This is a genomic window from Belliella kenyensis (assembly GCF_022549675.1).
GTDB classification, from domain to species: Bacteria; Bacteroidota; Bacteroidia; order Cytophagales; family Cyclobacteriaceae; genus Belliella; species Belliella kenyensis.
On sequence record NZ_JAKZGR010000004.1, the window covers coordinates 1 to 57,671 of the forward strand.

General features: G+C 39.0%; 46 protein-coding genes (1 of these 46 running past the window's edge). 10 read left to right on the forward strand and 36 right to left on the reverse strand.

Annotated elements, in window-relative coordinates:
• From MM214_RS05010 to MM214_RS05120, 24 genes are all read right to left on the reverse strand, one after another.
• Window positions 1–560: IS66 family transposase (locus MM214_RS05010; RefSeq protein ID WP_241292734.1), on the reverse strand; the 560-nt coding region annotated here is incomplete at its 3' end.
• Between the two features lie 179 nt (window positions 561–739).
• Window positions 740–1,084, reverse strand: coding sequence for an IS66 family insertion sequence element accessory protein TnpB (tnpB, locus tag MM214_RS05015; RefSeq protein ID WP_262916586.1), 345 nt, complete (start codon window positions 1,082–1,084; stop codon window positions 740–742).
• The gene (tnpA, locus tag MM214_RS05020) at window positions 1,084–1,383 is read right to left on the reverse strand and encodes an IS66 family insertion sequence element accessory protein TnpA (RefSeq protein WP_241292738.1); all 300 of its coding nucleotides are present in this window, start codon (window positions 1,381–1,383) and stop codon (window positions 1,084–1,086) included. Before tnpA ends, tnpB begins: the two co-directional genes overlap by 1 nt.
• Window positions 1,384–1,759: 376 nt before the next feature.
• Complete coding sequence (locus tag MM214_RS05025) at window positions 1,760–5,008, reverse strand: type I restriction endonuclease subunit R (protein ID WP_241292740.1); 3,249 nt, start codon at window positions 5,006–5,008, stop codon at window positions 1,760–1,762.
• Window positions 4,986–5,738, reverse strand: coding sequence for a hypothetical protein (locus MM214_RS05030; protein ID WP_241292742.1), 753 nt, complete (start codon window positions 5,736–5,738; stop codon window positions 4,986–4,988). Before MM214_RS05030 ends, MM214_RS05025 begins: the two co-directional genes overlap by 23 nt.
• Complete coding sequence (locus MM214_RS05035; protein ID WP_241292744.1) at window positions 5,738–6,934, reverse strand: AAA family ATPase; 1,197 nt, start codon at window positions 6,932–6,934, stop codon at window positions 5,738–5,740. Before MM214_RS05035 ends, MM214_RS05030 begins: the two co-directional genes overlap by 1 nt.
• Window positions 6,931–8,304 (reverse strand): DUF262 domain-containing protein, encoded by a 1,374-nt coding sequence (locus tag MM214_RS05040; protein WP_241292746.1) that lies wholly within the window; start codon window positions 8,302–8,304, stop codon window positions 6,931–6,933. Before MM214_RS05040 ends, MM214_RS05035 begins: the two co-directional genes overlap by 4 nt.
• Window positions 8,305–8,323: 19 nt before the next feature.
• Window positions 8,324–9,823 (reverse strand): restriction endonuclease subunit S, encoded by a 1,500-nt coding sequence (locus tag MM214_RS05045; protein ID WP_241292748.1) that lies wholly within the window; start codon window positions 9,821–9,823, stop codon window positions 8,324–8,326.
• 11 nt (window positions 9,824–9,834) lie between these two features.
• The gene (locus tag MM214_RS05050) at window positions 9,835–10,254 is read right to left on the reverse strand and encodes a nucleotidyltransferase substrate binding protein (protein WP_241292750.1); all 420 of its coding nucleotides are present in this window, start codon (window positions 10,252–10,254) and stop codon (window positions 9,835–9,837) included.
• Window positions 10,255–11,847 carry a type I restriction-modification system subunit M gene (locus tag MM214_RS05055; protein ID WP_241292752.1) on the reverse strand — a complete coding sequence of 531 codons (1,593 nt, stop codon included), beginning with the start codon at window positions 11,845–11,847 and terminating at the stop codon, window positions 10,255–10,257.
• Window positions 11,848–11,945: 98 nt separating this feature from the next.
• On the reverse strand, window positions 11,946–12,356 hold the full coding sequence (locus MM214_RS05060; protein WP_241292754.1) for a hypothetical protein: 411 nt from the start codon (window positions 12,354–12,356) through the stop codon (window positions 11,946–11,948).
• The gene (locus MM214_RS05065) at window positions 12,353–12,892 is read right to left on the reverse strand and encodes a hypothetical protein (protein ID WP_241292756.1); all 540 of its coding nucleotides are present in this window, start codon (window positions 12,890–12,892) and stop codon (window positions 12,353–12,355) included. The genes MM214_RS05060 and MM214_RS05065 overlap by 4 nt, the downstream gene beginning before the upstream one ends.
• A gap of 117 nt (window positions 12,893–13,009) precedes the next feature.
• Window positions 13,010–13,273 carry an ORF6N domain-containing protein gene (locus tag MM214_RS05070; protein WP_241292758.1) on the reverse strand — a complete coding sequence of 88 codons (264 nt, stop codon included), beginning with the start codon at window positions 13,271–13,273 and terminating at the stop codon, window positions 13,010–13,012.
• A 14-nt stretch (window positions 13,274–13,287) separates the two neighbouring features.
• Window positions 13,288–13,395 (reverse strand): ORF6N domain-containing protein, encoded by a 108-nt coding sequence (locus MM214_RS19115; RefSeq protein ID WP_353959796.1) that lies wholly within the window; start codon window positions 13,393–13,395, stop codon window positions 13,288–13,290.
• Between the two features lie 446 nt (window positions 13,396–13,841).
• Window positions 13,842–16,241, reverse strand: a complete 2,400-nt coding sequence (locus tag MM214_RS05075) for an ABC transporter permease (protein WP_241292760.1) — start codon at window positions 16,239–16,241, stop codon at window positions 13,842–13,844.
• A gap of 258 nt (window positions 16,242–16,499) precedes the next feature.
• On the reverse strand, window positions 16,500–17,039 hold the full coding sequence (locus MM214_RS05080; RefSeq protein ID WP_241292762.1) for an SRPBCC family protein: 540 nt from the start codon (window positions 17,037–17,039) through the stop codon (window positions 16,500–16,502).
• Window positions 17,040–17,055: 16 nt separating this feature from the next.
• Window positions 17,056–17,403, reverse strand: a complete 348-nt coding sequence (locus MM214_RS05085; protein WP_241292764.1) for a YciI family protein — start codon at window positions 17,401–17,403, stop codon at window positions 17,056–17,058.
• Window positions 17,404–17,481: 78 nt separating this feature from the next.
• Window positions 17,482–18,063 carry a Crp/Fnr family transcriptional regulator gene (locus MM214_RS05090; protein WP_241292765.1) on the reverse strand — a complete coding sequence of 194 codons (582 nt, stop codon included), beginning with the start codon at window positions 18,061–18,063 and terminating at the stop codon, window positions 17,482–17,484.
• Window positions 18,064–18,807: 744 nt separating this feature from the next.
• Window positions 18,808–21,225: an ABC transporter permease gene (locus MM214_RS05095; protein WP_241292767.1), complete on the reverse strand. Its 2,418-nt coding sequence runs from the start codon at window positions 21,223–21,225 to the stop codon at window positions 18,808–18,810.
• Window positions 21,226–21,718: 493 nt separating this feature from the next.
• On the reverse strand, window positions 21,719–24,136 hold the full coding sequence (locus MM214_RS05100) for an ABC transporter permease (protein ID WP_241292769.1): 2,418 nt from the start codon (window positions 24,134–24,136) through the stop codon (window positions 21,719–21,721).
• A 391-nt stretch (window positions 24,137–24,527) separates the two neighbouring features.
• Entirely contained in the window at window positions 24,528–26,897 is a 2,370-nt protein-coding gene (locus MM214_RS05105; protein ID WP_241292771.1) for an ABC transporter permease, read from the reverse strand.
• 325 nt (window positions 26,898–27,222) lie between these two features.
• Window positions 27,223–27,921 carry an ABC transporter ATP-binding protein gene (locus MM214_RS05110; protein ID WP_241292773.1) on the reverse strand — a complete coding sequence of 233 codons (699 nt, stop codon included), beginning with the start codon at window positions 27,919–27,921 and terminating at the stop codon, window positions 27,223–27,225.
• 75 nt (window positions 27,922–27,996) lie between these two features.
• Window positions 27,997–30,351, reverse strand: coding sequence for an ABC transporter permease (locus MM214_RS05115; RefSeq protein WP_241292775.1), 2,355 nt, complete (start codon window positions 30,349–30,351; stop codon window positions 27,997–27,999).
• A gap of 523 nt (window positions 30,352–30,874) precedes the next feature.
• Window positions 30,875–32,125 (reverse strand): efflux RND transporter periplasmic adaptor subunit, encoded by a 1,251-nt coding sequence (locus MM214_RS05120; RefSeq protein WP_241292777.1) that lies wholly within the window; start codon window positions 32,123–32,125, stop codon window positions 30,875–30,877.
• A 321-nt stretch (window positions 32,126–32,446) separates the two neighbouring features.
• On the opposite strand from MM214_RS05120, the gene MM214_RS05125 reads away from it, so the two are divergent.
• Together MM214_RS05125 and MM214_RS05130 are read left to right on the forward strand one after the other, a co-directional pair.
• Window positions 32,447–33,835 carry a sigma-54-dependent transcriptional regulator gene (locus MM214_RS05125; RefSeq protein WP_241292779.1) on the forward strand — a complete coding sequence of 463 codons (1,389 nt, stop codon included), beginning with the start codon at window positions 32,447–32,449 and terminating at the stop codon, window positions 33,833–33,835.
• Complete coding sequence (locus tag MM214_RS05130; RefSeq protein ID WP_241292781.1) at window positions 33,825–35,177, forward strand: sensor histidine kinase; 1,353 nt, start codon at window positions 33,825–33,827, stop codon at window positions 35,175–35,177. The genes MM214_RS05125 and MM214_RS05130 overlap by 11 nt, the downstream gene beginning before the upstream one ends.
• A gap of 21 nt (window positions 35,178–35,198) precedes the next feature.
• On the opposite strand, the gene MM214_RS05135 is transcribed toward MM214_RS05130, so the two are convergent.
• Window positions 35,199–36,485, reverse strand: a complete 1,287-nt coding sequence (locus tag MM214_RS05135) for a type II toxin-antitoxin system HipA family toxin (protein WP_241292783.1) — start codon at window positions 36,483–36,485, stop codon at window positions 35,199–35,201.
• Window positions 36,479–36,826: a helix-turn-helix domain-containing protein gene (locus tag MM214_RS05140; protein WP_241292785.1), complete on the reverse strand. Its 348-nt coding sequence runs from the start codon at window positions 36,824–36,826 to the stop codon at window positions 36,479–36,481. The genes MM214_RS05135 and MM214_RS05140 overlap by 7 nt, the downstream gene beginning before the upstream one ends.
• A 265-nt stretch (window positions 36,827–37,091) precedes the next feature.
• On the opposite strand from MM214_RS05140, the gene MM214_RS05145 reads away from it, so the two are divergent.
• From MM214_RS05145 to MM214_RS05155, 3 genes are all read left to right on the forward strand, one after another.
• Complete coding sequence (locus MM214_RS05145; RefSeq protein ID WP_241292789.1) at window positions 37,092–37,445, forward strand: DUF4260 domain-containing protein; 354 nt, start codon at window positions 37,092–37,094, stop codon at window positions 37,443–37,445.
• Between the two features lie 208 nt (window positions 37,446–37,653).
• Window positions 37,654–38,277 (forward strand): chloramphenicol acetyltransferase, encoded by a 624-nt coding sequence (locus tag MM214_RS05150; protein ID WP_241292791.1) that lies wholly within the window; start codon window positions 37,654–37,656, stop codon window positions 38,275–38,277.
• Between the two features lie 121 nt (window positions 38,278–38,398).
• Window positions 38,399–38,917, forward strand: coding sequence for a class I SAM-dependent methyltransferase (locus MM214_RS05155; protein ID WP_241292793.1), 519 nt, complete (start codon window positions 38,399–38,401; stop codon window positions 38,915–38,917).
• 66 nt (window positions 38,918–38,983) lie between these two features.
• Here the strand turns inward: MM214_RS05155 and MM214_RS05160 are convergent, their stop codons facing one another.
• The 5 genes from MM214_RS05160 to argB all read right to left on the reverse strand — a co-directional run bounded on the left by MM214_RS05160 (window position 38,984) and on the right by argB (window position 44,919).
• Window positions 38,984–40,027: a hypothetical protein gene (locus MM214_RS05160; protein WP_241292795.1), complete on the reverse strand. Its 1,044-nt coding sequence runs from the start codon at window positions 40,025–40,027 to the stop codon at window positions 38,984–38,986.
• A 601-nt stretch (window positions 40,028–40,628) separates the two neighbouring features.
• Window positions 40,629–41,840 (reverse strand): bifunctional glutamate N-acetyltransferase/amino-acid acetyltransferase ArgJ, encoded by a 1,212-nt coding sequence (argJ, locus tag MM214_RS05165; protein WP_241292797.1) that lies wholly within the window; start codon window positions 41,838–41,840, stop codon window positions 40,629–40,631.
• A gap of 15 nt (window positions 41,841–41,855) precedes the next feature.
• Window positions 41,856–42,899, reverse strand: a complete 1,044-nt coding sequence (gene argC, locus MM214_RS05170; RefSeq protein WP_241292799.1) for an N-acetyl-gamma-glutamyl-phosphate reductase — start codon at window positions 42,897–42,899, stop codon at window positions 41,856–41,858.
• A 2-nt stretch (window positions 42,900–42,901) separates the two neighbouring features.
• Window positions 42,902–44,092 carry an aspartate aminotransferase family protein gene (locus MM214_RS05175; protein ID WP_241292801.1) on the reverse strand — a complete coding sequence of 397 codons (1,191 nt, stop codon included), beginning with the start codon at window positions 44,090–44,092 and terminating at the stop codon, window positions 42,902–42,904.
• A gap of 2 nt (window positions 44,093–44,094) precedes the next feature.
• Window positions 44,095–44,919, reverse strand: a complete 825-nt coding sequence (gene argB, locus MM214_RS05180; protein WP_241292803.1) for an acetylglutamate kinase — start codon at window positions 44,917–44,919, stop codon at window positions 44,095–44,097.
• A gap of 269 nt (window positions 44,920–45,188) precedes the next feature.
• On the opposite strand from argB, the gene MM214_RS05185 reads away from it, so the two are divergent.
• Both MM214_RS05185 and MM214_RS05190 read left to right on the forward strand, forming a co-directional pair.
• Window positions 45,189–45,785 carry a hypothetical protein gene (locus tag MM214_RS05185; protein WP_241292805.1) on the forward strand — a complete coding sequence of 199 codons (597 nt, stop codon included), beginning with the start codon at window positions 45,189–45,191 and terminating at the stop codon, window positions 45,783–45,785.
• Between the two features lie 47 nt (window positions 45,786–45,832).
• A complete protein-coding gene (locus MM214_RS05190) occupies window positions 45,833–46,297 on the forward strand; it encodes a hypothetical protein (protein WP_241292807.1) in 465 nt (154 codons plus the stop codon).
• A 7-nt stretch (window positions 46,298–46,304) separates the two neighbouring features.
• On the opposite strand, the gene MM214_RS05195 is transcribed toward MM214_RS05190, so the two are convergent.
• A complete protein-coding gene (locus MM214_RS05195; RefSeq protein WP_241292809.1) occupies window positions 46,305–46,856 on the reverse strand; it encodes a GNAT family N-acetyltransferase in 552 nt (183 codons plus the stop codon).
• Between the two features lie 218 nt (window positions 46,857–47,074).
• Between MM214_RS05195 and MM214_RS05200 the strand changes: the two genes are divergently transcribed.
• A complete protein-coding gene (locus tag MM214_RS05200) occupies window positions 47,075–48,691 on the forward strand; it encodes a M14 family metallopeptidase (RefSeq protein WP_241292811.1) in 1,617 nt (538 codons plus the stop codon).
• A 119-nt stretch (window positions 48,692–48,810) separates the two neighbouring features.
• A complete protein-coding gene (locus MM214_RS05205; RefSeq protein ID WP_241292813.1) occupies window positions 48,811–50,559 on the forward strand; it encodes a M14 family metallopeptidase in 1,749 nt (582 codons plus the stop codon).
• 300 nt (window positions 50,560–50,859) lie between these two features.
• Here MM214_RS05205 and trxA read toward each other — a convergent pair whose 3' ends face one another.
• Together trxA and MM214_RS05215 are read right to left on the reverse strand one after the other, a co-directional pair.
• Complete coding sequence (trxA, locus tag MM214_RS05210; RefSeq protein ID WP_241292815.1) at window positions 50,860–51,165, reverse strand: thioredoxin; 306 nt, start codon at window positions 51,163–51,165, stop codon at window positions 50,860–50,862.
• Window positions 51,166–51,428: 263 nt separating this feature from the next.
• Window positions 51,429–52,925, reverse strand: coding sequence for a M28 family peptidase (locus MM214_RS05215; RefSeq protein ID WP_241292817.1), 1,497 nt, complete (start codon window positions 52,923–52,925; stop codon window positions 51,429–51,431).
• A 204-nt stretch (window positions 52,926–53,129) separates the two neighbouring features.
• Between MM214_RS05215 and gcvP the strand changes: the two genes are divergently transcribed.
• On the forward strand, window positions 53,130–56,021 hold the full coding sequence (gene gcvP / locus MM214_RS05220) for an aminomethyl-transferring glycine dehydrogenase (RefSeq protein ID WP_241292819.1): 2,892 nt from the start codon (window positions 53,130–53,132) through the stop codon (window positions 56,019–56,021).
• Window positions 56,022–56,139: 118 nt separating this feature from the next.
• Here gcvP and MM214_RS05225 read toward each other — a convergent pair whose 3' ends face one another.
• Window positions 56,140–56,337: a hypothetical protein gene (locus tag MM214_RS05225; RefSeq protein WP_241292821.1), complete on the reverse strand. Its 198-nt coding sequence runs from the start codon at window positions 56,335–56,337 to the stop codon at window positions 56,140–56,142.
• Between the two features lie 83 nt (window positions 56,338–56,420).
• Window positions 56,421–57,671, reverse strand: partial view of a ribosome biogenesis GTPase Der gene (gene der / locus MM214_RS05230; protein WP_241292823.1) — the 3' portion only. Its footprint extends 63 nt past the window's final position; 1,251 of the gene's 1,314 nt are visible here — the last part of the coding sequence; its start codon lies beyond the right edge, outside the window — the gene reads right to left on this strand; the stop codon is at window positions 56,421–56,423.

Genomic DNA, 57,671 nt, shown 5'->3' on the forward strand with positions numbered 1-57,671 from the left:
TCATATTTGTCCGTAAGAATACTTGCCAACAGACCTGCGCCTGGTATTCCTTTGTCTATGACTCTCTCTGGAAGAACTCCTATCAGTATACCTGTATCACTATTTTTGTCTTTTGAAGCATATTTATAGCGAATATACCTTCGGATGATCAGTTTTCCTGGGATGTAATCAAGCTCTTCGGTAACTTCTTTGCCAATACATACCATATCGCTCAAATCCCCTTTTGGCTTGATCTCTATTTCTTCCACTGGAAGATGGTCAGGAAGTACAGCTCGACCTGGGTGAGATGGTGATTGTTTCTTGCGGGTATACTCAATCTTCTGCTCAAAAATTTCCTTCTGCTCCTCTTTCTTATCTTCCGATGCTTCGAAGGGTAACATTAGCTGATCTTTGTTGCCTTCAAACCGCTCCCTTTTTTGCTCGAAAACCATTCTCTTGAGCTTGTCTATCATTGACAAAAGTTGAGATTCGTAGACATCCTTCTCACGGATGATGCGGTCACGCTCCATAACAAGGGCGATGAGCTGTTCCTTTGAAAGATGTTCTATTCCACTGTTCATGGGATAAAAATAAGGTACATATACCCAATTTCCACGAATTATTTTCCCACAAAAACTTGTTGGATATAATCTCCAAAAAGCTTGATTTTCACACTTACCGAAGCAAAAAGCACTTATAGAAGCCATAGAGCAACCCTGAGCCGAAAAAACCTGAATCATGTTCAATATAAAAGAGGTGTTTAGCTCAGTTGGTAACGTGGCTTTTGTCTAAATTTTTCCACTTCGATTCCCTCTACCATCATAACCAACTCTGGCCAACGAATACTTCCAGACTCTGACAGCTTTGTAGAAAGAGGGAAAGTGCCCTTCTCAAGTCTCTTGTAATACACCACAAAGCCGCCATACTCCCAATGCAGTAGCTTGATCAGATTTCTGTTCTTGTTCAGGAATATGAATACTTCACCGGAAGTGGGTTCTTTATCCATGTAGTTCCTGACAAGGCCAGACAGGCCATCAAAGCCTTTTCGCATGTCCACTGGATTTTTATAAAGGTAATAACGGTGAGAGGAACCTAGACTGAACATCAGAAAAGCTTGATGAGGCGAGAAACAATAGGAATGTCTAAAGTGGATATCTTCAATTTTACCCCGTTGGGATATTCCAATTCAATTATTGAGAGGCTAGGGTTGTCCAGATTACTGATATCCACTTTAAGGAATCTTGAAACATCTCCAGATTCAGATAGCTCTTCACGTTTAAGCTTTCTGTACCAATAATTGAAATTATGCAAAGTAAAACCCTTAGAATCACAAAAAGCCCTCTGGCTAAGCCCACTAGTCTTGAATTCTGCTATAAGCTCTAACATCTCTTCTCTCTTGTTCATATCTGTATTTATATTTTCTACAAAGCTATGAACCCACAATACTCAAAAAAACATGTACTTAGACGGTGGGATACAGTGTATCGATTTCTTTGTCTGTAAATTTTTTGATAATAGCATAAGTGAATACACATCCAAAAATCTTCACTATCCAGCTCCATATCATTCGCTATATCCCCCACCCACCGAAGATATTCTTCCTTCTCTGCTACATTCTTCTCTGCAGCACATGCTGTAAAAGTTAAGGCTAGAGCTAGAAGGAGACGGTTGTTCATGGGGTGGCGGGGGAAAGTGGTCAATATCATCGGGAAAAAGTGGTTAACATCAGGCCAGAAATATGTAGTTGTATGACCTCCTTCTGCTTTTATTTTGGATTGTCTTAGTCTTTTGTAAATAAATCTGCCATCAGTTCCGCTTGTTTTAAGACTGTCTCTATTGCCTTTACTTGTTTATCTGGTGGATAACCCCACTTTGTTAAAGTCCGTTTTACAATTACCATAAGCCTTGCTCTTGCACTTTCTCTAATTGTCCAGTCAATCGTTGCGTTTGCTTTTACTTTCTCTGTTATCTCTCTTGCTATTTCTCTTAATTGGTCGTCACCCAAAACCATAACTGCACTGTCGTTTACTTCTAACGCATTGTAAAAAGCAACTTCATCTTTTGTCAGTCCAAGGCGATCACCTTCTTTATCAGCTTCTTTAATTTCCTTAGCAATATTGATGAGTTCTTGAATGATTTCGGCTGTTGTCAATATGTTGTTTTGGTAGCGTTTTATTGCACCTTCCAGCATTTCCAAAAGTTTTTTACTTTTTACCAAATTGGTTTTTGAACGTGTTTTAATTTCGTCATTCAATAATTTCTTTAATAGTTCTAAAGCCAAATTTTGATGTTTCATTCCCTTTACTTCCAACAAAAACTCATCAGATAAAATTGAAATGTCTGGTTTTTCCATACCAGCTGCTTCAAAAATATCCATCACTTTATCTGAACTTATGGCTTCATCAACTATTTGTTTGATGGCTGTTTCAATTTCAATGTCAGATTTACCTGTGCCTGTTCCTTCAAATTTTACAAGTCGAGCTTTTACTGCTTGAAAAAACGCAATATCGTCCTTGATTTCCATTGCTCTTGGATGTGGTATGGATAAAGCAAAGGCTTGACTTAATAAAGTTACTTCTCTTATAAAACGAGTTTTGCCATCATCTAAACCTAAAATGTGTTCTTCTGATTGTAGAATGATTGACATTTTTTCTTTTGGTTCTACATTGAAAAAACGCTTGTAATTAAATTTAAAGCTGTTGGCATAATAGGCTTCGGGTTCTTCTGCTACTATGTCTTTTTGTGTTTTGGCTTCTTCATTAAAGAATTGTTGAACGACTTCATATTTCTCATTCATCAATTCAATGGCCTTTTCTAAATCTAAAGTTGGATCGCCTTTACCGCCCGCATCTGAATAAAAAGACAATGCTTTTTTAAGGTCGGTTGCAATTCCTAAATAATCAACGACTAAACCGCCAGGCTTGTCTTTGAAAACACGGTTTACCCTTGCAATAGCTTGCATTAAATTATGACCTCTCATTGGTTTGTCAATGTAAAGGGTATGCAAACAAGGTGCATCAAAACCAGTCAACCACATATCACGAACTATAACCAAACGCAAAGGGTCGGCAGAGTCTTTCATTCGTTCTGCTAAATTTTTACGTTGTTGTTTGGTGGTGTTGTGGCGTTGCATTTCAGGCCCGTCAGCACTTGTTGAAGTCATTACCACTTTAATAACTCCTTTGCTTAAATCGTCATTGTGCCATTCTGGTCTTAGAGCGATAATTTCTTTGTATAAATTGGCTGCAATTCTTCGGCTCATTGCTACAATCATTCCTTTTCCGTCAAACACTTTTTGGCGTTGTTCAGAATGGTTTACGATGTCTTTTGCTAAATTTTTGATGCGTTCTTCATTTCCAACAATCGCTTCCAATTTGGTGTATTTGGCTTTTGCCTTTTGTTGGTCTGTGATTTCTTCGTCTTGTTCCAGTTCTGCATCAAATTCTTCAATCAGGCGTTTGCCTTCTTCATCTAAATTTACTTTTGCTAAACGACTTTCGTAATAAATTCGAACGGTTGCACCATCTGCAACGGCTTGTGAAATATCATACACATCTACATACTGTCCGAAAACTTGAGGTGTGTTCACATCTCTGCCTTCAATAGGTGTTCCTGTAAAACCTATGTAAGTGGCATTTGGTAGAGCATCACGCATATATTTGGCAAAGCCATAAGCAATACGCTCTCCAATTTTTTCTTTGGTTTCCTTGTCTTTTACTTCTTTTATGGATGCCTCAAAACCATATTGGGTTCTGTGGGCTTCATCTGCTATTACAACAATGTTTCTTCGTTCCGAAAGTTGCTCATAAACTGATTTTTGGTCTTCAGGCCCGCCTGCGGAACGGGCAGGTAAAAACTTTTGAATGGTGGCAAAGACAATTCCACCACTTGCTACTTTTAGCAATTCTTTTAAATGTTCTCTGTCTTTTGCTTGAACAGGCTCTTGCCTTAATAGCTGTTTGGAGTTTGCAAAGGTGTCAAATAATTGGTCGTCCAAATCATTACGGTCAGTAATTACTAAAATTGTTGGGTTTTGCATTTCGGGTGCTGTTATCAGTTTGCCCGAATAAAAAACCATACTCAAACTTTTTCCCGAACCTTGTGTATGCCAAACAACACCGCCTCTTTTATCTCCGTTTGTTCCTGATGCAATAATGGAAGATTGTACCGCTCTATTTACTGCGTAATATTGATGATAAGCCGCTAATTTCTTAACGGTTTCAATTTGAGTAATTCCAGTTTTAGGGTCTTCCCTTTTACTTTTTTCAAACACAATGAAATTGCGAACCAAATCCAAAAGGGTAGCAGGGTTCAACATACCTTTCAGTAGAATTTCTAACTGTGGAATAAAACGTGAGGCTTCTTTTTTACCGTCATAGGATTTCCAAGTCATAAAACGGCTGAAACCTGCCGAAACACTTCCTGCCTTACATTCCATTCCGTCAGAAATTACACAAATGGCGTTGTAGGTAAATAAACTTGGGATGGTTGCTTTGTAGGTTTGTATTTGGTCAAATGCTTTTCGCATTGTTGCATTTTCGTCTGCTGCGTTTTTTAGTTCAATAACCACTAAAGGCAAGCCATTTACAAACAGCAATACATCAGGTCTTTTGTTTTGATTGTTCTCAACAATGGTGTATTGGTTGATACACAGAAATTCATTGTTCAATGGGTTTTCAAAATCAATCAATGCCACTTCATAGCTTCGTTCAAAACCATCTTGCTGATAAGGTATTTTTACTTTTTCAATGAGTAACTGATGAAAGCTTTCGTTGTTGTGCAACAATTCAGGCGAATAGATACGCAATACCTTTTGAATGGCTTGTTCCTGTGCGTCTTGCGGAATAGTTGAATTTAATACAGCAACCGATTTGCGTAATCGCTCCACTAAAACTATTTGTTCAAAATTTTCTCTTTCGGCTTGCTCTGCACCTGGAGCCAACATTAAGCCGTGAACATACTCCCAACCCAATGATTGAAGCACTTCAATAGCAAAGGTTTCTATTTTATCTTCTGTTATTGGTTTCATTGATTAATTTCAACAGTTTTTCCGCTTTGTTAATGTCTTCGTTTTGGTCGGGATTGGATTTCTGTTCAATAGAAGCTAAATAAACCGTATTGCCAATTTCATTAAAGTAAACCCTAAGTGCTACTGGTTGATAAACTCTTAATTCATATACAGTGCACTTCTTGGACACAGATACATCTTTGACAATTTTTGTATCGGGATAAAATCTTGTTGCAAGATTTCTCTTGGCTGCTTTTTCAAACTCCTCTTTAATTGATTTTTGTGCGTCAGAAGAAAGTGAGGAATAACTTTTTTCAAAATTTTTAGTGACTACATAACTTCCGAGAAACGCAATTAATTGCTCGAAATTGGTTTGATAAAATTGTATCCAATTTATGTATGAATCTATATCAACAACTTTTTTGTGTTCTGTTATCGCTTGACCGTTAAAGTCAATTCCAAGAAATCCATTTATATCATTTGCGCAATAATTGTTTGCCGTGGTTTCATCTTGAACTTCAACATCACAAGGACTTAGTTTTGCGAAAAAGTTATAAAGATTAAATATGTCAATGTCGTGTAAGTTTTGGAATATTCTATTTGCAAAATGGTGTATCTGATAGCAACTCTCATTTCTTAAAAAAATGTGCTCTTGCTTCTTTTCAATACTCATTAACTGAATTACACCAGCCCTGAAGGTTTCAAAATCATTAATGTTTAATGATTGATTGTTTAAGAAGAACTTACTCATTACTTTTTCAAGTTTAGTAGTTTAACATAGTCAATCTGTGTTTGGTCAAAAAAACCTTTTGGCCACTCTGTCAACTCACCTTTCTCGTTTATATGAATTGGTTTTACATTGGGTTGTTGCTTAATGCCAAGAACCTTATCTTCTTGAATTTCTTGCTTTGTTTTATCTTCTTTGAAAAAGTAATTTATGGTAACATTCTTATGATGGATTGCTTTTTTTGCAACAGCTATTTGAATTCCATTAATAATATGGTCGCTATGTGTTTCGACAATAATTTTAACACCAGAATTTGCCATTACTCCTAAAAATTCACCCATTTTTGATTGAGCTGATGGGTGAAGATGTGCTTCTGGGTTTTCAATAATTAAGATGCTATCTTTTTTCGCCAACAAGCAAGAAACGATTATTGGTAAAGAATAACTTATTCCGAATCCTGTGTTTGTTGGAAAAATTCCTTTTCCATTTGAGTATAAATTATCAACTATTATTCTGGCCGTATGTGTATCACTGTCTTTGACTGGAACAATAGTTACTCCGTCAATTATTTTACTCAACCAAGCATTAACGTGGTGCTGAAACTTACTTCCCTTTAAATATTCAGGGTCGTTTAATATTCTATTCGGGTCTATTTTGAATTTGCTTTCAACTTCAAGTGAATCCAAATCTGCAATTATCTGAGCCGTAAATTCACCTTTAAAACCTACATTCGGATAGTCATAGAATTTTATTCCTTGATTAATTCTTGGTCCAATTCTTTCAGCGTTCAGATAATAGAACTCTTGAAACATTAAGGGGTTTTCAGGATATTTATAATCCTTCTTTAAAAGTTCGTTTGGTGTAATCCATAACTCATTCAAGTTGTTCGTTGTATATTTTACAACAGTGCCTTTTTCTCCTTCGCTTAACCCAAGTTCAATTTCAGTTTCTTTGAATTCAGTTGGCAAAACATTCAAGCTATTGCCTAAGCCCAAACAATATACTTCATTCAGTTCTACGTTTAACTTGTTTGTAATAATATATTCAAAGTGGTCGCCCTTCCATTCGCTGCAATGCTCAATTGTTCTTCTTAGCAACAGTAATGCTTGGATTGCTGTGCTTTTGCCGTTTCCATTGCCACCAGCAAAAATTGTTAAGTCGTTTATTGGAACATTAATACCATAAAAGCATTTGAAATTTTTTATACTAAGTGTAATCATTGTTGATATACTATATTGTTTTCAAATAATTCGTTTAGAACACCAAAGGTGTAAAGCAAATTGGCTTTACCATTTGTTCCGTATGATAGATAATAAATTAGTTGCCTGTCACTCTCTATTTTATCAGCTATTAGACCTGTCAATGAATTAGCAGTATTATTATTAGCAATTATTTCACTGTCATAATCAGCTAACAAAATGGAACAACAAACAAAAAGGGCTTTGTTTATTAACTGTTTGTAGGAATCTGGTTGAATGTCTTTGTTCTGAATTTTTCTAAACGCATACCTACTGCCAATAAGATGTTCTGCATTCTTCATTGCGTTCGAGAATTTTTGGACATACTTTTCTAAATGTTGTTGTGAAGTCTTCACATTCTTGTCTGTATATTCATCAAGCACTAAATCCATATATCCATTATAGTCATCAATGTTTTTGGTGCGTTCATACAATTCATAAAAGAATAAGAATCTTAAAGCAATTTCTTGGTCTTCCATTCGAGTGCTTTTGATGCTGTAATCTGTGGCAGATTTAAACTCATCCAAAGCAGCCATTGCTTTTAATGATTCTCTTAATCCTTTACCCATTAGGCAGTTTCTTATTTCCTGATTATTTAAAGGTCTGCCACCTGTATTAATTCTTCTAAAAATATCATACTTCACTTTTGGTGGAGAAGATGGGTCAATAATGTTTGCGGAAATTGACGTTAAATCAAACCATTTTAAGTATTTTGTATCAAGCCCTTTTTTATTCCCTTTTGTTTCGTAGTAACGCCCTTCACAAGTATCGTTCAAGTATTGTAAATCTCTCAAAGGGAATTTATTATCCATAAACTCCTTGATAGTTGAAATACGCTGTAAGCCATCTACTACAGAAAGGTTCCCTTCATTATCTTCGGCAAAATAGAACATTGGCAAAGGGATTCTTAAAAGAATAGATTCAATTAATCTTGACTTCTGAAAACTGTTCCAAACTAAATTCCTTTGAAAGTCAGGATTAAGGTCTATGCTTTCATTATCAATCATTTTACTCAAAATTGAAACTGCTATTTTATCAGACCTTACTTTAATCTTATCAGGGTCATAAGGGTTTATATCTGTTGTGTCTGATTCGTTAAAAGTGTCAGCACCTGATTTTTCAACTTCTATTATTTCATAAAGAACTTTGTCCAGCTTTTTCTCAATGGTTTCATCATCATCTAATATTCTGACATCTTTAAGAGATACCAACAAATTTTGACCAACCAACTCTAATTCCATCCAAATAAATTTATCGGCATCAATCAGCTGATACTTAGTTTCTGTATCTTCTTTTTTGATTACCGATAAACTGATTATTTCATCGTTTTCTATATTAAATTCTACTATCATTTTCCTGTTGTCTTTTAAATTACAAATTAACTTTTATTTCTCCACTCATCAACTTAGGTAACAAAGTATCTCTTGTTTGGATTAAGGTGCGGATTTGGGTTTGGTTACTATTTATTTTTGTCCAATAATCTGCTGCTATTTTTCCAAACTCTTCCATTTTACTTTTAGGAGGATTTTGAAATTCTATTTTCTCAATATCAGATGGTTTCAATGACGGATAGGTAGATGTTGAACCTTCTGCGATTGAATGCAAATACTGTGTCATTTCATCATTAGTTAATAGTAGATAGACAAAATAAGGGTTTATATCTGTACAAGTAATCACACAAAAACCCGTTGATACTACCAAATTTTCTTTAGGATTATTGATAATTCCATAATGTTTTTGATCTGGTCTTACAGTTGAAATTAGAATGTCATTATTCTGAACTAGTCGTTTTGCTCTACTTGGTGCATTTTTAAGAAAAAGCTTTTGAGTTTCATTTACAATTCCTTCAGTAAGTGAACTTGTGTCAAGATACTCGATTTCTGTAAATTCGTAATCCTTTGAGATACTTCTAAGATTCGTTTTTACAAATTGCCCTAAAGTAGCTGTCTCCCAACTCTCCTCCGCTTCCTCCACAAACCAAGCTCTAAAAAGCGTTTCTGCCAATTGCTCTAAAGTTTTATTTTGGCGGTGGAGCAGGTCTATTTTGTCATCTAAACTGCTCAAGATAGAAGCAATGGCGATTTGTTCTTGGAGGGGTGGTTTGGAAAATGATATTTTTTCAATATCTGTTTTTGAAATATTAGCCTGATTAGCACTCCCAGAAGATTGACTTGCCAAATAATGATGTGTGTCCTTGTTTTTCAAAAAATAATACAAATAATCATCACTTAACTCTTTAGGATTTTTTGAAAACAATTTACCTACCCTTTGGTTTAGTAATGCCTTAGTATCTAACTTGTATTTTGAAACTAATCCTACTACTTGTGTTTCCAATTCAGGATGATTACCAGTTAATGAAATTAATACATCTCCTTTTTCAACAACATACTTTTTTAAATTGTCAGAATATAAATGATAGTGAACACCATCAATGTTAACATCACCATTTGCAACATTTTTAATTTTAATTACAGGCAATGAATTTGGTTTTTCATTATCAAGAAAATCTGTTGATTTGAATGCATAACCATTTATTGTTTCAATGAATTCTCCCAACTTAACTTCCTTCCACCTACTATACAACTCAATTCCCACTCTATCAATATGGTCTTTTAGTTCAGGTTCTTTAATGGTGTGGTAATTAATCAAATCAACTTTATAAGGAATGTTTGTATCATCAAATTTTTGATGTAGGCTGAGGGTGTCATCAAAATTAAAATCTTGCCCTTTAATGGCAATATCAATATCGGAGCCTTCTTTATAATTACCTTTTGCCCTGCTACCAAATACAATAGCTTTATCCACTTTTGCATTTTCGGCAAAAATGTTTTGTAATTTTTCTACAATTATATCGGATAATCCAAACTTCATTTAATTTCTATTTATCGGCTTAGCTTTTCTAATTGCAGGCGTGTTTGTAATTGAATAAATAAACCCACATAAGTTTCAGCAATATCTTTTGCCACTTCTTGTGCCGTTTTTTCATCATAGGTATGCACGCTCAATTTTCTACTATCTACCATATTAAACCAATCTTGCGCTTGGTGTATCAACCCTCTGCTTGATGCTAGTTTAATAGCATCTTTACTTCCTTGTATGCCTATTTCGCCTTGCTCTTCGTAATAATCTTTCATAGTTAGCCAAGCCAATTCGTATGTCATTTCAAAAAACTTAATCATCCCCACTTTTAACACTTCATCTTCGGGATCTTTTTTAGATTCTTCAATTGCTTTTTGTAAACCTTTCAATGTTTTATTGAAATTGTTAAATCTCTGAATCCAACGAATGTCTTTATTTTCCATTTAGTTAATTTTTAAATTCAGTAAATTCAGATTCTGACGTATTTTTTCATTCAATTCTGCTTCTTCTTCAATTTGTTTTTCCAGTTCTGTTTTTAAAGAAGTAAAACGTTCTACAAAATCAAAATCATCCTCTTCATCAGCCAAACCAACATATCTGCCCGGGGTTAAAACATAATTGAGTTTGGCTACTTCTTCGATAGTGGCTGCCTTGCAAAATCCTGCTACATCTTCGTAATTACCATCAGGATTACGCCAGTTGTGGTAAGTTCCTGCTATTAAATTGACATCGTCATCACTTAAATCACGGTTTTTTCGGTTTACCAAAAAGCCCATATTTCGGGCATCAATAAACAAAATTTCATTTTCACGATTTCTGAATTTTCCGTTTGTTTTGTTGCGAGACACAAACCATAAACAGGCTGGTATTTGTGTATTCAAAAACAATTTAGTTGGCAGATTTACAATACAGTCAACCAAACCTTTTTCAATTAAAGCTTTTCTTATCTCACCTTCACCCGTTGTATTTGTAGTCAAAGAACCTTTGGATAAAACAAAACCTGCCTGCCCTGTGGGTGCTAAATGATACAAGAAATGTTGGATCCAAGCATAGTTGGCGTTTCCCGTGGGTGGTATTAGGGTTGAGCCTAATACTTTCCACCTTGCATCATCACGCAATAATTCACCGCTCCAATCGCTGTCATTAAACGGTGGATTCGCTATGATATAATCAGCCTTTAAATCTTTGTGAGCATTATTTAAAAATGAACCTTCATTGTTCCATTTTACATTACTGCTATCAATGCCACGAATGGATAAATTCATTTTTGCCAATCGCCAAGTAGTTTGGTTGCTCTCTTGTCCGTAAATGGATATTCGGTCGGCTGGGTTTAAACTTAAACCTGCTGTTCCTTTTTTCTTGTAATAGTCTTGATGTCTATTGATGAACTTCTCACTTTGCACAAACATTCCACCACTTCCGCAACAAGGGTCAAAAACGCGTCCTTCATAAGGCTCCAGCATTTCAACCAACAATTTTACCACGCTTTGCGGTGTGTAGAATTGTCCTCCTTTTTTGCCCTCAGCCAAAGCAAATTCTCCTAGGAAGTATTCAAAAACTTGCCCTAAAACATCTTTGCTTTGTGCTTCTTTTGTTCCAATAGTTGCAGAACCGATAAGATTTACCAATCCGCCCAAGCTTGTCTTGTCTAGTTTTTCTTGAGCAAATACTTTTGGTAAAACTCCACGTAAAGAAGGATTGTCTTTTTCAATGGCATCCATTGCATCATCAATGTCTTTGCCAATAGTGGGCTGTGTTGCTCTTCCTTGAATGTATGACCAACGAGCCGTTGCAGGTACAAAAAATACTTTTTCTGCTATATACTCATTCTTATCCTCTGGGTCTGCACCCTCACTTTTCAATGCTACTAATTTTTGATATTGTTCTTCAAATGCATCTGAAATGTACTTCAGAAAAATCAAACCTAAAGCAACGTGCTTATATTCGGCAGCATCCATATTTTTACGGAGCTTGTCCGCTGCTTTCCAGAGTTTTTTCTCTAGTGGTTCTTCTTGCGTTTGTTTCTGTTTTGGCATTGTACTTTCTTAAATCTTTATTCTTCTTGAATTTGCTAATTTATACTTTTATTCCAAGATTTAAACTCCACTAAGTCCGATTGTAAAAGACTAAATTCTCAAATGAACAGCTTTGGGTTGTAGCTAAACCATCTGAAAAATTCGTCGGGAAAAAATACAAAAATGTCGTGACAAAGCTCTTTCTTAGAAACCGTAGTAAGAGAAAATAAACTATTTGAGAATTTTAAACCGTCAAAAGGCATTTTACATTTTGAATATTTTCCTTTCATTTTCTTGGTTAAAGTGCTAACGTGATTTTTTTCTCCATTTCTTGAAGTTACAGGGTCGTAAGCAAACTGATTTCTCTCAATTATCCTGAAAGTGGACATATCCGTCCCAATGGTATTGGCTATAGAAGGGATAAATTTCTTCTGAATACTTAAACCCACCAAAGGCAAGTCCTCCAAATCACTTTTTCGTCCTGAGGCTGGTTGAATGTCTTTGCCAAGTGGTTTATAATTCTGTCTCATATCTTACCGATTAAGTTTTGAAGCAAGTTTTTATCCTCAATCACCGAAAAGGCGAAACATTTCTTGCCCAAATCTTTTAATGAAGCTCCAATATGATAGAGCTCCTTGTGGTCTATGATTAAAAATCGGTCGTGAAAGTCTTGGCTGTGTTTTATTTCTAATTTCCCATATTGGGCATTGAACTTTTCTATATCCAAAGCTTTGATGGATGTGTTTTTTGGGGTAATAATGGTAACACCAACCTTTTTAGATTTTTCGGTTAACATTTCCAAAATACTCAGGTCTATGTAATTATCTATAATAATAAGTGTGGATTGGGCTTTTTTAATCAGGTCAATCACAAAACTATAAGCATCAAATATTTGTCCCTTAAAAAAGATATCTTGTTTAATGGCAGGCTTCCCTTGTTCCAAAGCAGTAAAGATTTTCTCAAAATGTTGGTCGTTCAGTTGCAGTTTCGTTTCAATGCTTTCTACACGTTGCAATAACCCTGTATGATGAGCCAATACTTTTCTCATTTCTACAAAGGCATTCATAATTTGTATGCTGACCATTATGGCTTTTTCACTTCTCAATACAGCTGAAAGCATGGCAACACCTTGCTCTGTAAAAGCATAGGGCAAATATTTTAAGTTTTTTCCTTGTTGAGTTCCTTAAATTTTCAAGGTCACAAATTGTGATCTTGAATTAGAAGTCACAAATTGTGACCTCAAGTCTTCAATCTCATTTTCGGTTAACTGAAATCTAAATTTTTCCGGAAAGCGATTAATATTTCTTTTTACCGCTTGATTTAATATTCGCGTTTCAACTTGATACATTTCTGCCAAATCCCGGTCAAGCATCACCTGAACACCACGAATGATAAAGATTAAATCTTCAACTTTGATTAAATCATATCTAACTAGTTCTGTACCCATAAACTGATAAAATTTTAAAACCGGTCGCAATTTGCGACCAGTTCATTTTTCTTGGTATCCGATAAATGAAATCTGAAATGCTCAGGAAATCTTATACTGTTTCTTTTTACTTGTTCGTTCAGTCTTTTTGGCTACTTCATCAACTAGTAACTTCAATAGGTTTTTCTTTTTTCTGTCTTTTAGCCATTGATACTGAATTCTGTCTTTGTGTATTTAAAATTCATTTACGCTGTCTACGTTGGCAAAAACCTCATTCGCTTGATGTACGGTTGCCCAGTTCTCCGAGCTTTAAAATAAGCCCCACATCTAAAAGGACAAGCTATAAAAAAAGCCCTGCCCTTTCCTTCATTCAACGCTTTTTCAACAATTTTAAAAATAATGAATTTAGTTGTAATAGAGCCTTTAGCGTAAAAGATTTTCATATATCCCATCTTTTACTCTGCAATGGCTCCATCTGTAAACAAAAAAATACCCTGATCAGGATATTTTTAGGATAAAACTTAATTGGATTGCTAGAGGCTGCTTTGAAGGAATGATTAATTTAATTCATTTCCTGAAAACATAAGCCTTAACTGTCTTTCAATGTCTCCGAAGGATTCGTTTGATACACTTTGACAGTTCTATAGACAATGGTGACAAAGGCTATAAAGGCCACGCTTGCAATGGATGCTAGGTAAATCGATACGGAGACGGTACTCTTGTAGGCAAAATCCTGCATCCACTGCTCAGAAAACCAGTATCCAAATCCTACTGCAAGCAGGGCCGAAATACCTAACAAACTGAAGAAATCCGCTGATAATACCCTTAAAATATCAAAGGTGTTGGCTCCCAAGACTTTTCGGATGGAGATTTCTCGAGTGCGGCGAAGGGCAACATAGGATACTAAGCCAAACAATCCCATACAGGCGATAAAGATCGCTATACCCGCAAACAAGCTGAATACTTTGCCTACCATCGATTCATACTGGTACATGCGGGCGTATTCTTCGTCTACAAACTTGTATACAAAAGGTCGGGAAGGAAATATAGAAGCCCAGACGGTTTCCATGGCCGCTAGCTGTGTAGCGGGATTTCCTTTCGATAATTTAGTTAGAATCACATTCGTTCCATCGGGATCTACAAATATGGCTAGTGGACTTACCTGATGATGCAGAGAATTGAAGTAGAAGTCTTTTACTACTCCTTTAACACGAACCAGCTCGCCTCCAAAATTCAATTTTCTTCCCACGGCATCGATACTTTCCCAACCCAACTCCCGTACAGCAGCTTCATTCAATAATATAGGCAACTCAATCCCATGCTCATAGGCTTGCCATCTTGTAGGATCCGTAGGTGCTAAGTCTTCCCCTGCTGCAAGTTCTAACCCAATCGTATTCACCAACTCATGATCTGTTGAATAACCTGTGATCAAAAACTCCTTATCATTGTCCCCACCTGGCGTGATGGAATAAGAAGCCTTAATATAAATCGGCAAGTCCGATGCCTTGCTTACCGATTGAGCAATTCCTTGTCTCACCATTTCATTTCTGAATGACTCGACTTCACCATGCATTGTGTAATGAAGGTTTAGGGCGATGATCTCTTCCCTATCATAGCCCAAATTGACCTCCTGCATGTAGTTCAGTTGATTTTTCACAATCAGCGTCGCCAAGAGTAAACCTATGGATACAAAAAACTGGAATACGACCAAGCCCTTACGCATCCATGTCCCATTGCCGATAGTGGTTTGCTTACCCAAGGCACGTAATGGAGCCATTCCAGAGAGGATCACTGCGGGATAAATTCCTGAGATAAAACCAATCAGAACAAACAAGAGGACTACAAAAGATATCCCTTCGAAAGAAAGTAATAAACTCAGGTTTAGGGGCGTGCTGGCAAAGCTTTCAAAATAGCCACTGATAAGATTTAGGGCCAGCATACTTACCAAAATAGCGATGGCCGTGAGTATAAATGATTCCGACACAAATTGACCAAACAATTGAAACCGTTCAGCACCCAATACTTTTCTAAGTCCTACTTCCTTATTTCTTTCTGTAGCCTCAGCAGTAGCCAAATTGACATAATTGATGATACCGATCACAATCAGTAAAATGCCTACCAAAGCAAAAATGTAGATGTATTTGCTGTCCGAGGTTGGTTTGATGGAATTCAGCGCATTTCCTCCCAAATGAATACTCGACACGGGCTGTATGAAAAATCGGGTAGAAAAGCCATAGCTTGCCATGTCTTCGCCGAAGTACTTATCCACCATTTGATCAAGTTTGGATTCCACGCTTTCAGGAGCTGAATTTTCACGGAATTTAGCATAGGTATAGTAATTGGAAGGTGACCAGGCAGGAGTTTTTCCATGCCTATGGGTTTTGAAAGAGGCCAGCAATCCAAATTCCAAATGGCTATTGGAAGGAAAATCCTCCATGATGCCCGTGATGGTATAATTTTCTCCCTCTACCTGAACAGTCTTACCAACAGCATCGGAGACATTGCGGAAATAACGCGCTGCGGTGCTTTTGGGGAGTACCAGTTGGAAAGGTTCGGACAATACGCTCTTGGAATTCCCATGAATTAGATCAAAATCGAAGACTTGGAAAAAGTTTTCATCCACATAGGCAAATTTGGGTTCCTCAAACAATTCTCCCTCAATCTCTACCACTACAGAAGAAAAAATACTAAGGTCAAAAACCAAGGTAGCAAGTTCAATTTCCGAGATTTCATCCATCAGGGTTGGAGCGAGACTTGATGGTGTCGTAGAGACCAATTGCGTTTCTCCATTGGAAGTGAACTCCTGATTGAATTTATAAATCCTCTGGTAATCGGTATACATTTTATCATAGCTCCACTCATGATGGATGTACAGCGAAATCGCCAAAAAACTCGTTATGGCAACCGTCAGTCCAAGAATATTGATTCCTGTATAGAGTCTGCGTTTGCTGAGGTTTCTCAAGGAAACGATAAAATAGTTTTTCCACATAGCATGAAGGATTTGAAAATGAAATAACTAAGTTGGTTTAGTTTGCATCAGGGCAAACGAAATTCACTAGTGATAAAGCTATCCTCGTGCCAGTCTAAAAACAGCCCAAATGAAGAAAATTGAGGCATTTGTCTCCGAAAACCAAAACAAAACGTACACTTTTGACCGCCTACGGGCAAAAAAGCAATGCCATGTTTGAAAATCCAAACATGGCATTGACAAGTCTAAAAACCCAAAAGATTAAACATCAGTCAATAGTTACTTTTCTACGGCTTTCTTCAATAATTGTAAGCCTTGTAAATTCGTTTCCTCCATTTCTTTTTTAGCTCCAAACATCCACATGAAAAATGCATCAACGGTACCTGAAACTAATTTGAAGTCTTGTTTTACTTCAATTCCATTGGGTGTTTCTGTAAAGTTATAGTCAAAAGTTGGTTTGGCAACAAAGGGCTTTTGAATGTCACAAACCATACCCACATAGCTCAATTCATCAATGGCTACGATTTCTTGATATCCCACATCCTTTCCTTTATTCCCATGCCAATGATATTGTGCTCCGACAGTTCCATCAGTTCCCTTAACCTCATACTTCTGTGAAGGATCCTGTGCCAAAAACGGTGACCACTTTGGGAAATTATTCAAGTATTTTACCATATCAAAAACTTCTTGTTTAGATCCTTTGATGGTAATGGTTTGAATAATTTGAATGGATTTCAAACCGCTTGCCTTATATAAGCCAAATCCAATGAACGCTACCAGAGCGATTCCTATCAATGCGAAGATCATTTTTAAGCTCATTTTAGAAAGTTTATCCTTAGTTCATTGGTATTACGTCTCTTACTTCAACTGTACCACCCATAAAAAGTACTGGGCATTTCTTGGCCAGTTCCGTTGCAGATTCAATAGATTCTGCTTTCAATACCATATTGCCTCCGATCGTCTGTCCATCGGCAATATAAAGTCCATCTTCTGTTTCATGATGAGCAACAATCTTTTTTCCTTCAAAACCTAATTGATGCGTACTTACCAGTATTCCTTGCATGGCTATTCCACCGATAAACTCTCCCCAATGTCTGTGCATTTCTTCCAGTTGCTTAGGGGTTGGCTCTTCGTTGCTGGGTTCATACCTGAACAATAGCATAAATTCTTTTAGTTGTGTCATATGATCTAATTTATAGTTGATGATGACACAAAAATGAATCAATCAAAAACAATAAATCTTGTCATATGACAAGAAAAACTAAACATTTGCCAGTTCTTTCCTAATACGACTCAATGAAGTGTCTGTAATACCTAAAAATGTAGCAATATGCTTCAATGAGACATTTTGGACGATAGTTGGCTTACGCTGAAGAAGACTCAAGTATCTCTCCTTAGCCTGATCTGCTATCAAAGAAATGCTATGCTCTTTAAGTGCAAAATAGCTTCCGACCAAAAGTCCTCTTTGTTGTTCTCTGAAATTAGTTATGGAATTGAACATTTCCTGAAAATCTTGAAACGAAATTTCCCAACATACTAAATCGGTCAATGCCTGAATGTTTTCTCTTGTTGGAGCAAAGAAAAACATCGATGGATAGTCTATTACTACATCTCCTGAACCATAAAGGTTAAATGTGATGTCGTTGCCTTCGGTATCTACGATATACGAACGAATAAAACCAGTTTCGATAAACCAATAACTTCTCTCAACCTGACCTTGTGTCAAGAGGTATTCATTTTTTTGGAATGATACCTGCTTGTATTTAGGAATGATTTGCTGAAGTTCTTCAGAAGTAATTCCGCTAGATGCGAAAACTTTATTTAGAAAATGTTCCTTTTCCATACAATTGCCATTAAAAATTTTATTTTTTAATGAATATCAAACTATTTTTTCTAAAGGTCAATACAATCCTTGAAATCCTTAATGAAAAATGACTACATCATGGAATCCCTGATAAATTGTTTTCAATTTAATTCTTGTTTGAGTCTTGGAATCTTGACTCTTGGATCTTGACTCTTGGATCTTGACTCTTGTTTCTTGGCTCTTAAATCAAAATTCTCGCTTCTCGCTTCCATCAACCTGTTGTCTCAGGAGAATGTTACCTGAGAATTGAAGCATAAAAAAGCCGTCCTTTTCGGGCAGTCACTAGGAAGAGAAGACACCTTCAATTTTTGAGAAAGTCTCAAAAACAAATACTTACCGTCTAGATGTAGTTTGCAACTACACCTCAAATATCCTCATTACTTGATCTCTGTCATTTCTATGTGGAATCGAAAATTCCATGGATAGGAAAGCCTAGATCCAATCTACGCTTAGAGGAGAAGACAACCGTCAAAGTCAAGCGTTAACCTAATTCTATATTTTACAAAGTAGATTTAAGATATGGTAAACTCTTGCTTCTTGACTCTTGGTTCTTGGTTCTTGTTTCTTGACTCTTGTTTCTTGGTTCTTGTTTCTTGGTTCTTGTTTCTTGACTCTTGACTCTTGGTTCTTTAATCAAAACTCTCGCTTTTCGCTTCTAATCTCTCGCTTCCCGTCTCTCACTTCTAATCTCTCACTTCTCCCCATACTTCCACACGCCTTCCATCACTCATTCGTCAAACTATCCACCGGATTAGCAATGGCTGCACGGAAGGATTTGAAGCCCACCGTCAAACCTGTGATGAGCAAGGAGATGAGCATCACCAATACAAATAAGCCTATGGTAACAGGTGTTTTGTAAGCAAAAGATGCCAGCCATTCTTGCACCATATAATAGGCCAAGGGGACTGCCACTCCAAAGGCAATCAGCACCATCAAAACAAACTCTTTGGATAGCATCACGGTGATTTGAGCGACAGATGCACCAAGTACCTTTCTGATTCCTATTTCTTTTACCTTTTGACCTATCATAAAGGAAACCAAGCCATACAAGCCAATACATGAAATCAAAATAGCCAATGCAGCAAATACCTTATATACCATGGCAAGCTTCTGCTCATTTTCGTAAAAAGCAGCTATAGACTCATCCAAAAAAACAGCGGTATAGATCTGCTCTGGATAGATCTCTTCAAACTTGCTTTGGATACTTTCTAAGGTAGACTTGCTGACACCACCTTCCAGCTTCACTGCTACAATCGAGTACATACTTTTTCTAGTGGTAATGACCAATTGCTTCATCTCTTCACGCAGGGAATTGACCGTAAAGTCTTTGACTACTCCACTCACAGGAATCCATGCTCCTGAGCCCAATCGAAGGTTTTTGCCTATGGCTTCTTCGGGATTTTGGATCATCAACTTCTTGGCCATGGTTTCATTGATCACCACATTTCTGATCGTATCACTCGGAGGATAAGCTTGCCCAGCGACAAATTCCATTTCAAACAAATCAAAATAAGCCTCGTCAGCAAACTTTAAAAATGCTGGAAAGATGATGTCCTCACTTTTATTGTCAAAATAAAAATTGGTTGCTGAGTTGTGATCTGAAGATGGTACATCCGAAGCCAACGTAGCCCCTTTGACCCCAGGCATCCTTAGGATCTCTTGCTTGAAGCCTTCTATTCTCATCTCACCATTGGTTTTATCCGATGGGACATGAACATAATAAATGGCCTCTTTATTGAAGCCCAAATCTATGTTTTGAACCAAATTCATTTGCCTGACAGCAATCAGTGTCCCAATCATCAGGATCTGAGCGATTGCAAACTGTAGAACTACCAAACCTCTTCTGATTGAAATACCCCCTATATCTGCACTTTGAAACTTGTTTTTCAATGCCCTAATAGGCTGATATCTTGCTATGATCATGGCTGGATAAAAACCTGACAACAAAGACAATAAAACTATCAACACCAGAATAAACAAGCCAACTTGCCACTGAAACAAGCTGACTGAATCTGGAATGTTGGCGATTTTATCCAAAAACGGTAAGAATAAAGATGCAAGAACTAGCGAAAATAGTGAGGCAAGCAAAACGGTCAAAAAGGTCTCTCCAAAGGATTGTAAAGCAATCTGAGTTTTGGTACTTCCCATGACTTTTCTTACGCCTATTTCCTTGCTTTTACCGATTGCTTGCGAGGTGGTAAGGTTCACAAAATTGATAGAGGCCATAATCAGGATAAATACCCCTACCAAGATCAAAGTTTTGATGGTAGACTGTCTGATCCTGCTTCCCGTGAGGGGTTCATAGAGAGGGTTGAAATGGATGTCACTCAATGGCTGAAGGTGATGAGACTTGATAGAAGTTCCTCTTCCTTCAAAATGTTTTTTGGAAAAATCATCAAGCCGGCTTTGGATCAATGCAAAATCCGTTGCTGGATTCGTCTTGACATAAACTTGAAAGTTGCTCCCAGTGCTCCCCCATTCTGCCAAATCATAGCCAAAAGCTTCTTGATGTGAACGAATAGTCTCAAATGAAGCCAGAAGTTTAAATCCAAAGTTGCTGTTCTCTGGCATATCCTCGACCACAGCAGCTATCTCTAGCTCAACACCATTGGTCAGTTGCAAAGCCTTTCCTTGAGCATCCTTCCAGCTTCCAAAATATTTCTCTGCTTCAGACTTAGGTAAGATCACTTGGTCAGGTTGTCCAAGTGCGTTTGCATTACCAATTAGGAAGTTTATCTCAAAAAGTCTCGCAAAATCAGGCGTTGTAAAAAACAAACTTTCTGCTCTGTGTTTATCAATACCCCCGCTATTCAAGTTATCGATATTTACTTGGACATAATTGTGTGATACCACTGGTACTACCTGCTCAAAACTCATAGGATCAGCCATCAACGCATCAGGAAATGGGTTGGCAACGCCAGAAGTTTGATCATAAATATCATCGTATTGATCATGAGTGACTATCCTATAGATTTGATCATTATGGCTGAGAAACTTATCATAGCTCAACTCATATTGCAGCACGACAAAAAGCAATAAGGCCGCTGTGATTCCAATAGTCAAACCGAGAATATTGATGATTCCTGTCCATTTGCTCCTGATGAGTGAGCGCCAAGCGATTTTAAAATAGTTTTTGAGCATATCAGGTTTTTTTAAATTCTTCCTTAATTTTAATTCAAATATTGTTAGGGTTTTATTGATGAAATACAGTAGAAATATGATAGAAATAGATTGAAATAATTTTCGGTACTTCTTCTTTGACTTTGGAATCGATATTCTATTGAGTTTGAATCGGAGATGGGTGGAAATACAGTTGATATATGGTAGAAATAGATTGAAATAATTTTCTTCACCGATCCCGTATTTCCTTTTAGGAAGTCTTCATTAAAACCAACTTGTATTAATAGCAACCTATTTCACTCAGTATATTTCTACTATATTTCAATCATATTTCCACTATATTTCAATTATCATCCTTTCAAAATATCCAGTATCCAATAATATCTTATCCCGAATTAGTTCGTTCTCGGGACATTCGCTAAGCTCCAGTTTCAACATATTACCATTTTATTTCGCAAAACTTATTTCAATCAACATCCTTCCAAAGGATTCATTAGCATCTACCAATATTAGTTTACTCACTCCTCAAACTCTTCACTGGATTGAGCATCGCAGCTCTGATGGCCTGCGAACTTACTGTCGCCAAGGCCACAATCACTGCAACAAGGCCAGCCAAGACATACACCCACCACCCGATTGCTGTTTTGTAAGCAAATCCATCAAGCCAACTATTCATGGCATACCAAGTGATCGGTATGGCAAGTACAATCGCCACAAAAACGAGTTTGACAAAATCCATTGACAGCAAGGTGACAATACTGGAAACTTCTGCACCCAGTACTTTTCTGATGCCGATTTCCTTGGTTCGGATCTCTGCGGAATAGGTAGCTAATCCAAACAATCCCAAGCTTGCAATCAGGATCGCCAACACGGAGAATACAGTAAATATCTTTCTGAATTTGAAATCGGCCTGGTACTGCTTGTTGAAATCCACATCCAAGAAACTGTACAAAAATGGCCTGTGGGGTGCCAGTCTATTCCAAGTATCCTCGATTTCTGAAATGGTTTTTGTCATGTTGTCCGACTTCACCTTGAGTGTAAGAAAACGGCTTGCAAATGCCTCAAAAGGCAATGTTAGGGGTTCGATATTGCGGTGAAGAGAAATGAAATTAAAATCCTTGACCACGCCGATGACTTCTCCTGCCCTGCCCCATTGGTCAAATTTTTTCCCGATAATGTCTGCGGGGTTGGCATAGCCATATTGTCTGGCGGCGGCTTCGTTGATGACCAAGGCCGAGGTGGAATCCGAAGGAAAATCCCTAGAATAGGACCTTCCCGCCACCAATTTCATATTGAAATGGTCTATAAAGTCAATCCCTACCTGGAAAATAGCCTGACCTTGCATCTGCATCTCACCATCTGAATTTTCAATTTCCGTCCCAGCGTTGGGAAAATAACCTCCGGGAACGCTTCTCGAAAATGCGACAGATTGTATTGCCGGATTGGCCTCCATTTCACTCTTAAAGGCACTGGACCTTCTGTTGACTAGCTCATCATAATTGTAATCAAGCACCAGCATCTGCTCTTTGTCAAAACCCATGTCTTTGTCGAGCAGGTGGTTCATTTGGTTATAGACTATGATGGTACCAGCAATCAGGATGATGGAAAGGCTAAATTGGAAAACCACCAATCCCTTTCTGAGATTGACCCCGCTATTGTTGGCAACAGAAATTCCTTTCAATATCTGCACAGGCCTGAATCCTGACAATACAAACGCTGGATAAGAACCTGCCAGAATCCCGACAACAAACAGCACCACGGTCAATGTCGGGACAGTTTGCCAATTGATAAATTTCATCAGCTCCAATTCCTTGCCTGTGATGCTTTTCATAAGAGGCATGGCCAGGCTGACAAAAAATACAGAGACTATCATTGCCAGAAATACAATGATCATAGATTCGCTTAAAAACTGGTAAACCAAGTGTCTCCTATCCGCTCCGACCGATTTCCTGATCCCAACTTCTTTGGCCCTTTCCATGGACCTGGCTGTGGAAAGGTTCATAAAGTTAATAATTGCGATCACCAGTATAAATATCCCTATAATCGAAAACACATAAATATTGGAAAGACTTCCAGTTTCACCGGGTTGCCTCTCAGCATGGGATCGAAGGTAAAAATCCTTCATTTGTTCGACCCGGATCGTATAGCGTGGATTGTCTTGTCTTGCGGCTAGAAAATCGGGGATTTTTTGTTGAAATGCTGTGAGGTTGAAATTCTCGTTGACGAGGAAGTAAGTATAGAAATCCACATATCCCCAATATTCAAAAACCTCCGGTCTTGATACTCTAAAAGTGCTTAGTGACAGCAGTATATTGAATTTGAAATGGGAGTTGGATGGAATGTCCTCAATCACTGCCGTGACTGTGTAATCTCCTGCATTGGATCTTCCAGGAGAGTCGCTACCTTTCAATGTTTTGCCGATAGGGTCCTCATTTCCAAAATAACGCTTGGCGGTACTCTCGGTCATCACCATGCTGTACGGGGCGGTCAAGGCATTTTTCGCATCACCTTTGATCACCTTCCAACTAAAAACATCAAATGCCGTCGAGTCCATAAAGAATACCCCTTCTTCCTGAAAGGAATTTTCCCCATCCGTCAAAAGGATATCTGAACTACCAGAGAATTGGACGACTTTATCAATTTCAGGAAAATAACTTTGAATAGCTGGGCCAACTGGTGCGTTATTCCAAACCCAAAAAGGATTTGCTCCAGCATTTTCTGGTTGGTCTTCGGAAGGTAGGCTTCCATGAGTAAGTCTGTAGATCCGACCCCCCTTTTCGTGGTAATTATCGTAGGACAACTCATCTTGGATATACATAAAAATCAGGAAGCAACAGGTCATCCCCAGCCCCAAGCCAAAAATATTTATAAAGGAGTAAGCCTTCTTTTTCAGAAGGTTTCTCCAAGCGATTTTCAGATAGTTTCTAAACATAACAGTCTTTTTTTCTTTACCAGTTGTTTTTCTTGTTGAAACAGGGTTGAAATACAGTAGAAATATTGTGGAAATAAATAGAAATAATATTCCATCACCAATCCCCCCTTCCCTCAGGCATTATTGGCAGCCAACTCCAGAATTTCTCCCTTCTCGGGACTTTCGCTAAAGCTCCAAAATCAACCTATTTCACTCAGTATATTTCTACTATATTTCAATTATCATCTTTCCAAAATATCCAGTATCCACCAGTATCCAGTAATATCTAATTCGAAATATTTCCACCTTATTTCGCAAAGCCTATTTCACGCAGTATATTTCAATCTTATTTCACGAATCTTTCTACCAGAAAGCAGTGTATTTATCCACCATATTTCCTTCAAAACACCCATCAATTTGTCTTAAATGAATCCACAGGATTGGTCAATGCCGCTCGGACAGATTGACTGCTGATGGTAAAAGTAGCGATCACCACTGCAATCAAACCAGCCAAACCAAAGACTCCCCAAGAAATGGAAACACTGTAAGCAAAGCTTTCCAACCATGAGTTCATTGCGAACCAAGCAATTGGTACGGCCAGCAAGAACCCGAAAAGTACGAGCTTGAGAAAATCTTTTCCTAATAGCAAAACAATGCTCTTTACACTTGCACCCAAGACCTTTCTTACTCCTATTTCCTTGGTGCGCTGCTCTGCCGCAAAAGCAGAAAGACCAAACAAACCCAACACCGAGATCAAAATAGCTATCCCAGCAAAAATTCCGAAAACGAAGCCAACCTTTTCCTCTGATTCATATTGTTGCTGAAACTTATCCTCTACCGTATAATAACTGAAAGGAAAATCTGGCTTCAAGGCAATCCACTCTTCCTTTAAATAAGCTATCGCTTCCTCTTCATATCCTTTCTTCAACCTAATCGCTACGGAGTTGAAACGTGTATCAGGTATCATGAAGACCATAGGAATAATAGGTTGATGCAAAGATTCAAAATGAAAATCTTTGACCACACCGACAACATAACCTCGTCTTGCATCATAGTGAAGTGATTTGCCTATAGCATCTTCCGCTGACTTCCAACCAATAGCTCTAACGGCAGATTCATTTAACAAAAATGCTTGTGTGCTGTCAGTTGGTAGTTGGAAGTCAAAATCCCTACCAGCCACTATCTCTATTCCAAATGTCTCCATATATCCATGGCTCACATGTATATCAGATAGCCGAATGTCAATGTTGGTCAACCCATCTTTCAGCTCTGCGCTAGTTATACCAGAGTCCAAAAGCCTTCCAGAAGGTACCCTCGACCCTAATGAAATAGACTCTATGCCCTGATGCTGCAAGAACCTTTGACTTAGATTTTCAAAATTTCCGACCAACTCTTCATATGCTGGAAGTACTGCAATCCTATCCTTTTCAAAACCCAAGTCTTTATTTTTCATAAAATCAAGCTGATGAACTACTACCAAAACGGCTACTATCAAAATGATAGAAATAGCAAACTGTCCCACAACCAATGCAGCGCGGAGTTTCTCATGTATGGTACCGATCTTAAAGGTGCCTTTCAGAACCTTGACAGGTTGAAAACTAGAAAGGAAAAGTGAGGGATAACTCCCTGCAATCATACCCACTACTAATACAAAACCCAATAATCCAAAAAGGTAAATTGGCTGTTCAAATAGATTAAAACTTAAATCCTTCCCTGTAAAGTTCTCAAAAAATGGCAACACCAATGAAGTCATTACTAGTGCTAAAACCAATGAAATCAAGGACATCAAAATAGATTCACTCATAAATTGACCGATGATGAATCGTTTTTCGGCTCCAAGTGCTTTTCTCAAACCTACTTCCAAGGCTCGCTTTGAAGAGCGTGCTGTAGCCAAGTTCATAAAGTTCACACAAGCAATCAATAAAATAAAAAATGCAATAGCTGTATAGATATAAACATGCTCAATATTGCTGTTTGGCTCCAGCTCAGAATCCAGATTGGAATGCAGATGAATGTCAGTAATCGGCCATAAGTGCAAGGAAGTCCATGTAGATGCCAAAGCTCCTCCTTCACCTACCTGAATGTGTCTATTGAGAAAATCTGGTATTTGGGCTTCAATATTTTTAATATTCGACCCTTCTTTGAGCAAAATATAAGTACCAAATTGATTGGCCCCATAGTTTTTCATCATTTCATCATAACCTCCAAAGTACCCCGTTACCATTTCCATGGAAACTAAAAAATCAGCCCTGAAATGAGAGTTATCTGGAATATCTTTCATCACCGCCCTTACTTGCAAATTTACTTGATGCTGATTTATCATCAATTCTAAGCTTTTCCCTACCGGGTCTGCATCCCCAAAATATTTTCTTGACATGCTTTCAGAAATCACCATTCCATCGGGAAAATTGAGGGCTTCTTCACCATTTCCATCCACTAGCTCCCAAGAAAACACACTAAAAACCTCTGGATCGGAAAAGTAAACCTTCTCTTCTTCAAAAATCTTATCTCCAGATTTTAGAATTACATTAGTATTTAAAACACGAACAGCTTCATCCAAGTCCTCACTAAAGTCAGACTTCATTAATGGTCCAAAAGGAGGTGCTGTATGTGCAAGGTAAAGGTTTACCTCTCCATTTTGATTGAAAAAAGACCTCGACACCCTGTATATCCTATCAGATTTCTCATGATACTTATCATAACTCAATTCGTGCTGCACAAATAGAAAAATCAAAATACTAGAAGCCATCCCAACAGATAGTCCCAAGATATTGATGAACATATATGCAGGTTGCTTTTTCAGGTTTCTGAGAAATATTTTCAAATAGTTAATTAACATCCTTCTAGTATTCTATTTTGGTTATTTATCTGGTCTCTTATTTACACACCATTAATATTTCGCCGCTAGGCATATATCAACATATATCGAGCAAGCACATATCATTATCTATCCCTTATAATCTCTCGGTCATGACATTGATTTCTTGGCTCTTTGCTCTTGATTCTTGGTTCTTGGTTCTTGGTTCTAATCTCTCGTCTCTAATTTCTCGCTTCTCGCTTCTAAAATCTTGCTTCTCCTCATCCACTTCTCCTTGCAGCAGGTAAGTCTACACTCGAAACTGCTCCCTAATATTCTCTGTCACCACTTTGCCATCAAATAAATTGATGATTCTATGGGCATAGTTGGCATCGTGCGGGGAGTGAGTTACCATCACGATGGTGGTTCCTTCATTATTCAGTTCCTCCAACAATCGCATCACTTCTTCACCATTGGCAGAGTCTAGGTTACCTGTGGGTTCATCGGCAAGGATAACCGCTGGTTTGGCTACGATGGCTCTGGCGATAGCTACTCTTTGCTGCTGACCACCAGAAAGCTGCTGCGGAAAGTGGTCTTTTCGGTGCATGATGTTCATTCTGGTGAGTACCTCCACAACTTTCTTTTTCCGCTCATCCGCAGGAAGCTTCAAGTACAATAGTGGCAGCTCGACGTTTTCATAGCATGTCAATTCATCGATCAGGTTGAAGCTTTGGAAGACAAATCCTATATTTCCCTTTCTAAGTTGTGATCGTTGCCTTTCAGAATACTTTGCTACCTCTTCATTCAGAAAGTGGTATTGTCCATCATCTGGATTATCAAGCAAGCCAATGATATTGAGCAAAGTGGATTTCCCACAGCCCGAAGGTCCCATGATGGCTACAAATTCTCCTTTTTTGATTTCAATATTGATATCGTCCAAGGCTGTAGTTTCGACTTCTTCGGTCGTATAGAGTTTTTTGAGATGAGTTGTTTTGATGATATTTTCCATGTGAGAAGATTTTAGTCCTGATGATTTGTGATAGATTTTAGTTTTGAGATTTAGGGATTAGATTTTGAATTGGATTTAATCGCCTTTGAGAGCTTTGATTGGATTGGACCAAGCGGCTTTTAAGGCTTGGGAACTGACGGTGAGCAGTGCAATCAGCAAGGTAATTAATGCAACTAACCCAAATATTCCGACACCTAATTCTATCCTGTAATTGAAGTTTTCTAGCCAGATATTCATAACATACCAAGCTATGGGAATTCCGATCAACAGTGATATAGCTACTAACTTGATGAAATCAGAGGTCAAAAGGACGACAAGATTAGCAGAAGACGCTCCCAGGACTTTGCGTACGCTGATCTCTTTCAAGCGCTGCTCTGCCATAAATGCCGCAAGTCCAAATAGTCCCATACAAGATATAAATATGGCTAATCCTGAAAACCATAGGGTAAGGGCAGATACCCTTTGTTCACTTTGAAACTTATTAGCATAATCTTGATCTACAAAGGTGTAGTCAAAAGGAAAATCTGCACTATACTTATCAAATATCTGCTCCACCTTTGCTAAATTTTCAGCTACAGAATTACTCGGGCTTAGTTTGAGATGGAATACATTGAACCACGCTTTTGGACCAAAAATCACCAAAGGCTTTACTTGGTGAAAAGGTGAGTTCACCACAAAATCTTCCACAATGCCCACTACTTTCCACTCTTTATTATTATCTTTTATAAGTTGACCCAGTGGGTTCTCAAAATCCATCAACTTGAGTGCAGCTTCATTCAATAACACGGCATTGGAATCTGTAGCATACTGATAGATATCTATATCTCTCCCTTCAATGATATTCAATCCCAAAGTCTTAGAAAGGTCTGCATCTGTACTGTACCTGTCGATGGTGATAGTCACATCTGGATCTTTACCTTCCCAAGACATGCCCCAAGTATTGCTCCAGGTCTCTGAGATAGGTGACATGGTGCGAGTAAGGGAAGTGGCAGCCCCAGAGGACAATACTTCTGCTCTAAAAGACTCATATTTATCTCGAAGCTGATCAGACATCATCAGATAGATCAATTGATCTCTGTCATAGCCTGCATTTCTACTTTGCGCAAAGTCAATCTGAGATTTGACGACCAAAGTAGCTGCTATAAGAATGGCCGCAAATGTAAACTGAGTCACCACCAATACCTTTCTAAGTGAAAAAGCAGATTTTGGTGAACTCGTCTTTCCCTTGAGAATTTTTGCAGGTAGCAAAGAAGACAGAAATAAAGCTGGATATGAACCCGCAATGATCCCTATGAGAAAAACAAATGGGATATAAATTATCCAGAATATAGACCCTCCGAAAGGCAAGTTAATGGATGTCCCCATCAAATTATTGAAATGAGGGATCAGTAGACTTACAATCAAAAGAGCTAAGAACGAAGCAATCACGGTGGTGACCATGGATTCTCCAATAAACTGAAGAATCAACCTCCCTCTACCAGCTCCAGAAATCTTTCTTATACCGATTTCTTTAGCGCGTTTTTCACTTCTCGCTGTGCTAAGGTTCATAAAATTGATACAAGCTATCAAAATGATCAAAATCGCAATGCAGAAAAAGAGTTTGATCATTTTGATCTTCCCTTCTGCCAGTACACCATTTTCATAGCGATCATACAAATGTGCGATAGTCAACGGATGTAAGATTAGATCAACTGGTTCTTTAGAGTATTTCTTTGTTACTCCTTTAATATTTGCCGCAGCAGTTTCCAACGAGACTTCCGGGTGCAGCTCAATATAGGTGATCACACTGTTATTACCCCAGAATTCATCTTCAAAACCTAACTGCTTATAGAGTGCCCATGGAATGGCTGCATCAAACTGAAATTTCGTGTTGGAAGGAAAATCTGCCAAAACTCCTGTGACAATCAAGGAGGTCTGGTTTTCTAAAACTACTTCTTTACCAATGGGATTTTCGTCACCAAAAAGTCGCTTCACAGCACTTTCAGTGAGTACCAAGGACTCTGGCTTGGCAAAGACTTGATCCTTTTCCCCCATAATCAAAGGAAAATCAAACATAGTGAAAAAGCCAGGATCTATGACTACAGTTTGTTGATTGATCCCTTTCACTTGGTACTTCAACAACATATCATATGGCGTCTGATAACGTGTAAATGCCGCAACTTCCGCTTGATCAGCCCCCAATACAGGGCCTAAAGGCTTTGGTGTCCACCCCCATGAAGAAATCTCCCCATTGAAATCCGCTTGGTTCCATACTTCGAAGAGCTGATCCTTTTTCTCATGAAACTGATCAAAACTTCGCTCATACTGGATCCAAAGCAAAATCAACACAGCCCCACCTATTCCAAAGGTGAGCCCAATGATGTTAATAAAAGAGAATTCCTTGTTTCTCCAGAGATTCCTCCAAGCAATCTTTACATAGTTTGTAAACATAAAAATTCGTTTTGGTTGAGTTGGCTACTAGTTTTATATACTTTTATTTATTGGCCTCAAAGGCGCTAATTGAGAGACATAAGATTTGAGACCCAAGACGAGAGATCTGACACATTTATCCACTCTCCTCCCTAACTACCATGTCGTGTCTATCTTAGCCCGAGGCTAAGATGTCGGTCGTCCTTACAGGACTTATCAATATGATAGTTTCTTTAACATATCAGCTTCTTGTTTCTTAATTTCTTCTCACTTGTCTCTTGTTTCTTGTTTCTTGTTTCTTGTTTCTAAACTCTTGCTATCCCCCGGGTTAAAAACCCGAGGCTAAGATGTCGGTCGTCCTTACAGGACTCATCAATATGATAGTTTCTTTAACATATCAGCTTCTTGTTTCTTAATTTCTTCTCGCTTCTGTTGGTTCTTGTTTCTTGTTTCTTGATTCTTGTTTCTTGTTTCTTGTTTCTAATCTCTCGTCTCTAATTTCTCGCTTCTCGCTTCTCAAATCTCGCTTCTCAAATCTCGCTTCTCACTTCAAGTTCAACACTTCATTCTTTCCAAATCCTTCATAGCCACTTACAATCACCTTTTCGCCAGGCATTAGGCCTTCTATGACTTCGTAGAATTCTGGATTTTTCCGTCCCAGTCTTATGTTCCGCTTTTCTGCTTTTCCTGTAGATTGATTTACGACAAAGACCCAGTTGCCTCCAGTATCTTTATAGAATCCGCCGGAAGACAGCAGCACAGCTTGTTCGCTTTCTCCTAGTTCCAGCCTGATACGGACGGTCTGACCCCTACGGATTCCAGTAGGAATCTCACCAGTGAAGTTCATATCCACTTCAAATCTTCCTCCTGTGACATTAGGGTAGATTTTTGCAATTTCTAGCTCATGACTTTCTCCAGAAAAAGTAAATGTTCCCTTCAAGCCAGTATAAACTCTTGATAAATAAAGTTCATCAATAGGAACCCTCACTTTAAACTTGTCCAAGATATCGATTTGTCCAAACCTCTGACCAGGGCTTATGGCTTGCCCAACTTCAATCTGCTCTGTAGACAATTGACCACTGATAGGCGCTTGCAGTGCCAAGTTGTCCAATATATGTCCTACACCGTCCAAAGATTGGTTCATGCGTCGCTCAGAATCTTGTAACTGCCTCTTTTGAGTCACCCTTGAGATGGAGTCATTTCTGTAAGCCTCATAAGTGAGTTTTCTCCTTTTGACATTATACTCATATTGCTCCCTCACTTCTTCAAATTCTCTTTCAGAGACAAGTTTTTTACCATGCAGCTCCTTGAAGCGTTCATATTGTGGTTTTAGTAGGCTAATCTGATAGTCGATTTCAGCTAATTGTCCTTGTTGGCTGAGGTCATTTTGATCCAGCTGTAGGCGGACTTGTCTTAGGTTGTTGATTTGAAAATACAAGCCTGACTCTCTTTCCATCACTTCAAGCTGAAGCTTGGAGTTAGATAGCAAAAGAATGGTATCGCCCTTATTGACGAAAGATCCTGACTCACGAATGATTTGCTGTATACTTCCTCCTTCGAGCGCATCCAAAAAGAAGACTTCTCCAGGCTCTATGTTGCCACTGACAGGAATATAATCTGTAAACTCTCCTTCTTTTACCGTGGCTATCGTCACGCGCTCCATGGACACATTCATATTTGCTCTGAGGTCAGCGAAAAAAAATTGGTAGGCGATAAATCCTAAGATCAAAATCCCCAGGGTCATAAAACCTATACGCTTTGGTGTCCACAGTTTCTTTTCTAATTTTCTGTCCATGATGTATCAAATCTTCTTTTTTGCTTTTTGATGATTTGCCAATTATATGCCACCAGAAAAAGTTGCTTTACAGTTCAAATTCGCAATATCTGAATATTGCTGCAGGTACATTTCGAACATTATCGTCCGTCAGCGACCAAAATCCTCAAAATCGAACGCCAATCCAAAAGATTACATCAATGTATTTTTTTGAGATAATACCGTTTTTTCAAGCCTGAAACAGTATTTTAAGAGAAGATTCTTTTCTTAATTCTTCGGTACAGCTTTTGGACACTTGCCTGATACTGATTTATATTTAGCATAATTCTATTACCACCTACTATGAAAGATCAAAAGCTGGGAAAAATTCTCATCATCGATGACAACGAAGACCTACTGAAGGCCGCGAAAATTTTTTTGAAGCGACATTTTGAGCAAGTAGACACAGAGTCGAATCCGGGTTTGATACCCATCCTGATGGTCAATGAACAATATGATGTCATTCTACTTGACATGAACTTCACCAAGGATGTCAGTAGTGGCCAAGAGGGATTTTACTGGCTAGACAGAATCCTGACCATTGATTCCTCGGCTGTAGTCGTTTTGATCACTGCGTATGGGGATGTGACCACAGCAGTGAAAGCAATCAAAGAAGGTGCTACAGATTTTGTTCTGAAGCCATGGGAAAATGAAAAGCTACTGGCAACACTTCATGCTGCATTGAAATTGAGGAAATCCAAGATTGAAGTCATTCAGCTTAAGGATCAACAGCAGCAGCTCCTCCAAGACATGGATAGGAAATTCAAAGATATCATAGGCCAAAGCACGGCCATGCAAAAAGTATTCGAAACCATCGACAGGGTGGCTGCAACAGATGCTAATGTGTTGATTTTGGGAGAAAATGGAACTGGAAAAGAGCTGGTAGCAAGGGCAATTCACAGGAACTCCAAGCGTCACCGAGAGGCATTCGTTGGAGTGGATTTGGGCTCGATTACAACTTCTCTTTTCGAAAGTGAGCTGTTTGGACACAAAAAGGGAGCATTTACAGATGCCAAAGAAGATCGTGCGGGCAGATTTGAACAAGCCAACAAAGGAACTTTATTTCTGGACGAAATCGGAAATATTCCCTTGGCACTACAAGCCAAACTTCTTGCAACGCTACAGAACAGAGAAGTCACTCGTGTAGGCACAAACAAGCCCGTTCCTGTCAATATTCGCTTGGTCTCAGCCACCAATATGGCTCTACATAATATGGTATATGAAAATAGCTTTAGACAGGATTTGCTCTATAGACTCAACACGATAGAAATCACCTTACCTCCACTGCGAGAAAGGCAAGACGATATCCCTTTGCTAGCCAACCACTTCATAGAAATCTACAGTAAAAAATACAACAAAGACATCCGAAAAGCTGGAGAAGCATTGATCAAAAGGATGCAAAAGTACCATTGGCCTGGCAACATCCGCGAGCTACAGCACAGCATAGAGCGGGCTGTAATCATGAGCAAACACAGTGTGCTTCAACCTGAGGATTTGTTTACCCAAAACCATATCCTACCAGAAAAACAAGATGAAATGGTATCTCTTGAGCACCTTAATATCGAAGATGTGGAAAAAATCCTGATCCGAAAAGCACTTCAAAAACACAATGGACACATTACCCGTGCGGCAGAAGAGCTTGGACTCACCAGATCATCATTATATAGAAGACTAGAGCGTTATGGCCTTTAAATCATTCTCTTTTGGGATAATTACTCGAGTCATACTGATCGCCTTGATAGCTGTATTGGGTAGTTTTGCATGGATTGCGGAAGACGCCTTTATTCAAGTAGTCCTTTGCTCTATAGTTTTACTGATACTCACCTTGAATCTTATACACTATGTATCGAAGACAAACAGAAAAATCAGCTTGTTTCTAGAATCTATTCGCTATTCAGATTTTTCCAGCTCATTCTCTAAAGATAGTGCCCTTGGACGATCTTTTGCAGAACTCAACAGATCCTTCAATGATGTCATAGAAGCATTCAAAAGAACTCGAGCAGACAAGGAACAACAAATGATTTTTCTTCAAATCATGATCCAACACATCAATACTGGGATCATCTCATTTGACAGCAAAGGACGCATAGGGGTGATCAACGGATCAGCCAAGCAGCTCCTTCAAATCCCACAGTTCAAAGATATCCATGATTTGGGAAAGCTTTCCAAAGAACTTCTTCGAACTGTACTCTCCTTACACCCCGGGAGCTCTTTTACCATGAAGGTAAGGCCTGACATTCATTTGAATGTGCAGTCCGCCGCATTTGTCATGGATGGAAATAACTGGACCTTACTTTCTTTCCAAAACATCAAAGAGGAATTGCAGAAAAATGAATTGGAAGCTTGGCAGAATCTAACAAAAGTCTTGAGGCATGAGATTATGAATTCGATGACTCCCATAGCAAGCCTGGCGAGTTCGCTAGGTGACATACTAGAAGAAGACTTGATAGAGAAAAAACCTGGAGAACTACACCTTAACAGAGAGAGCTATTTGGATCTATCAGAGGGGCTGGAAACGATTTCAAAGCGAAGCTTGGGATTGGTTGATTTTGTAAATGCTTATCGAGACTACACGAATACACCTACACCAGTATTTTCAAAATTTCCGATAAAACAGCTGATAGAAGACGTGGGGATATTGTTTCGTGAAGAACTAAAGAAATCAGACATCATACTCAAAATCGATGTGTCGCCAGAAGGTTTCTATCTGAATGCAGATCGAGAGCTGATCCAAATGATTCTGATCAATTTAATAAAGAATGCTATGGAAGCACTTTCCAACTCAAGTAAAAAAATCATAGAAATCAAAGCTGGTCTAGAGAGTGGAACGAGACCTTACATACAGGTGATTGACTCTGGTGAAGGGATAGTTCCCGAAGCATTAGAAAGAATTTTTGTCCCATTTTTCACTACCAAAAAAACAGGCTCAGGAATAGGCCTAGCCATCTCTCGACAAATCATGCACCTCCACAAAGGTAGACTTGAAGTGATCTCACATCCTGACAATTTCACGATGTTTACTTTGAGTTTTTAACTATGGAGGCCTAATATATCATCACAAATTCTTGATAAGGGTTGCGTCTATTGCTTCTATAAGCTTTGGATTCACCTCATACTTGACTGCAAAGTCTGCCCATTTCAAAACACTCTCCTGTACTTCTTGGATAACTCCAAGCGGATTTCTAATAGAGTTTTGCTTAGCAATTGCCAAAAAATCAGCTCTCTCAAATCCCCTTCTTTTGCCATTGATACTCAAGCAATGCTGACTGACCCATACACTATCAGGCCTATATGCATGGCAGATATCATAAGCCGGTGAAAGACTCCATTTACCTTCCTGATCCATTAAAAATGCAAAATTTTTGGTGTGATCATCACAGTTGCGAGCCAGCACATTGAACACCATCCTGCGGAATAGCTGCTCTGCTTCCGCATACGTCAGGCGGAGTTGTCGCATCGTTTGAAACAACTGCTCATAGCTGTAACTAGCCACATTGTTGAAATCATAATGCTGCAAAGCACAAAAAGTTTGCATATGAAGCTTTTCTGTACCATTCACTCGATCAAAACGCTTGGTCATGAAATGTGCCCTGCCCTCTTCCTCTATCAATCTACTTTCAGCCATTTCTATCCCCGCATCGATTGCCATGGCATAATAAGCCATCTCTACTCGCCCATAGCCAAAAGTCTCCCCAAACTGCGTGTCATTGACCCCATCAAATTTGATCAACCAGTGCGCAAACCCTGAATCCTGCAAAATTTGACCCGAGCGAATCATACCGGTACCTTCATTGTAAGCAATGATAGCTTTTGGCCTAGCTCCACCTGCTGAAGTCCCCATTTTCAAAACATTCAGCATGACATCTTGCATGGCTTTGTCGGTTTGGGTTTCGAACTGTGTCTTGCTTTCAAGTAACTTTTTCGTAGTCTCTATCAAACTGGATAATTCCAATGATTCTCCTTGCCCAGTGGCAGGAAGTATGGTAGGCTCAAACTCCAATGCGCCCATTCCCCTATTACCGATGAAGCATAGTAGTTCCACAGGGTTCAGGGAATTTTCAGGCCGTCCATTGCGTGCAAGCCAGCCATTGATCAACTCATTCCCATATCGATCAGGTAAAGAATCAGCCAGCAAGCCAGGCAAACCTTTAAATGTGTCGCTTTTTCTCAACTCTGGAAAGCCATAAATACCGTCGCTAAGTGGCATTCGAACCGGTGAGATTTCCAGTTTTCCAGAAGAAAACCTACGCTCATATTCGAAAAAAGCTAACCCTTGATTTTCATCCCAGACCACAGCTCCTATTCGCTTATCCCAGAGCTTTACATAAGCTGTATTTACCATCCCAAATCATCTTTAGGTGGAGATTTTTTGCTCTTGGAAGCTCTCTTTTTCCACTTTGCCTCGTCTTCCTTGGCCAACTGCATGGGACTGATAGGTCTGATCTCTTGAAATTGATCAAAAACATACAAGGCATCCAAAACACGCAGCACTTTCAATAAATTGGTCAAGGCAATATTCTCTCCCCTCTCCAAAAGACTGAGTGTGGAACGGCTGATAGCAGCCTTCTCTGCCACTTCATCTTGAGTAAGATGCTGTGCTATCCTACGAGATTTGATGAAGCTTCCTATTTTCTTTAGGATTGCACCATCACTGAGATACGATATGTATGAAAAATCATCCATATATAGCTAATTTAACTAACAACGACTTATTTTTCATACAATGTATGAATATTATTCGTGAAATAAAAATTTGAATGAAAAATCATTCATTATGTGGATTATTTTGATTTATTGATTAATATTTCATACATAAAATATACTTTAATACACTGCTCCCTATTTCCATACAAAAACACTTAAAAAAGTTTTTTTGACTTTTTTCTACAAACATTAAATTACATTACCCGAACTTTATAGCACGAACATCAAAAAAATGACACAGCACATGATCAAGCTAATAAAACTAGAGGAAATAGCTCAGTTGATCCTTTCCATTATCATATTCAACCAATTAGATTTTGCTTGGTGGGTGTTTTTGGCCTTTATACTCCTCCCAGACCTATCCATGCTAGGATATTTATTCAACACAAAGATAGGAGCAATCACCTATAATATTTTTCATCATAAGCTATTAGGCATAATGCTATTTGGGTTAGGAATCTGGATGGATCATTCGTATGTGATGCTTGCGGGTGTTATTTTGTTTGGTCACGCAGCTATGGATAGGATATTTGGCTATGGCCTGAAGTATGCTGATGATTTCAAGCATACACACTTAGGATGGATTGGGAAGAAGTGATCCCTACAAGAGAACAGTCCCAATCATTAAACCCTAGGCCTAATGCATTTTCACATAAATCATCCATGTTTTGAAGGTATAAAGTAGCGATTTGATTACTTTTGAATATCTCTTTCGAAATCATCAATCAGGTTGAGACAATAAGCGTATTTGACAATAGACTTCACCTTTTGCCGATAGGCTTATATCTGATTGCTAAAACTTAAATATGAAACATCTAATAAAACTAGAGGATTGGGATAGGAAAGAACATTTCGCTTTTTTCTCGGAGTTTGAAGAGCCGTTTTATGGCATAAATGTAAAAATAGACTGCACACATGCATATGCAATGGCGAAGGAAAAAGGACAATCTTTTTTTCTTTACTACCTCTACAGAACCCTCAAGGCAGTCAATAAAATAGAGAATTTTAAATACCGAATCATCGAACAAGAGGTCTATTTATTTGATCGAATCGACGTCTCATGTACCATCATGCGTGAGGATGGCTTGTTCGCCTATGCACATATGGATTACTATGAAGATGAGGAGGAGTTCATTCGTCATTCGAATATAGAAATAGCAAAAGTTCAGCAAGCCACTACCTTAATGCCTTCAGAATATGCTGTAAATGAAATTCACTTTTCAGCCATTCCTTGGATAGACTTTTCGTCGATTTCACATGCAAGGAAGTTTAGCCGACCGGATAGCTCTCCCAAGATTTCTTTTGGCAAAGTAGTTACAGCAGATGAGAAAAAATGGGTATCCGTGTCTATTCATGTGCATCATGGCTTCGTAGACGGTTACCACCTCGGGCTATTTGTCGATAAACTTCAAGAATTGATGAATGCTTAGTAGCGATACATCAAAGCTACAAGAGGACTGCAAGTTGTGCTCGCAGCCCATCCAAGTTTCCAATTTGCTCTATTCACAATGTGAGGTTTGTGACCTGATTTATAGAAATCCTGCAAACTTCATGGATGCTAAAAAGGAGAAAGCCCATTATGAGCATCACCACAATGGGCCAGAGCACCCTGGCTACTTGCAATATTTGAGCAAAATAATCGAACCTGTCACTGCTTTCCTTTTCCCTCAATCCACCGCTTTGGATTATGGTTGTGGTCCTGGGCCAGCGCTTGATTTTTTACTCAAAGACTACGGTGTGACTTGCGACAATTACGATCCATTTTTCTTCAAAGATGGAATTGCTAGGAAGAGTTACGATTTTATTTTTGCCACAGAATGTTTCGAACATTTTCATCATCCTGAGAAGGAGGTAAGGAAGATGCTCGATTTGCTGAAAATAGGAGGTCTACTTTGCATCATGACGGTATTTCACCAAGGAATCGACACTATGGAAAAGTGGTACTATGCCAAAGATCTTACTCATGTGGCATTCTACTCACACCAAACTATGAAGTGGATATCCCATCATTACCATATAGATATTCTCTATCAAGACCAGAAATCCATATGTGTGTTTCAGAAAAATTAATCCAAAAAAGAAGGTTGCAAGTACGTTGCAACCTTCTTTTTTCGGTTTTTGAATCAGCGATAAGCTTTAAATCTGCTTATTCAGAAAAGAAACGAGCTTGAAAATCTCCTGATCTAAAGCTTTATTTGCCATTTCAAAGCGCTCTGGTGAATTCACAGACTCTCTCACGGAAATATAATACGTCAATTTATCTGCACTTGGAACTAGAGTGATACTTACCCCCTCTACAGTTTCGATTTTGAGGATATTTGTTCCTTTGATCGGGTGATCATAGACCTTGTCCGTCAGTATGTTTTTCTTCACCCCTTTGTTGAAATCTGTCACTGCACTTACAGAGAATATTTCTTCCAAAAACTTCGGGCTTCTTTTGACTTCAGAGAGGAATTTATTGAGTTGCTTTTTATGAATCTCCAAGCTAAGGTCTAATCCGACAGCTTTTTCCTTGTAGAAACCATTGTAGAAATACACTTCCATCAGTGCATCATAGGTGTTCTTTTCTACAGCTCCTTGTCTAGCTTCCAATTCAGCTATCTGAACGACGATCTCTTCGAAGCTCAATGCCGAATGCATGACTTGTTGGTCAATATTGAAGCCTGCAAGCGGTTTGCCCGCTACAGTAGCTTGAGCTACTTCGAAAGCTGACTTCAAATCACCAGATTCGATAACTTGGTCAATTGTCTCTACACGGCCTTTGCGTGCTACTACATCCAATAGATCAGACATCAAGATTGATTTCACCAAGTGAAGTCCTTCATATGAACCCGACTTGATCCACTCTTGTAGCAATACTGCAGAGACTTGATGGGCATTGAGTACCATAAATGCGCCTTCTACCCCTTTTTTGACAACTAATGCTATTCTATCAGCTTCTGGGTCTACTGCTATGACTAAGTTGTATCCTTCAGAAGTAGCTTGCTCAATAGCTGGCTTGAGCATGACAAAGTTGAACACATTTCCTGCCTTGGCCTTATCAAGGATATGTTCGCCAACTTGATCTGCAACTTTTCTCAGCCTTTTCACCAAGGATGATTGCTTTTCAAAAGCTACTAATAATACTTTGTTTTTGAAGGTAATAGACTGATCTGATTGATTTTCTGACTCTAAACTCATATAATTTTTAGTACTAATTTTTCATTATTTAGACTGGCACGATTGTAAATACAAAAACTGAATGATACAATCCAGCAGGTAAGGCAAAGCTGTGGGCGAGTAATTTCATCTTGTAAAAATCAGCTTTTTCGTTGTATTAATTATGAACCAAGATGTTACAAATTTACACATTCTCCTGTCCAGTCAAAAGAACATTAGCATATTTCCGAAACTTTACTAAAAATTTGATTTTCAATCTTGGTTAAATCACTTATTATCACAAAAATAAACCAGTAATACGTTTTTATCAACATTGAATAAAATGAAATCTTTTATGCGTTTACGCACTTTTCCAGTAAGTATAGAAAGTATCGATCTCACATAGCTTGGATATTAATGGATATTAGATATTCATGAATAACCTATTCCGATTTTTCGGAATTGACTAATAGCAACCGATTTCGCCAATGAGTAGATATCACTGGCAATGAATTGAATAATCAAAAATACATTTCCGGCTAAAACAAAAAAACGTATATGCTCATCAAATCTGAAACATATACGCTCTTTTTTCGGCCTAGAACCAATCTTCACATCCATCTATGGCTTAACTTTTAAAATGTCAAGTAGTGTACACAGAGTTGAAGAGTACATAATCGGTCGTGAGGTCTGAGCCCCAGCCTACACCTTCTTCCTTCCCTGTATTGACTTCCAAGATGATCCTGATTTGTGATTCCCTGAGCAGTTTTTTGATGTAATTCTTATCAATTGGTAATGGCTGACCTTTCTCTAGCACTTGGACTAAATGTTCCGCATCACCTATAAAAAGATTGACCTTTTTATAGGTGAAATTCACCCCTGAGTTGCCACACGCTGCGATGATTCTACCCCAGTTTGGATCCCTACCGAACATCGCCGTCTTCACCAAAGTAGAGTCAGAAATAGCCCTGACTAGTTTTCTAGCAATCTCTTCTGTTCTAGCTTTAGTTACTTTATATTCAATAAATTTTGATGCACCCTCACCATCAGAGACTATTAGCTTAGCGAGGTGGGTCATCAATTCCAACAACTTGTCTCTAAATAGCCTATAGCCTGGATCAGATTCATCACTGATCTTCTTGTTGTCTGCCATTCCATTGGCAAGTATTGCTACCATGTCGTTGGTAGAAGTATCTCCATCGACAGTGATCATGTTGAAAGTACGATCTACGCAATACCTCAAGGCTTTATCAAGAAGGGGCTTCTCGATATTCAAATCAGTGACGATGAAATTCAGCATCGTAGCCATGTTGGGATGAATCATGCCTGAACCTTTGGCAACTCCACCCATATTGATGGTCTTGCCGTCGTACTCAAACTCCACAAAACCTTCCTTTGCAAATGTATCCGTAGTGAGGATAGCATTGGCTACAAATGAACCTGCCTTGGGATCATCACTAAGCTTGTGGATATTTTCCCTGATACCATTGACCACATCATTGGTGGGGAATGGTTCTCCAATCAAGCCAGTAGAAGCAATGATCACATCATCTTCAGGGATGTTTAGCAATTCGGCAGTTACCTTCATCATGGCTTCTGCACCAGCTCTTCCTTGCTCTCCAGTACAGGCATTTGCATTTCCTGCATTACAGACGATGACTTGTGCCTGAAGATTGGAGACATTCCGCTCTGAAATTTCCACAGGCTCTGCTCGTACTTTATTTTGGGTAAAAACCGCAGCGGCGGCGGCTGGAACCTCCGAGTATATAATTGCCAAATCTCTTCTCATTGATTTGACTCCTGTATGAGCACCCCAACATTTGATGCCTCTTACATTGGTAATATTCTTGATCATGATTTCTATTAATCTTTATGGTCTTAGTGGTATTTGATTAAGCCCAGCGGTCTCCTCGATGCCAAGTACCAAATTCATATTATGGACTGCTTGACTTGCTGCACCTTTGAGAAGGTTGTCTATGGCAGCTATTGCTACGACTCGCTGCGTCCTTTTATCCCAGAATGGGTAAATGTCACAGAAGTGACTCCCTCTCACATCCTTGATACTAGGCACAGAAGTCTTCACCCTGACAAATGGTTTATCAGCATAAAAGTTTTGATACAAAGAGAGTAACTCTTCTTGTGTAGTTAGTTTTTTCGTCTTTGCATAAGATGTCACTAAAATCCCCCTATCTATAGGCAAAAGGTGAGGCGTAAACTGAATCTGAACTTCACCGTCACTCAGGTGAGAAAATTGCTCCTCGATTTCAATTGTATGTCTGTGAACACCTACTCCATAGGCTTTGAAGTTTTCGTTTACATTGGAAAAATGTGTCGTATCGCTTGCCTTTACCCCAGCTCCGGTCAAGCCTGATTTGGCATCTATCACTACGGAGTGATTCTGCACCATATTATCGAAAAACAATGGCGCAAGACTCAATATGGAGGCGGTTGGATAGCATCCAGGATTTGCAATGAGGCTGCTTCTCTTGATGTCCTCTGCAAACAGCTCAGGCTGACCATAAGCTGCACCTTCAAAGCCCTCGACATAAGTGTGTGGTTTTCCATACCAAGCTTCATACACCTCTGGTGAGGCAAGTCGAAAATCCCCTGAAAGATCGATGATCTTACAGTTACTGTCCTTCCATTTTTTCACAAAATCCATAGAAACTCCGTGTGGTAATGCCAGAAAAATGACGTCCAGTGAAGACACATCAATGTCCTCTGCACTTACCAATGCTTGATCTATGATGTTCAAAAACTGTGGATGAAGATCAGAAAATGGCCTTCCTTGATGAGATTCAGAAGTGATATATTTAATTTCTACTTGTGGGTGTTGACTAAGGATTCGAGCCAACTCAGAGCCTGTAAAACCAGATGCTCCAATTATGGCTGCTTTATATTTTTGATTTTGCATAATTATTTTGAATTCATTGCCTGTAATACATCATCCAAAGTATGGATGAATCTTTGTAGCTCTTCATAAGATATGGTCAATGCTGGCACTAGTCGAAGGACATTTTCAGCCGTTGCATTTGCAATGATACCCTTCTGCAGCAAGGCTTGCATGTATGGTAAAGCTGGTGTATTTAGTACCACACCAAGCATTAGGCCTAATCCCCTGATTTCTTTGATCTGTGGATACTTCATCTGTAACACCTTCAGCTGATCTATTAGCCAAGCGCTTTTTTCACGAGTCCCCTTGAGTAGTCCTTCTTCTACGATTACTTCCAAGGCTGCAATCGCCGCAGAAGTTGCTAGAGGATTCCCACCGAATGTAGTTCCATGATCACCAAACTTGATAGCTGAAGCTATTTTCTCATTACAAAGAAATGCACCAATTGGCATTCCATTGCCAAGTCCTTTGGCTGAGGTAAGGATATCAGGCTGAATCCCATAGTGGTCCTTTGCAAACCAGTATCCCGTCCTCGCAATACCCGATTGAATTTCATCAAAAATCAACACGATATCATTTGATTGACACAGCGCATGCACTTCTTTTAGATAGGCAGCATCAGCGGGTCTGATTCCACCTTCACCTTGGATAGGCTCTATAATAATCGCTGCGACATCATCAGAGATTTGATTTTGAATAGCTTCCAAGTTATTGAAAGGTACTTGGACAAAGCCTGTCGGCATTGGGCCAAAGCCCTCTTGGTACTTCGCCTGTCCAGTAGCAATCGTTGCTAATGTCCTACCATGAAATGAATTCTCCATGGAGATGATTTTGCCCCCTCTGCCTTTGCTGTGTGCATATCTTCGTGCTACTTTGATAGCACCTTCGACTGCTTCTGCGCCACTATTTGCAAAAAAAACACGACTAAGTCCTGAGATATTGACCAGCAATTCCGAAAGTGCGACCTGCGGAGGGCTCACAAAGAAATTACTTATATGCATCAATTCTGCTGCTTGACTTTGTATTGCCTTCACCACTTTGGGGTGACAGTGCCCCACATTAGTGACAGCTATACCCGCAAGTAGGTCTAGGTATTCTTTGCCTTCTATATCCCAGAGCTTACTACCTTGGCCTTTGACGAAAGTGATTGGTATCCGATTGAAAGTTGGCAAATATTGTGCTTTATCCTTTTGATATAATTCTTGGTTGTTCATGATTAATGTGTGATTGTAGTCCCTATTTTCTTTTCATTTTCGAAAAACTCCATCAACTGCTCAGGCTGAGTACCATTGAGAATCAAGGCGTTTTTGACTCCTCTTTTCAGGGCATTTTCACAGGACTGGATTTTCGGAATCATACCCCCTTGAATTACCTTGCCATACAAGCTTGGTAGCTTTGCCAGAGGTATTTCTCTCAAAATCGATTGAGGGTCGGGGTAGTCTTCATACAATCCATCCACATCCGTCAATGAGATATAATAATCAGCTTGAATGGCTGCTGCAATTTCACTAGCAAAATCATCTGCGTTGATGTTATAAGAGTTACCTGCTGCATCTGGACCAATGCAAGCAATCACAGGGGTAAATCCAGTCTGAGAAAGTGATGCTAAAAGTTCAGGATTGACATGCTGAATACTACCTACTCTTCCAAGATCTATTTCAGTAGTCTCACCATTGGCATCTTGAAGTTGCATATGCTTTGGAGTGACTTGAAGTAAGTTTCCATCATGTCCAGATATTCCTACGGGATTGAGTCCATGAGTTGAAAAAAGGGCTACTAAGTCTGCATTGACACCACCGAGAAGTGTTCGTTTCACGACAGCCATTGCTTCTGCACTGGTTTTGCGCTGACCTTCGATAAATTCTGAAGGTATATTTGCTTTATCCAACGCAGAACTGATGAATGGACCTCCACCATGTACGAGGGTGATTTGATGCCCTGCATTTCTGAGCATCAGAAGAGCTCTAGCGATTTGACTTTTGAGTTCATGATTTACCATGGCATTCCCACCATATTTGATGAGAAGCTTAGAAGATTGCATGCTTTTTTATTTTTGTGAATAGATGATTTAAAGCGAAATGATTTTGACAAATTCCGAAATTAAATTTCCCAAAATCATTTAAAAACTTATTTCATCTCTTGGGAACAAATACCATTCCATGGTAAGGAAATAATATTTTAAATTTACAACATTACCCAAATCTCTTAGATAGATGAAAATTAAGCTTAGAAAAAGTAAATTCACCCCGATTTCTGTAAACTTACAGTCATCGAGTGCAGTTATTATTGACAAAGCTGAAATAACCTTTCATGGCAAAGCATGACACCTTGACTCCTGAGCTTTTGAGGATTCTAAAAATATTTGGATTAGCCTCGATAGCGTTTGTATTGATCCTTTCTTTTTTTGATGAAAAAAAGGCAAACAATACAGGCGCTCTAGACTCTGAATTAGCTATTACGGATGCAGAGAGATTGTATTTCAAAAATGTACGAGGGATATTCTATGATATCGAAAACCGTGCTGACGCAAAAATGCAACTTTACAGGTATGGAAAAAGAATTAAAGAGGCCGAGCATCCACTGATCAATACCTCCATATTGATCAATAGGGTAAAACTCGAAGCTTACATTTTTGTAGAAACAAACCCAGAGCTCAACTCATTCGAACTACTTGCCCACTATGATAACGGGACAGACACACTTATTTTTAATCAAGGAGATAAATTCAGCCATTTTCAATTTGTGAAAAAATTATCCCCATTATTGGAAAATGATGTCCGATTTGAAATGCTATCTCCTCAAGGAAAGCTACCAGTATTGCAAAATCCAAAAGAAATAGATGCACTTCGTATTCCTATAAAAGACTTCTATCGATTGATCAACCAGTCAATCGAACCTAAAGAATAACCTTACACAAAATATAGCGTTTTGCTTACCAATAAACCCAAAATAGCATGGACTTAAAACGAATAGACAACCTATGGAAATTCCTTTCTATCAAAAACAACTTACACCTTAGACACTTGGTGGGTGATAGCGTAACGTATATGATTGGTAAAGGCTCACAAAAGATGACACATAGATTCAATCCTCGATTTTTATCTGATTCTATTTTGATACTAGAGGATGTCAACTTCCAATCAAAGCTCATCTGCAAACAATACCACGCTCCCAAAAAGCAATTTGGAATCAAACAAGCTTCTATGTCCCCAGCATCCTCTGTAGTATTTTTCCCTAAGGAACTGCTCAAACTTAGCCTCAAGTACGATTTGAAAATACATAAAGATCGGTATGATCACTACGCTATTGCTATCAGTCCTTTCAATCCAAAAAACATCTATGATATTCTCAATGCAGTCAATCTAATGAGCAAATCTCTTTGGATCAAAAATTTCTTCGCCGAAGGAATTCGAAACTAATCAGGAATCAATCTTCGGCCCTTGTTGCCTTATCTACTTCAGCTCTGATAATAACATATTGGAAAATATCACCTACCTTATCGTCTTTGATGTAAGCGTCTTTGAGTATAGCCTCTGGTTCAAAACCTGCCTTTTCGAAGACTTTCATACTAGCTATATTATAATCAAAGACTTGAGAGTAGATTCTTTTAATATTTGGGAATTTATCCAAAAGGTACTCTGTATAGAGGACTAGAGCCTCACTGGCAATACCCTTACCCCAATGCGACTCTGCTATCCAGAACCCTATCTCCATATTGGTGCGCAATTCGTCCTTACAAATCTCTCCACCTATGGAGCCTACTAGGGTATCATTGTATTCAATTGCAAAATTCTGAGGAGGATTAAACTTCACATTATATTCTATCCAAAACCTTGCATCGTGGATAGTATAAGGCTTTGGAAAGGCATCTCGGAGATTCTTTGCTATATTGGGATTATTTGCAATTGGATAAAGGTGATGAAAATGACTTTCATGCCATGTGACAAGCGCAACGTTATTTTTTCCGAGGATCTTCATGGATTTTTTGCTTGAGTTTACAAAAGTTAAGCCCCTTTTTCTTATTGACCAAAAAAAATGTCAAAAAAGGAAGTCCTTCCACTCATCCATCTAAAGTACCTTTCAAATTTCGCATACTTGGAACTAGCTAAGAGCATTTATTTTTGAAATGTTTTTTTCGTAACATAGTTGCGCCAAGGAGTATATCACTGGCTGATACAATAACCAAATTAAACTTTATGAAGAAGATTTATCTGTCATTGGTTGCAGGTATTGGGTTGCTTTGTACCCATACTGCTACTACCATGGCTCAGGGAGAATACCCTACCTTGAGTCAGGTCAATCAAAGACTCCAAGCCATCTCTGGCAGTGGAAGTCCTGCCAAACTAACCTCCTTAACCAAAACTGAAGGTGGTAAGGATATTTGGGTACTGAAAGTTGGAAAAGGAGATATGGACAATAAGCCTGGAATAGCGGTAGTTGGTGGAGTTGAGGGTTTTCATGTCTTGAGTGTAGAGCTTGCTTTGCAATTTGCTGAAAAGCTCGTAAGGGAGCATGCAGATAAATTGGAACAGACTACATTTTATGTCTTTCCAAACATGTCACCTGACGCATATGAGCAGTATCATGCTTCTTTAAAGTACGAGAGAAGAGGAAATGCTGTCAAAGTGGACCACGATCGTGATGGTCAAGTAAGTGAAGATGGTTACGAAGATCTAAATAAAGATGGCTTCATCACCATGATGAGAGTGGAAAGCCCTATGGGCGATTACATCACTCTAGAAAACGATGATAGGGTTCTTATCAAGTCAGACAGATCAAAAGGTCAGAGAGGTAGCTACATGTTGCTTCCTGAAAGTAGAGACAAAGATAAAGATGGGAAGTTTGGAGAAGATCTCGCAGAAGGCATTGCTTTCAATAAGTCTTTGACTTATAAATTCCCGATTTTTGAACCACTGGCTGGGGATTTTGCAGTGTCTCAAGTGGAATCGAGGGCTTTACTTGATTACTTGTTTGAGCAATGGAATATATTCTCCATAGTGACATTCAGTCCAGCGAATAATCTCTCAACACCACTGAAACACAATGCAGGAGATGCGAGAAAGCGCGTACTAACTACCATCTTGAACAAAGACGCAGCGATCAACAGTATGGTATCGGGTATATACAATGAGACCGTATCCCAAAAAGCGCATAACCAAAATAATCAGGGGACTGATGGGGATTTTTTCCAGTGGGCATATTTTCACTTTGGAAGGTTGAGTTTCAGTACTCCAGGATGGTGGATTCCAGAAGTCAAGGATGCTGATGGGAAAGCAATTAGCAACCCCCAAGCAAACTTCTTAGCTTGGGCTGAGCAAGAAGGCATCAATGATGTTTTTGTACCATGGACGGTAGTTGATCATCCTGATTTTCCGGGTCAAAAAGTTGAGGTAGGTGGAATCAAACCATTTGTAATGCACAATCCTCCTTTCTCCAAAGTGGCAGAAATCGCTGATGAACACACCAGCTTTATCCTGAAATTGGCTGACCTTCAGCCAAAGCTTGAGTTTCATAATGTAAAAACAGAAAAACTAGGTAACGGATTGACAAGGATCACAGCAGATCTCTTTAATAATTCACCATTACCCACACATGCTGAGCTAGGAGAGCGCTCAAGGTGGCTGAGAAAGATCAGAATAGACATATCGAAGGATAAGAAAGACTTAGTTGCTGGGGAAAAAATTCAGCTGATAAAAAGTGTAGGCGCTTTTGAGAAGACCACACTGAGCTGGGTAGTAAAAGGTAGCGGGTCAGTAGAGATCAAGGCAGGCGCAGCACATGCTGGATTTGCAACTTTGAATGTGAAACTCTAATTAATGAAAATTTTGTAACATGAAATCGAGCATGTTTTTTAGCTTTTGATGGGTGATGCCCAGATTTGAGATATTTATGCGAGATTCCATGTGACAATTAAAAAACAAATGATAAACACATGAAAATTAAAAACTGGATATATACAACAGCTCTTGGAGCAGCTATGTGCATAGGTGGAGCACAAGTGTCCGAGGCTCAGGTGGCCGATGGCAGGTACTTTCGTGCCGCAGGTACACCGCACAACCCAAAAGTTCAAGTTTCTTGGAACAGATACCATACGAACAAGGCACTTCTTGAGATCATGAAAGACATGGTCGCCAAGCATCCAAACTTAGTGAAGCTTGAAAGTATTGGTAAATCTTATCAGGGAAATGACATTTGGGTACTTACCGTGACAGATTTCAAGACAGGCAAGCCTGAGGATAAGCCTGCCATGTGGATAGATGGAAATATTCACTCCAATGAGATACAAGGGACTGAATTCACCTTGTATACCGCTTGGTACTTGATGGAGATGTATGGAGAACTAGACTTTATCTCAGAGTTGCTAAAGGACAAGACATTCTATTTTGCACCTACAATCAATCCTGATGCGCATGACTATTTCATGACAGGTCCAAACAATGGTAATACACCAAGATCTGGCATGATGGTATTTGACAATGATGGAGATGGGGAGTTTGGTGAGGACCCCATGGATGACTTGGATGGCGATGGAAACATCACGCAGATGATCAGAAAGTCACCTTATGGTAACATGATCAAAGACCCTATGGATCCGAGAAAACTCATCAGAGTAGGGCTTGATGAAAAAGGCGAATACGAAATGATAGGCCAAGAAGGACTTGATAGAGATGGAGATGGTCGCGTCAATGATGATGGTATTGGTTACTATGACCCAAATAGAGATTGGGGCTGGAATTGGCAGCCTGATTATGTTCAAAGTGGTGCTTTGAGGTATCCATTTACAGTTCCTGAAAACAGGGTAGTGATGGAATTTGTGATGAAGCATCCAAATATCGCCGCCGCACAATCTTACCATAACTATGGCGGTATGATCTTAAGAGGGCCGGGAGCTGAGGAAGATCTAGATACATACAATGCTACAGATGTGAGGATCTATGATGCCATTGCGAAAAAAGGCGAGGAATTCATGCCTGGTTATAGGTACTTGGTAGTTTACAAAGACCTGTACTCAGTTTTTGGAGGACAGCTGGATTGGTTCTACGGAGGAAGAGGAATCTTCACTTACTCTAATGAGCTGATGACTTCATATCTTTACTTTCATGAAAATGCAGGAAGAGGCAATCAAGATGAGCAGATGAAAGTAGACAAATACCTCACTTTCGGAGATGCATTTGTAGATTGGAAAGAGTATGATCACCCACAATTTGGAAAAGTAGAAATCGGTGGATTCAAGAAGAACTTTGGGAGACTGCATCCTGGCTTCTTGCTAGAGCAAGACGCACATAGAAATGCAGCTTTTTCCATCCTGCATGCTTATCATACTCCGAAATTGAGTGTGACGGAGGTAAATGAAAAAGATCTAGGTGGAGGATTGAAAGAAATCACAGCTACGATTTACAACGAGCGAATGATACCTACCCACTCTAGTCAGGATTTGAAATACAAAATTGAAAGACCTGATTATGTGACTTTGTCTGGTGCAAAAGCTATCGCTGCATTCACAGTAGAAAATGAGGACTTCAATAAAGTCACGGAACAAAAAGTGAATCCCGAAAAAATAGCTGTAGAAAATATCCCAGGTATGAGTGCTGTGAAAGTTCGATGGATAGTAAGTGGAGGCGGGAACTACAGCATCACTGTAGACTCCGCCAAAGGTGGCAAAGCAACATGGAAGAAGTGATGATTTTTCAATTCCAATTCCTGATATAAATTGCTAGGATAACATAAAGCCTAGACAAAAACCTCCCCTGAAGCACCTTGGGGAGGTTTTTTTATATTCTAAATTTTTAAAAACATAAATGAATCATAATTCTTTGATAATTTCAACTTGCAATTCGAGGTTGATCTTGTTCCGGTATCAGTCAATATATTATCTAAAGCTGAAAGCTACATCAAAATGTTTCTGGGAATTAATTGAAAATTAATCAGCTTAATTACTGACTTTGGAAATACACAGCCTCTTCACTATCCATCATCAATTTTACCCCAAAAAGCCTTTTAGCGACTTGATCAAGTCACGCTTGGTCATATAACCCCCTTTTCTCCAAAGGATTTTACCACGTTTGAAAAGTATGAAATGAGGAATTGATCTTACAGCAAATTGCTGGGCCAACTGGGGGTTTTTGTCTATGTTGAGCTTGAAAAGTTTGATCTTTCCACCTACCTCTTCGATAACCTCTTCCAGTATAGGTGTCATCGTCTGACATGGAGCACACCAGTCAGCATAGAAATCTACCAATATTGCCTCCTCACTTTTATGGATTACATCTTTGAAGTTCTTTTTCATGGAAGCAATTTAATTGTTTTCTGATGTTTTTTCTATTTCCATTTGAATAGTGCTATCCCTTGGCATATCGAAAATTAATCAGAAATCATTCAGTTGAGGTTCATTTGAATTTGCCATTCTGAAATTTTACCCTGTGCACTTTTGACATCAAATAAAAATCCCCTTTGATCTTTTATGAAAGTCAAAGGGGATTTTCGCTGGTTTGTCTATTTAAACAACATGATTACACAATGGTACCAGTGTACCATTTGTCCATCCAAAGTTTACCTCTCTCCTCTTGTATTCGTGCCGTCTACAGGCGTTCTTTCGTCTCTATTGGCTAGATCCCATGAAGTATGGAAGATCAATTTGGCTCTTTTAGTCATCAGTGGGAATTCGATTTTGTCGACGGTATCTGTGTGCTGATGATAATCATCGTGGACACCATTGAAGAAGAATATTACAGGGATATTGTGCTTGGCAAAATTGTAATGGTCAGATCTGTAGTAGAATCTGTTTGGATCATCTTCTGCATCATACCTGTAGTCCAGTTTCAAGCCTGTGTAGGTGATATTGTTGTACTCATTGATTATTTTCAAATGTGAAGAAAGCATTTCAGAACCGATTACATAAACATAATCTTGATCTTCTGCATCTTGGTATTCATAGTCTATTCTTCCGACCATGTCTATATTGATATTGTTCACTGTATTCTCCAGTGGGAAGATCGGGTTGTTAGAATAGTACTCAGAGCCCAAGAGACCTTTTTCCTCACCTGTTACATTGAGAAAGAGGATGCTTCTTCTTGGCTTGATACCATCTTTGGCAGCGGCAGCAAATGCTTCTGCTATCTGCATCACTGATACAGTTCCAGAACCATCATCATCAGCGCCATTATTGATTCTACCTTGGCTATCGATACCTGTATGATCATAATGTGAGGAGATGACCAATACTTCATCTTTCTTATCTGTACCTTCTAAGTAGCCCATCACATTTTCTGTAGGAACCAGTTTGGTTGTTTTCTTGATCAAGTAGGTAGCTTTCTGAGATTTGATAGACTCAGGATTATTTTTAGCGGCCTCTTTAAGAATCTCTACTGGAGTTTCGAATAGTGCAGACATTTTATCTGAACTGATCAAGAAAATAGGTTCTTGTTTGGATGGTTGCTCGAAACCTAATCTTCCCCTTCCGCTGAGGGATTTGTATCTATTTGCAAGTCTGTCAAAGTTGGCTTGACCCTCCATGGTCACGATCACAATACCTGCTGCTCCAGCTTCCATGACATCGCTTACTACCGTCTGTGCTCTTGCACCTATGGCCCAAAGTCCGACAAGCTTTCCTTTTACGTCTACTTTGGCCAAATTCTCTTCAGAAGCTAATCCCAAGAAAACCAAGTCAGCCTTTGCAGCTTTCTTCATGTCTCCATCACCAATGAAAACAAAATCCTCGTTATTTACCAGCTTTTGCTTTCCAACAGTGAGATTGACATCCGAAAAAGTTACAGATGCTAAGTTAAATTTCTGTAAATAATCCCCATTCACTGGACCTACAAGGCCTAAATTTTTATAATGATTAGCCAAATATTCGGCTGCCATTTTTTGACCTTTTTCTCCAGTATCTCTTCCCTCTAGCTCATCAGAGGCTAAATAGGTTAGTTTTTCCTCCAATGCTTCAGCTGTGATCAGCTCGGCATACTTCATGACAGTGGCATCTTGTGCACTTACCTGCCAGGTCAGGCACAATGATAGCAATCCCGCTACCCAATAATTTCTCTTCATAAGTTATATTCTGATGGTATTTTCAATAAAATAATATCAAACTTAAAAATTATTCCCAACAGTTTAAAACCGTTTATCAATTTGAACTGTTTGAAGAGATAAATCTTGAATACTTCAACTCAATTTGATTCAATAATTTATACCTTTGCACTTCCAAAAACAATGAGGATATAACCCGAATAATTTTCCTTTACCATACTGATTATGAAGATTAATCTTTCCCCCACTACCAAGTTTGAAAACAGACATAATGGCCCTTCTCCAGAAGATATAGCCATGATGCTGGAAAAAATCGGTGCCAGTTCCCTAGAAGAATTGATCGATCAGACGATACCAAAATCAATCCAATCAACAAAAGCTTTGGACCTTCCAGCAGCTATGTCAGAGGCTGGATTTCTGAAAGCTTTCAAAGATTTGGCTTCAAAAAACAAAATCTTCAAATCATTTATTGGTTTAGGATATTATGATACTATCGTACCCGGGGTGATTCTGAGAAATGTACTCGAAAACCCAGGATGGTATACTGCTTACACCCCTTACCAAGCAGAGATCGCCCAAGGCAGACTTGAAGCACTCATCAACTATCAGACGACAGTGATGGAGCTTACAGGAATGGAAATGGCCAATGCATCTCTACTTGACGAAGCTACCGCTGCTGCCGAAGCAATGACCATGTTGTTTGCATCCAAGCCTAGAGAGAAAAAGTCAGCCAATAGGTATTTTGTGGATGAGAAAATCTTCCCACAGACAAAAGACCTTTTGATCACGCGTTCTGCACCGATTGGGATAGAATTGGTGATAGCACCTCTGGCTGAACTGGATTTGACCGACCCTGCCTTATTTGGTATACTATTACAGTATCCCAATCTTGATGGTGAAGCGATAGATCATGCGTCTTTGGTCGCTTCTGCTAAGGAAAACAATGTCTTGACTGCTTTCGCCACAGATTTGCTTGCCCTGACTTTGTTGACTCCTCCAGGTGAGATGGGGGCGGACGTGGTGATTGGTACAAGTCAGCGATTTGGTGTGCCGATGGGCTTTGGTGGACCTCATGCAGCCTTTTTTGCGACTAAAGAGGCTTACAAAAGGCAGGTGCCAGGAAGAATCATTGGTGTATCTGTAGATAAAGATGGGAACAAAGCTTATCGAATGGCACTTCAGACCAGAGAGCAGCATATCAAAAGAGAAAAGGCAACTTCAAATATCTGCACTGCGCAAGTACTATTAGCTGTAATGGCTGGATTCTATGCCGTTTATCATGGGCCAAAAGGATTGAAAGAAATTGCGGGTAGAACTCACGGTTTGGCTCAATTGACTGCAAAGGCATTATCAAAACTGGGTTTTGAACAAGAAAATAAAACGTTTTTTGACACCATTAAGATCAAGGTAGATGATGTGCAGCAAGCTAAGGTTCAAGCTTTCGCATTGTCTGCTGAAATGAACTTCCGGTATGAGCCAGGGGCCATATTCTTATCATTTGACGAAGCCAAGACGCTAGAAGATGCTCATGCTGTGGTGGAGGTATTTGCCAAATCCACTAGCCAAAAGGTAACCATCAATTGGGACGAACTTATTGAAAGTTTGGAAATCAACCTTCCAGATGGATTAGCAAGAACCTCTGGATTTTTGGAACATCCTGTATTCAATCAGTTTCATGCAGAGCATGAAATGCTGAGATATATCAAAAGATTAGAAAACAAGGATTTATCACTTGTCCATTCGATGATCTCATTGGGATCATGTACCATGAAGCTCAATGCGACTGCTGAGATGATTCCGGTGACATGGCCTGAGTTTGGTCAGTTACATCCGTTTTGCCCACAAGATCAAGCGGCGGGATATTATGAAATGTTCCAGAACTTGAGAAATTGGCTTTCTGAAATCACAGGATTTGCTGACACCTCCTTGCAGCCTAACTCAGGTGCACAAGGAGAGTATGCAGGACTTATGGTAATCAGAGCATATCATCAGAGTAGAGGTGATCACCATAGAGATATCGCATTGATTCCTACTTCTGCACATGGCACAAATCCAGCATCAGCAGTGATGGCAGGAATGAAAGTGGTACTGGTGAAATGTGACGATAAGGGAAATATAGATGTAGAAGACCTAAGATCAAAAGCAGAAGCACATAGCGATAACCTAGCTTGTTTGATGGTAACTTATCCTTCTACTCACGGAGTATTTGAAGAAGCCATTCAGGAGATTTGTCAAATAATCCATGAGCATGGAGGACAGGTATACATGGATGGAGCCAACATGAATGCACAAGTAGGATTGACTAGCCCAGGCCTGATAGGTGCTGATGTGTGTCACCTCAACCTGCACAAGACTTTCTGCATTCCTCATGGTGGAGGAGGTCCAGGCATGGGGCCGATATCGGTAGCCAAGCAGCTTGTACCATTTTTACCAGGGAATCCTTTGGTAAAAACTGGTGGTACACAAGCCATACATGCTATCTCTGCTGCGCCATTTGGAAGTGCTAGTATTTTGCCAATTTCTTATGCTTACATCGCAATGATGGGGGGAGATGGTTTGACTAATGCAACCAAAATGGCTATACTCAACGCCAATTATATCAAAACTAGGCTTGAATCTCATTTTCCAATTCTGTATACAGGTACAGGAGGAAGAGCGGCTCACGAGATGATTCTTGATTGCAGAGCTTTCAAGGAAGTCGGTGTGGAAGTGGAAGATATAGCAAAAAGATTGATGGATTATGGTTTCCATGCCCCTACAGTTTCTTTCCCAGTTGCTGGGACTTTGATGATAGAGCCTACTGAGTCTGAGACAGTTTCTGAATTGGACAGATTCTGTGAGGCAATGATTGCTATCAGAGCTGAGATTCAGGAAATATATGATGGCATAGCTGATAAAGAAAATAATGTACTGAAAAATGCTCCACATACTGCTGCTTTGGCGCTGGCTGATGCATGGGAACTTCCTTACAGTAGAGAAAAGGCTGTTTATCCCTTATCATATGTCAAAGCCAACAAATTCTGGCCTACTGTGAGAAGAATAGATTCTGCATACGGTGATAGGAACTTGATCTGTAGCTGTATACCTGTTGAAGAATATGCTTCAGAGGTAGAATAAAAAGATCCCCGATCAACAATGATCGGGGATCTTTTTTTGAATAGCTTTTGAAAAGGGGGCACTCAAAACGAAAAAACCTCCGAGAATTCGGAGGTTTTTATTTAAAATTTAGAGTTGATTAACCTTCTACAGTTTCTTCAACTTCAACTTCAACTTCTTCAGCAGCCTCTTCAACTGACTCAACTGCTTCTTCAGTAGTTTCTTCAGTATCTTCGATGATCACTTCGATCTCAGACTCTTCAGAAACTTCTTTGTTACCGCAAGATGCAGTGAATAGCATACCAGCTACGGCGAATAATGCAAATACCTTTTTCATTGTGTTTTTGTTTGTTTCTTAATTTTAAGCACACAAATGTACAACCGATTATGTAATTGTCAAGCACTTTGCATAAAATATTTTTATTTCTTTTTATAAACTACCTTAATCGGAACACCCTCAAAATCAAAGTTTTCACGAAGTCTATTTTCCAAATACCTCGTGTATGGACTCTTGATGTATTGGGGTAGATTACAGAAGAATGCAAAGACAGGATTCTTGGTAGGAAGCTGTGTGACATACTTGATTTTAATGTATTTTCCTTTCCATGCTGGTGGTGGGTACTTTTCAATTTCAGCCAGCATCACATCATTTATTTTGGAAGTAGTAACTTTCCTGTTCTTATTTTCATAGACTTTCACAGCAAGCTCTATAGCTTGGAAGATTCTCTGCTTGTTCATGACCGAAGTGAATATCATAGGTATCCATCGGTTTTCCCCAAGCTTTTCTATGATATCTTTTTTGAATTTGTCCATGGTCTTGTGATCTTTTTCGATGAGATCCCATTTGTTGACCATGATCATGATGCCTTTGTTGTTTTTGATACCTAAGCTGATCAGATTCATATCTTGAGCTTCAAATCCCCTAGAAGCATCGACCATGACGATAATCACATCTGACTCCTCAAGAGTTCTCAGAGACCTCATGACAGAGTAGAACTCAATATCTTCTTTTACTTTGGCTTTTTTTCTTATTCCAGCTGTATCGGTAATGATGAAATCTTGTCCGTAGAGCTTGTATCTTGTATGGATTGCATCACGAGTAGTGCCAGCTTCATCTGTTACAATAGATCTTTCCTTTCCTAATAGCGCATTGAGGAAAGATGATTTACCTACATTAGGTCGACCCAAAATTGAAATTTTAGGAATTCCTGCATCTGGATCTTCTACTCCTTCGTCAGGAAAATTTGAAATGATTGCATCTAAAAGTTCCCCTGTGCCACTACCAGAAACTGCTGCTATTGGAAAGACATCATTGTCTCCCAGTCCCAATGCATAAAACTCTGATGCCATATGGACTTGGTGTGTATTATCAGCCTTGTTGGCTACAATGTAAATTGGCTTGTTGGTAGATCGAAGTACATTAGCAAACTCCTTATCTAGATCCGTCAATCCGTCATGACAGTCTACTACAAAAAGAATAACATTTGCTTCTTCTACCGCAAGGGTAACTTGTTTTCTTATTTCAGCCTCAAACACATCCTCTGAACCTGTCACATATCCACCTGTATCGATCACAGAAAAATATTTCCCCCCCCATTGTGCATGTCCATAATGTCTATCTCTAGTGACTCCAGACATGTTATCTTCTATGGCTTTTCTTTCTTCTACCAG

Bases quoted from the DNA above. Each gene is read 5' to 3' on its own strand.
- tnpB (WP_262916586.1), bottom strand. From the start codon at position 1,084: ATGTTCAGTCTAGGTTCCTCTCACCGTTATTACCTTTATAAAAATCCA.
- tnpA (WP_241292738.1), bottom strand. From the start codon at position 1,383: ATGAACAAGAGAGAAGAGATGTTAGAGCTTATAGCAGAATTCAAGACT.
- MM214_RS05025 (WP_241292740.1), bottom strand. From the start codon at position 5,008: ATGAAACCAATAACAGAAGATAAAATAGAAACCTTTGCTATTGAAGTG.
- MM214_RS05030 (WP_241292742.1), bottom strand. From the start codon at position 5,738: ATGAGTAAGTTCTTCTTAAACAATCAATCATTAAACATTAATGATTTT.
- MM214_RS05035 (WP_241292744.1), bottom strand. From the start codon at position 6,934: ATGATTACACTTAGTATAAAAAATTTCAAATGCTTTTATGGTATTAAT.
- MM214_RS05040 (WP_241292746.1), bottom strand. From the start codon at position 8,304: ATGATAGTAGAATTTAATATAGAAAACGATGAAATAATCAGTTTATCG.
- MM214_RS05045 (WP_241292748.1), bottom strand. From the start codon at position 9,823: ATGAAGTTTGGATTATCCGATATAATTGTAGAAAAATTACAAAACATT.
- MM214_RS05050 (WP_241292750.1), bottom strand. From the start codon at position 10,254: ATGGAAAATAAAGACATTCGTTGGATTCAGAGATTTAACAATTTCAAT.
- MM214_RS05055 (WP_241292752.1), bottom strand. From the start codon at position 11,847: ATGCCAAAACAGAAACAAACGCAAGAAGAACCACTAGAGAAAAAACTC.
- MM214_RS05060 (WP_241292754.1), bottom strand. From the start codon at position 12,356: ATGAGACAGAATTATAAACCACTTGGCAAAGACATTCAACCAGCCTCA.
- MM214_RS05065 (WP_241292756.1), bottom strand. From the start codon at position 12,892: ATGAATGCCTTTGTAGAAATGAGAAAAGTATTGGCTCATCATACAGGG.
- MM214_RS05070 (WP_241292758.1), bottom strand. From the start codon at position 13,273: ATGGGTACAGAACTAGTTAGATATGATTTAATCAAAGTTGAAGATTTA.
- MM214_RS05075 (WP_241292760.1), bottom strand. From the start codon at position 16,241: ATGTGGAAAAACTATTTTATCGTTTCCTTGAGAAACCTCAGCAAACGC.
- MM214_RS05080 (WP_241292762.1), bottom strand. From the start codon at position 17,039: ATGAGCTTAAAAATGATCTTCGCATTGATAGGAATCGCTCTGGTAGCG.
- MM214_RS05085 (WP_241292764.1), bottom strand. From the start codon at position 17,403: ATGACACAACTAAAAGAATTTATGCTATTGTTCAGGTATGAACCCAGC.
- MM214_RS05090 (WP_241292765.1), bottom strand. From the start codon at position 18,063: ATGGAAAAGGAACATTTTCTAAATAAAGTTTTCGCATCTAGCGGAATT.
- MM214_RS05095 (WP_241292767.1), bottom strand. From the start codon at position 21,225: ATGCTCAAAAACTATTTTAAAATCGCTTGGCGCTCACTCATCAGGAGC.
- MM214_RS05100 (WP_241292769.1), bottom strand. From the start codon at position 24,136: ATGTTTAGAAACTATCTGAAAATCGCTTGGAGAAACCTTCTGAAAAAG.
- MM214_RS05105 (WP_241292771.1), bottom strand. From the start codon at position 26,897: ATGTTCATCAATATCTTGGGACTATCTGTTGGGATGGCTTCTAGTATT.
- MM214_RS05110 (WP_241292773.1), bottom strand. From the start codon at position 27,921: ATGGAAAATATCATCAAAACAACTCATCTCAAAAAACTCTATACGACC.
- MM214_RS05115 (WP_241292775.1), bottom strand. From the start codon at position 30,351: ATGTTTACAAACTATGTAAAGATTGCTTGGAGGAATCTCTGGAGAAAC.
- MM214_RS05120 (WP_241292777.1), bottom strand. From the start codon at position 32,125: ATGGACAGAAAATTAGAAAAGAAACTGTGGACACCAAAGCGTATAGGT.
- MM214_RS05125 (WP_241292779.1), top strand. From the start codon at position 32,447: ATGAAAGATCAAAAGCTGGGAAAAATTCTCATCATCGATGACAACGAA.
- MM214_RS05130 (WP_241292781.1), top strand. From the start codon at position 33,825: ATGGCCTTTAAATCATTCTCTTTTGGGATAATTACTCGAGTCATACTG.
- MM214_RS05135 (WP_241292783.1), bottom strand. From the start codon at position 36,485: ATGGTAAATACAGCTTATGTAAAGCTCTGGGATAAGCGAATAGGAGCT.
- MM214_RS05140 (WP_241292785.1), bottom strand. From the start codon at position 36,826: ATGGATGATTTTTCATACATATCGTATCTCAGTGATGGTGCAATCCTA.
- MM214_RS05145 (WP_241292789.1), top strand. From the start codon at position 37,092: ATGATCAAGCTAATAAAACTAGAGGAAATAGCTCAGTTGATCCTTTCC.
- MM214_RS05150 (WP_241292791.1), top strand. From the start codon at position 37,654: ATGAAACATCTAATAAAACTAGAGGATTGGGATAGGAAAGAACATTTC.
- MM214_RS05155 (WP_241292793.1), top strand. From the start codon at position 38,399: ATGGATGCTAAAAAGGAGAAAGCCCATTATGAGCATCACCACAATGGG.
- MM214_RS05160 (WP_241292795.1), bottom strand. From the start codon at position 40,027: ATGAGTTTAGAGTCAGAAAATCAATCAGATCAGTCTATTACCTTCAAA.
- argJ (WP_241292797.1), bottom strand. From the start codon at position 41,840: ATGATCAAGAATATTACCAATGTAAGAGGCATCAAATGTTGGGGTGCT.
- argC (WP_241292799.1), bottom strand. From the start codon at position 42,899: ATGCAAAATCAAAAATATAAAGCAGCCATAATTGGAGCATCTGGTTTT.
- MM214_RS05175 (WP_241292801.1), bottom strand. From the start codon at position 44,092: ATGAACAACCAAGAATTATATCAAAAGGATAAAGCACAATATTTGCCA.
- argB (WP_241292803.1), bottom strand. From the start codon at position 44,919: ATGCAATCTTCTAAGCTTCTCATCAAATATGGTGGGAATGCCATGGTA.
- MM214_RS05185 (WP_241292805.1), top strand. From the start codon at position 45,189: ATGGCAAAGCATGACACCTTGACTCCTGAGCTTTTGAGGATTCTAAAA.
- MM214_RS05190 (WP_241292807.1), top strand. From the start codon at position 45,833: ATGGACTTAAAACGAATAGACAACCTATGGAAATTCCTTTCTATCAAA.
- MM214_RS05195 (WP_241292809.1), bottom strand. From the start codon at position 46,856: ATGAAGATCCTCGGAAAAAATAACGTTGCGCTTGTCACATGGCATGAA.
- MM214_RS05200 (WP_241292811.1), top strand. From the start codon at position 47,075: ATGAAGAAGATTTATCTGTCATTGGTTGCAGGTATTGGGTTGCTTTGT.
- MM214_RS05205 (WP_241292813.1), top strand. From the start codon at position 48,811: ATGAAAATTAAAAACTGGATATATACAACAGCTCTTGGAGCAGCTATG.
- trxA (WP_241292815.1), bottom strand. From the start codon at position 51,165: ATGAAAAAGAACTTCAAAGATGTAATCCATAAAAGTGAGGAGGCAATA.
- MM214_RS05215 (WP_241292817.1), bottom strand. From the start codon at position 52,925: ATGAAGAGAAATTATTGGGTAGCGGGATTGCTATCATTGTGCCTGACC.
- gcvP (WP_241292819.1), top strand. From the start codon at position 53,130: ATGAAGATTAATCTTTCCCCCACTACCAAGTTTGAAAACAGACATAAT.
- MM214_RS05225 (WP_241292821.1), bottom strand. From the start codon at position 56,337: ATGAAAAAGGTATTTGCATTATTCGCCGTAGCTGGTATGCTATTCACT.